This is a genomic window from Streptomyces sp. ADI96-02 (assembly GCF_003846185.1).
GTDB lineage: Bacteria > Actinomycetota > Actinomycetes > Streptomycetales > Streptomycetaceae > Streptomyces.
In genome coordinates this window covers 2,141,092-2,198,762 of sequence record NZ_ML123034.1, presented here as the reverse complement: position 1 = coordinate 2,198,762, position 57,671 = coordinate 2,141,092, and the positions used below count along the sequence as shown (strand labels likewise).

Sequence of the window (57,671 nt, the reverse complement as noted above, 5' to 3'; positions counted from 1 at the left end):
CCGCTGCCCGCGCCCCGGCGTCGGGTCCAGATACACCCGCCGGATCGAGGGGAAGCGCTCCCGCAGCCGGGCCTCCGCCGCCTCGCAGGCCCACTCGACCTCCTCGGCCGTGGAGATGTCCCGGAAGTCGACCTTCGCGGCCACCAGCACCTCGGTCGGCCCCTGGATCAGCGTGGTCAGCTCCAGCACCTCCACGATGTGCGGCACGGCCTCCAGCTCCTCGCGGACGCCCGCCCGCGCCCCCGGCGGCAGCGGCCGGCCGATGAGCAGCTGCGCGTTGGAGCGGCCGAGCACCCAGGCCACGTACACGAGCAGCAGGCCGATCAGGATCGAGGCGATCCCGTCCCAGACGCCGGAGCCGGAGAGCTGCCCGCCCAGCAGTCCGCCCGCGGCCAGCAGCAGGCCGATCAGGGCCGCCGAGTCCTCCATGACGACGGCCTTCACGGCGGTGTCGGGCGTGTGGCGCAGGTAGTACGCGTCCGGCACCGCCATCCGGGACGCCTCCCTGCGCACCTGCTTCAGACCGGTGCGCAACGAGAAGCCCTCCAGCAGGAACGCGAGGGCCAGGACGACGTAGGAGACGAGCGGATCGCCCAGCTCCTCGCCCGCCGCCAGCGTGTGCACCCCGTCGTAGACCGAGAAGACCGCGCCGCCGACGAACGTGGCGATGGAGGCGAGCATCGCCCAGATGTAGCGCTCGGGGCCGTAGCCGAGCGGATGGTCCTCGTCGGCCGGCTTCCCGCTCCGTTTCAGGGCGGTGAGGAGCATGACCTCGGTGACGGTGTCCGCGACCGAGTGCGCGGCCTCGGAGAGCATCGCGCTCGATCCGCTGATCAGCCCGGCGACGGCCTTGGCCACGGCGATGCCGAGGTTGGCGGCGGCGGCCACGATCACGGTGAACGTGGACTCCCCGCCACCGGACTCCGGTTCGGCCTTCGCGTCGCTCATGGTGGGGAGTATGTCCGACTCCGGGCCGCGCGGCCCGGCCTGACCGCGCGGCCCGCGCGGTCAGACCCTGGGGCTCGGACTCGTGCCGTGCTTTACAGGCCCATGGACTTGGCGATGATCGACTTCATGACCTCGCTGGTGCCGCCGTAGATGCGGTTGACCCGGTTGTCCGCGTACAGGCGGGCGATCGGGTACTCGTTCATGAAGCCGTAGCCGCCGTGCAGCTGGAGGCAGCGGTCGATCACGCGGTGGGCGACCTCGGTGCAGAACAGCTTCGCGGAGGCGGCCTCGGCGGCGGTCAGCTCGCCCGCGTCCAGGGCCTCCAGGGCGCGGTCGGCGACGGCCTGGGCCGCGTCGACCTCGGCCTGGCAGGCGGCCAGCTCGAACTTGGTGTTCTGGAACGAGGCGACGGTCTTGCCGAAGACGGTGCGCTCCTGCACGTACTGCTTGGCGAAGCGGACGGCGGCGGCGGCCTGCGCGTACGCGCCGAAGGCGATGCCCCAGCGCTCGGAGGCCAGGTTGGTGCCGAGGTAGCCGAAGCCCTTGTTCTCCTCGCCGAGCAGGTCCTCGGCCGGGACCTTCACGTCGGTGAACGCCAGCTCGGCGGTGTCGGACGTCTTCAGGCCGAGCTTGTCGAGCTTGCGGCCGACGGAGTAGCCCGCGGACGTGGTGTCGACGGCGAAGAGGGAGATGCCGAAGCGGCGGTCGTCCTCGCGCGGGGCGGAGGTGCGGGCGCAGACGATCACGCGGTCCGCGTGCACACCGCCGGTGATGAAGGTCTTGGAGCCGTTGAGGACGTAGTGCGTGCCGTCCTCGGAGAGCTTGGCGGTGGTCTTCATGCCCGCGACGTCGGAGCCGGTGCCCGGCTCGGTCATCGCCAGGGCCCACATCTCCTCGCCGGTGGCGAACTTCGGCAGCCAGCGCTTCTTCTGGTCGTCGGTGGCGAGCATCTTGATGTACGGCAGGCCGAGCAGCGTGTGCACGCCGGAGCCGCCGAAGTTGACGCCCGCGCGGGCGGTCTCCTCGTAGATGACGGCCTCGTACTTGTGCGACTCGATGCCGGCGCCGCCGTACTCCTCGTCCACCTCGATGCCGAAGACGCCCAGCTCGCCGAGTTTCAGGTAGAAGTCGCGCGGCACCTGGCCGGCGGCGAACCACTCGTCGTACACCGGCACGACCTCGGCCGCGATGAAGGCGCGGATGGTCTCCCGGAACGCCTCGTGATCCTCGTTGAATACCGTACGGCGCACGGGGTGCCTCCCTGGTCGGCTGTGGTGTTCGCCGGCTTCGCCGGGCGAGCGAGCATGGCTAAGCGCTTGCTCAGACTGCTACCGAAGTTACCCGGCAGTCACGGAGCTGTCCAGGGTGATGCTCGGCACGCGGGAGACTCCGCGGGAGCGCGCTCCCGCGCCCGCGCGCTCGTGCGTCACATCGGATGCCGCGCGTGCACCGCGTCAGGCGCAGAGGCGGCACGCGCCGCCGCCGCCCGGGGTCGTCGCCGGTCCGTGGCGGCGGCAGGACGGCAGCCCGGCGGTCACCGCCTCACGCCGGGGGCGGGGCCCGCCGTCCGGTGAGCGTTCGTCCCACAGGACCCAGGAGGACCAGAGCAGCACCGCCGACGAGGCCGCCATCAGCAGCATCAGCATCACGATCGCGTCGTACGGGCTGCCCGGGGTGGAGACCGAGAGGAGCAGCAGGAAGGCGAGGACGCTCGTGACGACGGCGAAGGCCGATCGGACGAGCCGGACGCCGGCTCGGGTGAGCCGCGCGCTCTTGCGGGAGGGGCCGGGACTCCGCGTGTCACCCAGGATCATGCCCTGCGTGTGCCCCTTGGCCGGGACGGCAATCCCGCGCGTGCGCGGGGCGGTCGCCGCCCGCCCGCCGCCTGCGCGGGCGTCACGAGGTCACGCGGAGTGCGCGGTGCCGGACGGCCCGGGCGGCGAGGACGCGTCCGGCCGGCCGGCCAGAACGGCGGCGCAGAGCACCTCCAGCCCCTCCGCCAGCCCCCTGCGGGCGTCCGGCGTCATCGTCTCCAGGACCGACGCCAGCTTCTCCTCGCGTCCCGCGCGCATCCGTTCGAGGTGCGACCTGCCCTGACTGGTCAGCCACAGCTCCACCTCCCGCCGGCTCGACCGGCTCGACGAACGCTGGACGAACCCGAGCGCCTCCAGCCGGTCGCACAGCCGGCTCACGGAGGAGGGGGCCGCGCCGGTCTTCGCGCCGAGCCGGCTCAGGTTGATGCCCTCGTGACGGTCCAGGACGGTCAGCGCGCGCAGTTGCGACGCCGACATGGAGGCGGCGGACGGCCCGTCATGCGTGTTCGTCCACAGCCCGTCCAGTACGTCGACCGCCACCCGCACGATCCTGGCCACCTCGTGCAGCCCGTCGTCGGAGCCGAACCGCTCTACGCCCATTCGCTGACACCCTCGGTCGAACTGTGTCCCCCATGCTGTGCGCCACGGCCCGTCGCTGCCGCTCCGGCACCAGCGCGAAGCGTGTCCTCATAGCGTTGACGCCTCAGCCCTTTCGAAACGCGGGAGGGGCACGAAAGATCTTGGCCGCAGGGCGCGTGGCCGGTCCGGACCGCGCCGGACTGGCCCGGTCCGGCCCGGACTGGTCCGGCCTGGGCTGGCCCGGACCGGTCCGGACCGTACCGATTTCCCGTGAAATCCATGGAGAAACCTACGAATTCGAACACATGGCCCCCGGCGTCCCGGGCATCAGGCTCCTCGGAGGTTGATAATCATGGTTCCCCTGCTTCTCGTTCTACTTCTCGCCCTCGTCCTTTTCGGTGCGGGATTCGCACTGAAGGCGCTGTGGGTCATCGCGGCCATCGTGCTCGTCCTGTGGCTGGTGGGCTTCGTGGCCCGGCCTAAGGGCGGCAATTCCCGCTGGTACCGCTGGTAGTCGGCGCCGCCGGCAATCGCCACGCGGTCCGCTTCTCCGCACCCAGGGGAATCCACGTGATTCCCGGCCGTGGCCGCCTGGGCCGCACACCGAACTCCGCTTCTCCCATTCCGTACCGAAGGAGTCATTCATGAGCGACAACCTGTGGGGCTACCGTCCGGACGCCGGTCACTCCGTCGGCACCGACCTGATCGGTTACAAGGTCGAGGCCACCGACGGCAGTATCGGAAAGGTCGACAAGCACTCCGACGACGTGACCTCCGCCTATCTGGTGGTGGACACCGGCGTATGGATCTTCGGCAAGCACGTCCTGCTCCCGGCCGGCACGGTCGGCCGTATCGACACGGGCGAGAAGAAGGTCTACATCGACCTGACGAAGGAACAGATCAAGGACGCCCCGGAGTTCGACAAGGACAAGCACCTGGGCGACTCCGACTTCCACCGGACCACCGGTGAGCACTACGGTCGCCACCGCCGCGTCTGAGCGGACGGGGCCGGCACGACTGCGGGCGGGGCGGAACGGAATCTCTCGTTCCGACCCGCCCGCAGTCGCCTTCCGTTCGATTCTCGTTCGGCCGGGATACAACCATTCGTCGTACCAGCGGTCTTGGCAGGTGCGGGTACCGCCCGCCACCCACTTACCGACCGTTCGTGCACGTTCGCGTGCAGCAGGGGGATGGACCTTGTCGTCTTATCGATTCCGCACCGCTTCGGCGGTCCTGGTGGCCCTCGGGGTCACCGTCGCCGGCGTACCGCTCGCCCTTTCCGCCACGGCCGCGCCCGCCGCGCCCGCCGCGCCCGCGGGGCCGCTCCAGCAGCGCGTCGACTTCAACGGGGACGGCTACGAGGACATGGTCGCCTCGGTGCCCGAAGGAACGGTCTCCGGAGTGAAGAAGGCCGGCTACCTCGCGGTCTACCTGGGTGACGCGAAGGGCATCAGCCCCTCCCGGCACCAGATCATCAGCCGGAAGACGCCGGACGTCCCGGGGGAGCCGCAGGCCGGCGGCCTCTTCGGGGGCGGCACGACCGCCGACGTCGACGGGGACGGATTCACCGACATGCTGGTGCGCGCGGGCGTCGGCGCTCCGGTCCTCCTGTTCGGCGGCTCGGCCGGGCTGGGCACGCGGGCGGCGGAGTTCGCGGGCCGCGGGAGCGCGGTGGGTGACTACGACGGCGACGGGCGCGCCGAGGTGGCGGGCGTCGGGGCCGGCGGGACCACGGTCGTCCTGTCCGGCGACATCGGCGCGGACGGTTCGGTGGGGAGCACCCGCACGGCCCTGACCGAGGACAGCGGCTACGGCTACTACCGGGGCGTCCAGGCCGTCGACATGAACAGCGACGGCAAGGACGACCTGCTCGTCAGCTCGGGCTGCGACGACGAGCCGGACTGCGGCGGGATGTCGCTGTACCTGTCGGACGGCGCCACGTTCACCTACGTCCCGTTCAAGACCGCGGCCGGGACCCTCCTGGAGCACTCCACGGTGACGGTCGGCTCGGTCAACGGGGACGCCTACCCGGACCTCGTCCACACCCGCAGGCCCACCGGCATGGACAGCGACGTGGACTTCCCGTCGAAGGGCGGCGCGCTGGCGGTCGTCTACGGCGGACCCCAGGGCCAGAACACCGCCCTGACGACGAAGTGGATCACCCAGGACGCCGCCGGGGTGCCCGGCGCGGACGAGGTGGGCGACCGGCTCGGCGAGAGCACCGCCGTCCGGGACCTCGACGGCGACGGCTACGGCGAGGTCGTCGTAGGGCTGCCCGGCGAGGACGTCGGCGAAGCGCCGGACGCGGGCGGGGTGCTGGTGTTCAAGGGCCGCTCCGGCGGGATCACCGGAGCGGACACGAAGGTCATCGGCCAGTCCACGGCGGACATCCCGGGCGTCGACGAGAAGGGCGACGGCTTCGGCGGCGAGGTCCACGTCGTGGCGGGTGCCAAGGGCGTCCCGGCCACCCTCGCGATCGGCGCGCCGGGGGAGAACGCGGGCCACGGCGGGGTCTGGCTGCTCAAGGGCGGCCCGTCGGGCCCGCTGGCCCCGGGCAGCGTCTCGTTCGGCGAGCAGACCCTCGGCCTGACTCCGTCCCCGGTCCGCTTCGGCGGCATCCTGGACTGACCGGCGCACCGGCCGGCCGACCCGAGCGGCCGGCCGGCCGCACCGTATCGCCCGCTCCCGCCTCCGCACTTCCGCCCGCGGGGACCCATCGCGTTCCGGGAGCGGGCCGCGTCTCACCCCCGCCGCAGCGCGAACCACAGCTCCGCCCGCACGTCCATGTCGTCCAGGTCCACGTCCAGCAACGCCGCGCACCGCCCGATGCGTTGGCGGACCGTGTTGCGGTGGACGGCCAGGGCCACGGCCGTACGGTCCCAGCTCCCGTGCAGGGAGAGCCAGCAGCGCAGGGTGTCGGCCAGCGGCGCGGTGAGCGGGGCGAGCAGTGCGCGGGCGTGGGCCGCCGCCAGGCCGGGCGGGACCAGGGCGGCGAGGCCGGTGACGGGGGAGTCCACCGCCAGGGCGCTGCGGGTCGCCTCCGCGTGGCCCAGGGCACGGGCGGCCTGCCGGTCGGCCTCGGCGAGCGCCGGGACCGGGGCCGGGGCGGAGACGCCCAGCGTCCATCCCGGCTGCTCGGCCACCTGCCGGCCCGCTCCCGCCCGCCCCGCCGCTCGCCGCCCGGCCGCTTCCCGCCGCGCGTCCGCCTGGTACGCCGCCTGCCGCCCCGATCCCTGCCGCCCGGCCCCGTCCCCGTCTCCGCCGTCACCCGGCCCTTCGTCCCCGGTCGGCAGCAGGACGCGCACCGCGTCGCCGCCCCGCCCGGCGTCCACCAGCGCCGAGCCGAGCGCCGCCCCGAGCGCCCCCGCGGTCAACGGGTCCGCGGGCGTGCCGTCCGCGCGGCGGGCGTGCACCACCGTCCACCGGTCGCCCCCGCCGCCCAGCAGCGGCGCCACCTCGGCCGGGGCCGCGCCCAGCAGCAGCCGGACGAGCGCGGCCGAGCGGTCCGCCGCGCCGGCCCCCTGGTGCCGTGCGGCGAGGAGGGAGAGCAGGACGACCGCGATCCCGGCCACCGTGTGGTCGCCGGACTCCCGCCGCCGGGTCGCCAGGGCCAGCACCAGCCCCTCGCCGCCGCCCAGCGCGTACGCGGACAGGTGCGCGCCGCCGAGGGCGTCGGTCGCCGAGGCCGGTGCGCCCGGCCGTTCGCCCGCGACCAGCCGGGCCAGCCGGGCCAGCGCCTCGCCCGCCTCCGGCGACGGGAGGGCCCCCGCCGCGTGCAGCACCTCGCCCCGCCCCGTCAGCAGCGCCGCCCGCCCCGCGAGCCGGTTCGCCAACTGGTGCAGGACGGCGGGCACCGGGTCCGGGCGGGCCGCCGCCGTCGCCAGGGCCTGCTGCGTGCTGGTCACCCGGCGCAGCTCGCGGTGGCGCGCCTCGGCCATCAGCCGCCACACCGCCCGCGCGATCGCGGTGAACGGGGTCCGGGGCGGCACCTCGACCAGCGGCAGCCCGTGGCGTTCGCACGCCTCGACCAGCGCCCCGGGCACGCTCTCGTGCACCGGGCGCACCCCGAACCCCAGCGCCGCCGCACCCGCCTCCACCAGCCGCGCGACGTACCGCTCGGCGTCCGTGAGCAGGACGCCCGCGCTCAGCAGCAGCTCACCGCCGAGGAGGTACGGATACGGGTCCGCCATCTCCGAGGTGTGGACCCACAGCAACTCGGCCTCCCGGGGCCCGGCGATCAGCCGCAGCCCCAGCTCCTCCCGGGCCAGCAGGCCGGAGAGCGGGACGGGCGGGGTCGGGGGCCCGGCGGGCGATTCCGGCACGTCGGTGATCCGATCGGTGAGGGCCGAGAGGGCGAGAGGGGGGCGAGAGGGGGCCGGCCGGCCGCCGTGAGGCGGACCGGTGTGGACGATTCATCCGGCAGGTGTGACGAGAATGGAGGAAACGTACACTTCAGCGATGTCTTTCGGCCACCTACCGTCTTCATCACACGCGAACCTGACGCGAACCTGTTGAGCGAGACGGAGGGAAAGCCCATGGCTGTCGACTACGCCGTGATCGTCGTCTACCTGGTCGGCATGCTGGCCATGGGCTGGTGGGGCATGCGCCGCGCCAAGTCCAAGAGCGAGTTCCTGGTCGCGGGCCGCCGCCTCGGCCCCTGGATGTACTCCGGCACCATGGCCGCCATCGTCCTCGGCGGCGCGTCCACCATCGGCGGTGTCGGCCTGGGCTACCAGTACGGCCTCTCCGGAGCCTGGATGGTCCTCACCATCGGCCTCGGCCTGCTGGCGCTGTCGGTCTTCTTCTCCGCGCGGATCGCCCGGCTGAAGGTCTACACCGTCTCCGAGATGCTCGACCTGCGCTACGGCGGCCGGGCCGGGATCATCTCCGGCGTCGTCATGTGGGCCTACACCCTGATGCTCGCCGTCACCTCGACCATCGCCTACGCCACCATCTTCGACGTCCTCTTCGACGTGAACCGGACCGTGTCGATCATCCTCGGCGGCGCGATCGTCGTCGCGTACTCCACGCTCGGCGGCATGTGGTCGATCACGCTCACGGACATGGTCCAGTTCGTCGTCAAGACGATCGGCGTGCTGCTGCTCCTGCTGCCCATCGCGGTCGTCAAGGCGGGCGGCTTCAGCGAGATGAAGGCCCAGCTGCCGACCGAGTACTTCGACGTGCTGGGCATCGGCGGCGAGACGATCTTCACGTACGTCCTGATCTACACCTTCGGCATGCTGATCGGCCAGGACATCTGGCAGCGGGTGTTCACCGCCCGCAGCGACAGGACGGCCCGCTGGGGCGGCACGGTCGCCGGCACGTACTGCCTGGTGTACGCGATCGCCGGAGCGGTCATCGGCACGGCCGCCAAGGTGATGTACCCGAACCTGGCCAGCGCCGACGCCGCCTTCGCGACGATCGTCAAGGACGAACTGCCCGTCGGGGTGCGCGGGCTGGTCCTGGCCGCCGCGCTCGCCGCCGTGATGTCGACCTCCTCGGGCGCGCTGATCGCCTGCGCCACCGTCGCCAACAACGACATCTGGTCGAGGCTGCGCGGCGCGGCGACGCGCGGCGGCGACCCGCACGACGAGGTGAAGGGCAACCGCGCCTTCATCCTCATCATGGGCATCGCCGTCATCCTCATCGCCATCGCGCTCAACGACGTGGTCGAGGCGCTGACCGTGGCCTACAACCTGCTCGTCGGCGGACTGCTCGTGCCGATCCTCGGCGGTCTGCTGTGGCGGCGCGGCACGGCGGCCGGCGCCCTGGCCGCCGTGTGTGTCGGCGGATCCGCGGTCATCGCACTGATGGCGGTGTACGGCATCCTCGCCAACCAGCCCATCTACTACGGCCTGCTGGCCTCCCTCGCCGTCTACGTCATCGTCTCGCTGGCCACCCCGCCGACCGACGCGGCCGTGCTGGCGACCTGGCGCGAGCGGTTGGCCGGGCGCGGCGGCCCGGAGGAGACGGCGGAGGCCGAGGCCCCCGCGCCCGCCTCCGCTCCCGCCCCCGCCGCTCCCTGAGCCGAGCGGACCGGCGGCGCGCCCGGCCCCCGACGGCCGGGCGCGCCCCGTTCCCCCGGGGCGCGCCCCGTTCCCCGGCCGCGTCCCGCGGCCGGGCGCGTCCGTTCCGCCCGGTCCGCACCCGCACACTTGATCCCGTACGACATCCGAAGGAAAGGCACTCCGCCCCATGAGCAGCACCCCATCGCCGCGCGGCCCCATCGACTCCTCGCGCGTGCCGCGCTACGCCGGGCCCGCGACGTTCGCGCGGCTGCCCCGGCTCGACGAGGTCGGCCGGACCGACGTCGCCGTGGTCGGTGTGCCGTTCGACTCCGGAGTCTCCTACCGCCCCGGCGCCCGCTTCGGCGGCAACGCCATCCGCGAGGCGTCCCGCCTGCTGCGCCCCTACAACCCGGCCCAGGACGCCTCGCCGTTCGCCCTCGCCCAGGTCGCCGACGCCGGGGACATCGCGGCGAACCCGTTCAACATCAACGAGGCCGTCGAGACGGTCGAGGCCGCCGCCGACGACCTGCTCGCCACCGGAGCCCGCCTCATGACGCTCGGCGGCGACCACACCATCGCCCTGCCGCTGCTGCGCTCCGTCGCCAAGAAGCACGGCCCCGTCGCCCTGCTCCACTTCGACGCCCACCTGGACACCTGGGACACGTACTTCGGCGCGGAGTACACCCACGGCACCCCGTTCCGCCGGGCCGTCGAGGAGGGCATCCTCGACACCTCCGCCCTCTCCCACGTCGGCACCCGCGGCCCGCTGTACGGCAAGCAGGACCTGACCGACGACGAGAAGATGGGCTTCGGCATCGTCACCTCCGCCGACGTCATGCGGCGCGGCGTCGACGAGATCGCCGACCAGCTCCGGCAGCGCATCGGCGACCGGCCGCTGTACATCTCCATCGACATCGACGTCCTGGACCCGGCGCACGCCCCGGGCACCGGCACCCCCGAGGCCGGCGGCCTCACCTCCCGCGAGCTGCTGGAGATCCTGCGCGGGCTCGCCTCCTGCCACCTGGTCTCCGCCGACCTGGTCGAGGTCGCCCCGGCGTACGACCACGCCGAGATCACCTCCGTGGCCGCCTCCCACACCGCGTACGAGCTGACCACGATCATGTCCCGGCAGATCGCGGCGCGGAAGGCGTCCACCACCGCGAAGGAGGCGCAGGCCAAGTGAGCCACGACCACGACGACCGCCCGCAGCTCACCCCCGCCCAGGCGGAGGCCGCGCTGAACCCGCCGCCCGGCCGCAACGGCGGCGACCTCGTCGTCGAATCCCTCCAGGGCCTCGGCGCGACCACCGTGTTCGGGCTGCCCGGCCAGCACGCGCTCGGCATGTTCGACGCGTTGCGCCGCTCCTCCCTCTCGTACGTCGGGCTCCGCGTCGAGAACAACGCGGGCTTCGCCGCCGACGCGTACGGCCGGATCACCGGCGAGGTCGCCCCGCTGCTCCTGTCGACCGGGCCCGGCGCGCTGACCTCGCTCGCCGCGCTCCAGGAGGCCGCCGCCGCCTCCGCTCCGGTCCTCGCGATCTCCAGCCAGATCCCGACCGCCGGGCTCGGCGGCGGCCGGCACGGCTACCTCCACGAGCTGCGCGACCAGCAGGCGTCCGTCCGCGACATCGTGAAGTCCGTCCACACCGTGCGCACCGCGTCCCAGATCCCGTCCGCGATCGCCGCCGCCTGGGAGTCCGCGCTGACCGCGCCGCACGGCCCGGTCTGGGTGGAGATCCCGCAGGACGTGCTGCTGGCCGAGACGGTCCTGCCGGTCGTCAGCCCCATGGACGCCACCCCGCGCGAGCTCTACCCGCGCCCCGAGCTGACGGTCGCCGCCGCGCACCTGCTGTCGAACGCCGAGCGGCCCGCGATCATCGCGGGCGGCGGCGTCGTGCGCTCCGACGCCTCCGGCAAGCTGCTGGCCCTCGCGGAGCGGATCAACGCCCCGGTCGTCACCACCTTCGGCGGCAAGGGCGCGTTCCCCTGGGAGCACCCGCTCTCGCTGCGCTCCTGGCTGGAGGACCGGCACACCACCGACTTCCTGGAATCCGCCGACGTGCTGCTCGTCGTCGGCTCCGGCCTCGGCGAACTCTCCTCGAACTACCACACGTTCCGGCCGCGCGGCCGGGTGGTCCAGATCGAGGCGGACGCCGGGAAGCTGGAGTCCAACCACCCCGGGCTCGGCATCCACTCCGACGCCCGCGAGGCCCTGGCCGACCTGCTCGAAGCCGTCGAGGAGCGTCCCGACCAGGACGCGCCCGAGCGGGTGCGCACGGTGCTGGAGAAGGTACGGGCGCGGATCGACGCCCAGGACCTCACCCTGGAGCAGCAGGTCCTCGCCTCCGTCCGCGAGGCGCTGCCCGACGCCTCGCCCAGCTTCTGGGACATGACGATCCTGGCGTACTGGGCCTGGTCCGCCTTCGACGCCCGCCGCCCCAACACCATGCACTCGGCGCAGGGCGCGGGCGGCCTCGGCTACGGCTTCCCGGCCGCCGTCGGCGCCGCCGCGGCCGACCCGACGACGCCCGTGCTCGCGGTCTCCGGGGACGGCGGCGCGATGTACTCCATCGCCGAGCTCGCCACCGCCCGCCAGTACGGCCTGCCCGTCACCTGGCTGATCGTCGACGACGGCGGCTACGGCATCCTGCGCGAGTACATGACGGGCGCGTTCGGCGAGGCCACGGCCACCGAGCTGGCCCGCCCGGACTTCGTCGCGCTCGCCGAGTCCTTCGGCGTCCCCGGCGTCCGTACGACGCCCGAATCGCTCGCCGCCGACCTGGCGAAGGCGCTGGCGGAGCCGGGCCCCTCCGTAGTCGTGCTCCCGGCCCTGCTGCGGATGTTCGAGCCGACGCACCTGTGACGGGCCGCCGCCCGCGGTGAGGGGCGGGCGGCGGGCGGGCCCCGGGAGAGAGCACGACCGCTCCCGGGGCCCCGCCTGTCAGGGGCTCCCCTCCCGCGGTCGCCCGCCGCGCCGGGCTCCGGACCGAGGACCTTCGGCCGAACCGGCCTGCGACCATCGACCGCGTTTGCGCCAGCGAGTGTTGCGGCGGGATGAAATCCGCGATCCGCGGCGTTGGTGCCTCCGGTAGACCAGGGGTACAGGTGGACAGGCCGCATCGGGCCGGACGGGAGGCACGCGTGACGGGCGCAGAGCAACAGGGGTGGGGCCGGCGGCTGACCGGGTACGCCTGGCGGTACCGGCGCAACGTCCTGCTCGCGCTCGGCTCCTCGCTCGCCGGCATGGGCGTCATGGCGCTGGTCCCGCTCATCACCAAGGTGATCATCGACGACGTGGTCACCGACCACACCCGCTCCCTCACCGTCTGGACGGGGCTGCTCGTCGCCTCGGCCGTCCTCGTCTACATCGCCACGTACATCCGCCGGTACTACGGCGGCCGGCTCGCGCTCGACGTCCAGCACGATCTGCGTACCGACATGTACGCCACGATCGTGCGGCTCGACGGCAGGCGGCAGGACGAGCTGTCCACCGGGCAGGTCGTCGGACGCGCCACCAGCGACCTCCAGCTGATCCAGGGACTCCTGTTCATGCTCCCGATGACCATCGGGAACGTCCTGCTCTTCCTCATCTCCCTGGTGATCATGGCGTGGCTGTCCCTGCCGCTGACGCTGGTCGCCCTCGCCGTCGCCCCCGCGCTCTGGTTCATCGCCCGCCGCTCCCGCACCCGCCTCTTCCCCGCCACCTGGTACGCCCAGAGCCAGGCCGCCGCCGTCGCCGGAGTCGTCGACGGGGCCGTCTCCGGCGTCCGGGTCGTCAAGGGCTTCGGCCAGGAGGACCAGGAGACCGGCAAGCTCCGCGAGGTCGGACGCCGGCTGTTCGCCGGGCGGCTGCGCACCATCCGGCTGAACTCCCGCTACACCCCGGCCCTCCAGGTGGTGCCCGCGCTCGGCCAGGTCGCCATGCTCGCCCTCGGCGGCTGGCTGGCCACCCGGGGAGAGATCACCCTCGGCACGTTCGTCGCCTTCTCCGCCTACCTCGCCCAGCTCGTCGGCCCGGTCCGGATGCTCGCCATGGTCCTCACCGTCGGCCAGCAGGCCCGCGCCGGCGTGGAGCGGGTCCTGGAGCTGATCGACACCGAGCCGTCCCTCCAGGACGGGACGCGGGAACTGCCCGCCGACGCCCCGGCCGGCATCGAGTTCGACGACGTCCGCTTCGGCTACGACGAGGACCGCCCGGTCCTGGACGGCTTCTCGCTCACCGTCGAACCCGGCGAGACCGTCGCCGTCGTCGGCGCGTCCGGCAGCGGCAAGTCCACCGTCTCCCTCCTGCTGCCCCGCTTCTACGACGTGTCGCACGGCGCCGTGCTGATCGGCGGCCACGACGTCCGCGAGCTGACCCAGGCGTCGCTGCGCTCGGCCATCGGGCTGGTGCCCGAAGAAAGCTTCCTGTTCTCCGACACCGTCCGCGCCAACATCGCCTACGGCGTCCCCGACGCCACCCAGGAGCAGATCGAGCAGGCCGCCCGCGCCGCCCGGGCCGACCGGTTCATCGCCGAACTGCCGCAGGGCTACGACACCACCGTCGGCGAACACGGGCTCACCCTCTCCGGCGGCCAGCGTCAGCGCGTCGCGCTCGCCCGCGCCATCCTCACCGACCCGCGGCTGCTCCTCCTCGACGACGCGACCTCCGCCGTCGACGCCCGCGTCGAGCACGAGATCCACGAAGCGCTGAAACAGGTGATGGCGGGCCGCACCACCCTGCTGATCGCCCACCGCCGCTCCACCCTCCAGCTCGCCGACCGCATAGCCGTCCTGGACGGCGGCCGGCTCGCCGCCCTCGGCACCCACGAGGAGCTGGAGCGCACCTCGCCGCTCTACCGCCGCCTGCTCACCGACCCCGACGAGCTGGGCGGCACGTCCCCCGGACACCGTCCGCTCGCCGCCGAACCGGACCCCGAGAGCGAACTCGCGCTCCAGCAGGAGCTGGACGCCGAGTTCGACGCCGAACGCGGCATCACCCCCGAGCTGTGGATCCGCGAGGAGGAGGAGCGCGACGCCGCGCTCGCCGGGATGCCGGCCACGCCCGAACTGCTCGCCCAGGTCGAGGCCCTGCCGCCCGCCACCGACGTGCCGGACGTCGACGAGGCGAGCGCCGTGCGGGCGGAGGACTCCTACGGGCTGCGCCGCCTGCTGCGCGGCTTCGGCGCGGCCCTGCTGGTCAGCCTCGGGCTCGTCGCGGTCGACGCGGGCATGGGCCTGCTGCTGCCGGTGCTGATCCGGCACGGCATCGACCAGGGCGTCACGCAGGTGTCGATCGGGGCGGTGTGGGCGGCCTCCGCCGTCGGCCTGGTCGTGGTGCTCGTCCAGTGGGCCGCCCAGATCGGCGAGACCCGGATGACCGGCCGGACCGGCGAACGGGTGCTCTACGCGCTCCGCCTGAAGATCTTCGCCCAGCTCCAGCGGCTCGGCCTCGACTACTACGAGCGCGAGCTGACCGGCCGGATCATGACCCGGATGACGACGGACGTGGACGCGCTGTCCACCTTCCTCCAGACCGGCCTGGTCACCGCCTTCGTCTCCGTGGTCACCTTCTTCGGCATCATGGTCGCCCTGCTCGTCATCGACGTGCAGCTCGCCCTGGTCGTCTTCGCCACGCTGCCCGCGCTGGTCATCGCCACCGTCTACTTCCGCCGCGGCAGCGTCAAGGCGTACGAACTGGCCCGCGAGCGCATCAGCGGCGTCAACGCCGACCTCCAGGAGTCCGTCTCCGGCCTCCGGATCGTCCAGGCGTTCGGCCGGGAGCGGGCCGGGTCCGAGCGCTTCGCCGCGCGCAGCGACCACTACCGCCAGGCCCGGGTACGCGGCCAGTGGCTGATCTCGATCTACTTCCCGTTCGTGCAGCTGCTGTCGTCCGTGGCCGCCGCCGCGGTCATCATCGTCGGCGCGGGCCGGGTCGACAGCGGCACGCTGACCACCGGCGCGCTGGTCGCCTACCTCCTCTACATCGACCTGTTCTTCGCCCCGGTGCAGCAGCTCTCCCAGGTCTTCGACGGCTACCAGCAGGCCACCGTCTCGCTCGGCCGCATCCAGGAGCTGCTGCGCGAGCCGACGTCGACGGCCGACCCGGACGAACCGCTGGACGTGCTGTCGCTGCGCGGCGAGATCGCGTTCGAGGGCGTCTCGTTCGCGTACGGTTCCGAGGACTCCGGCGAGGAGGCCCTGACCGGCGTCGACCTCGTCGTCCCGGCCGGCCAGACGGTCGCGTTCGTCGGTGAGACGGGGGCGGGCAAGTCGACCCTGGTCAAACTCGTCGCCCGGTTCTACGACCCCACCGAGGGCCGGGTCACCGCCGACGGCACCGACCTGCGCAGGCTCGACATGACCGCCTACCGCCGCCGCCTCGGGGTCGTCCCGCAGGAGGCGTACCTCTTCGCCGGCACGGTCCGCGACGCCATCGCCTACGGGCTGCCCGAGGCCACCGACGCCCGGGTGGAGGCCGCGGCGAGGGCGGTCGGCGCGCACGACATGATCGCCACGCTGGACGGCGGCTACCTGCACGAGGTCGCCGAACGCGGACGCAACCTCTCCGCCGGGCAGCGCCAGCTGATCGCGCTCGCCCGCGCCGAACTCGTCGATCCGGACATCCTGCTCCTGGACGAGGCCACCGCCTCCCTGGACCTCGCCAGCGAGGCCCAGGTCAACCAGGCCACCGACCGGCTCACCGGCCGCCGCACCACGCTGGTCGTCGCGCACCGGCTGACCACCGCGGCGCGCGCCGACCGGGTCGTGGTGATGGACCACGGGCGCGTCGTCGAGGACGGCACCCACGACGAACTGCTGGCCCTGGAGGGGCAGTACGCCCGGCTGTGGCGCACGTTCATCGGCGAGGGCATAGGCGAGGGCATAGGCGAGGACGAGCCGGCGGGCGTCTGAGCCCCCGGAGGAGCGTCGCCCGCCCGCCGCCCCCGGCACCGGTCCCGCGCAACCTCGCGGGCCTCCGCCGCGTCGTTACCGGCAACGCACGGTGCGGACGGGTGTCAGGTGGGGGCGACGGTGTTCGAGAGGTCGAGGGAACCGCGGCGGCGCGCACGGCCGGCCGCCGCGGCGGCGGACGGCCGCCCCGTACCGGTGCGCACGCTCCTCCTGGTGCGCCCCCTCGTGCTGTTGCTGCTCGCCGGGGTGCTGCCGCTGCTCGGCGCCCCGGCCGCGTCCGGGGTCGCCTCCGCCTGCACGGGCCGTCCGGCCAGGACCGTGGGGTTCGCCACCGGGGAGCTGCGCGTCTACAAGAGCCGCGCCCTCGTCTGCGCGGTCACCGTCGCCAAGAAGCCCGGCAAACGGCGCGCGATGAGCGTCACCCTCCAGCCGCGCGGCGGTCGCGCGGTCGGCGACAGCGGCCGGTACAAGACCATGGCGGGGCCCGTGACGGTCAACGCGGTCAACCGCTGCGTCCGGGCCACCGGGGCCGTCGCGGGAAAATCGGCGTCCACCGGCTGGATTCTGTGCTGATTCCTCCCGTGGCACGGACGGCTCCGGGAACAGGACACGGACAACCGGGTCTGGCGTGGCGTGTGTTGCCCCCGCTAAGTTCACCGCGACTGTTGTGATCGAATGGGGAGGGTGCATGCGCAAGTCGCTCACAGGGGTTCTGTCGCTGGCGATGCTCATAGGCACGGTGGCCGCGACGGGCGCCTCGGCCGGTGCGGCCACCGCCGCGGAACCGACCGCCCAGCGGGGCGGCGCCGCCGCCTCGGGAGGCGAGGCGAACACCGAGGACATCAAGGACCGGATCCTGGCGATCCCGGGAATGAGCCTGATCGAGGAGAAGCCGTACCCCGGGTACCGCTACTTCGTCCTCGACTACACGCAGCCGGTCGACCACCGGCGCCCGTCCAAGGGAACGTTCAAGCAGCGCGTCACCCTGCTGCACAAGGACACCTCCCGGCCGACGGTGTTCTTCACCAGCGGCTACAACGTCTCCACCAACCCCAGCCGCAGCGAGCCCACGCAGATCGTCGACGGCAACCAGGTCTCCCTGGAGTACCGGTTCTTCACGCCGTCCCGCCCGGCCCCGGCCGACTGGTCCAAGCTGGACATCTGGCAGGCCGCCAGCGACCAGCACCGGGTCTTCACGGCGCTCAAGAGGATCTACGCGAAGAAGTGGCTCGCCACCGGCGGCTCCAAGGGCGGCATGACCGCCACGTACTTCGAGCGGTTCTACCCGAAGGACATGGACGGCGTCGTCGCCTACGTGGCCCCCAACGACGTGGTGAACAACGAGGATTCGGCGTACGACCGGTTCTTCGCGTCGGTCGGCACCAAGGACTGCCGCGACCGGCTGTCCGGGGTGCAGCGCGAGGCGCTGATCCGCCGGGCCCCGCTGGAGGAGAAGTACCAGGAGTACGCCGCCGCCAACGGCTACACCTTCAACACGGTCGGGTCCCTCGACCGCGCCTACGAGGCGACCGTCATGGACTACGTCTGGGCGTTCTGGCAGTACAGCCTCGTCGCCGACTGCGCCGCGCTGCCGGCCGACGCCAAGAACGCCTCCGACCAGGAGATCTGGGACTCCGTCGACGGCATCTCCGGCTTCTCCGCCTACGCCGACCAGGGCCTGGAGACGTACACGCCGTACTACTACCAGGCGGGCACCCAGCTCGGATCGCCCGACATCAAGCAGCCCTGGCTCGGCAAGCTGAGCCGCTACGGCTACCAGCCGCCGCGCAACTTCGTGCCCCGCTCCATCCCCATGACCTTCCAGCCGTGGGCCATGCGCGACGTGGACAACTGGGTCAAGCGCAACGCACGGCAGATGATGTACGTGTACGGGGAGAACGACCCGTGGGGCGCGGAGCCCTTCCGCCTCGGACGCGGCGCCCGGGACAGCCACACCTACACCGTGCCCGGCGGCAACCACGGGGCCCGGGTCTCCGGTCTCGTCGCCGACGAGAAGGCGAAGGCCACCGCCGCGATCCTGCGCTGGGCGGGCGTCACCCCGGCGGCCGTCGAGGCGGACCCGGCGAAGGCGAAGCCGCTCGCGAAGTTCGACACGAAGCTCGACCTGCGCAACGGCGAGATCGAGCGCGGCGAGGGCATGCTGCGCCCGTGACCGCCCCCGCCGTCCCGCGACCCCGACCGGGCCGCGGGACGGCGGACATCGGCTAGTACGACAGCCCGTGCCCCACCGGGTACAGGACCCGCGTCGGGTCGTCCGCCCGCTGGACGGGGACCGGGAGCGTGCCGGCCGGTTCCGCGCGGCCCGCGATCACCCGTGCCGCCGCCCGCAGTTCGACGTCGGTCCAGGAGTAGGCGGCCAGGCTCGCCGCCACGCCGCGCCCGGTGAGGTGGGCGACGTCGTACGGGTTGCGGACGGCGAGGGTGATGACCGGGACGCCGGTCGCCACGAGGGCGTCGACGAGGGTCCGCTGCGCACTGCCCGCCGTCACGTTGTACGTCGCCACGACCACCGCGTCCTTGCCCCGGGCGGCGGCGACCGCCTCGGCTCTCTTCGCCTGGTTCGGGGCCGTGCCGGTGGACAACGAACTTGCCGAGAAGCCCAGTTCGCCGAAGGCGTCGGCCAGCGTGGTGGTCGGCGGGCCCGTCGTGCCGGACGGGGAGACCGGATCGGCGCCCACCACCAGCAGCTCGCGGTGCAGCCGGCGCGAGAGCGGCAGCAGCGCTCCCGGGTCGGCGAGCAGCGTCGTCGTCCGCTCGGCGATCGCGTCGGCGGCGGCGCGGTGGGCCCGGGAGCCGACCGTGCGGTCCACCTCGCGCAGGCTGACGTAGGGCTGCCGGAACAGCCCCAGTCTCGCCTTGAGCCGCAGGATGCGCAGGACCGATTCCTCGATCCGGGCCTCGCTGACCTCGCCGCCGCGCACCGCCGTGAGCACGGCGTTCCACGCGACGGAGAGGTTCGGCGGGTTCAGCAGCTGGTCCACGCCGGCCAGCAGCGCCAGTACCGGGACGCGGGCGTCGCCGTACTTGGTGCGGACGCCCTGCATGCCGAGCGAGTCCGTGACCACCACTCCGTCGTAGCCCAGCTCCTCGCGGAGGATGCCGGTGAGGATCGGGCGGGAGAGGGTGGCCGGGTCCTCGGCCGGGTCGAGCGCCGGGACCACGATGTGCGCGGTCATGATCGAGTCGACGCCCGCGCCGATCACCGCCCGGAACGGCGGCGCGTCCAGCTCCTCCCACTGCTCCCGGGTGTGGCCGATGACCGGCAGGCCGGTGTGGCTGTCGGTGTTCGTGTCGCCGTGCCCGGGGAAGTGCTTGGCGGTGGCGGCGACTCCCGCGCCCTGGTAGCCGCGCACCTGCGCGACGGTCATCGCGGCGACCGCGTCGGGGTCGGAGCCGAAGGAGCGCACCCCGATGACCGGGTTGGCCGGATTGACGTTCACGTCGGCGTCGGGCGCGTAGTTCTGGTTGATGCCGAGCGCGGCCAGTTCGAGGCCCGCGATCCGGGCCGCCCGGCGGGCGTCCGAGCGCGAGCCGCCCGCGCCGAGGGCCATCGCGCCCGGCAGCAGCGTGGCCGGTTCGCCGACCCGGCACACGATGCCGTGCTCCTGGTCGGTGGAGACGAGCAGCGGCACACCCGGCCGCCCGGCGAGCGAGGCGCGCTGGAGGCCGTTGGAGAGGGTCGCGATCTGGCGCGGATCACGGGTGTTGTGGGCCCAGGTGAAGTAGATGATGCCGCCGACGTGGTACGTGGAGATCAGCTCGGCGGCCGTGCGGACCCCGATCTCGGCGAGGTTGGCGTCGATGTCGGCCTGGTCGGGTTCGGTGGCGGAGTGCCCGTACACCCGCATCACGAAGAGCTGGCCGACCTTCTCCTCCAGACTCATCCCGGAGATGATCCGCTTCAGCCGGCGGTCCGAGGAGGCGTCCGCGGGCCGGTGCGCCGCGGCGCCGGGGACGGCGGCGGCGGTGGCCGCCGCGGTGGCGGCGACGGCGGTCGTGGCGAGAAAGGTGCGTCTTGAGGTGCGGTGGTGCACGTGAGCTCCTTCCGGGGGGTGAAAGAAACTTCCAAGAAGGTACGGATATAGGGAAAGTAACTTCCGGTCAAGGGTGCCTCCCGCGACGGGAGCGACACGCGCGCGAAGGAGTGGACCCGCCGCCCGACCCGCTGCCCGAGCCGGCGGCAGCCCACCCCGCCCCGTCCGTCGCCCCGTTCACCCTGCTCGTCCCGGCGCGCACCGGCGGCGGCCACGACCGCCGCCCGGCGCGGTCCTACCGCCCGGCGCGGCCCCGCCGCCGCCCGCTCACTGCTTGGGCGCTCCGAGTCGCAGCAGGTGCTCGCGGCCCGCGCCCAGCAGCTCCGGCAGCCCGGCCGCCCCGGGGTGCCAGCGCTTCTCGTACTCCCAGCACACCCACGCGTCCTGGTCCAGCCCGTCCAGGCACTCCGCCAGCGGCAGCACCCCGGCCCCGAGCGCCAGCGGCGTCAGGTCGTCCGCCGACGCGACGTCCTTGACCTGGACGTATCCCAGGTGCGGGGCGAGCACGGCGTGGCTGGCGGCCGGTTCCTCACCGGCGAGCCAGGTGTGCAGCACATCCCAGATGGCCCCGATCCGCGGATGCCCGACCGTGCCGACGATCCGGGCCACGTCCGCGCCCGCGCGGTGCGAGTCGTGCGTCTCCAGCAGAATCCGCACCCCCAGGTCGGCGGCGGCCGGAGCCGCCGCGCCCAGCCGCCGGGCGGCCGTCGCGTCGGCCGCCGCCGGATCCTGGCCGTCACCGCCGGGGAAGACGCGGACATACGGCGCGCCCAGGTCCCGGGCGAGCGCCACCAGCTCCGCCAGCTCGGCCAGCACCGGTTCGTCGTCACCCTCCGCGGCCACCCGCACATAGCCCGCCAGCGCCAGGATCCGCACCCCGCCCGCCGCGAACAGCCCGGCCACCTCGGCCCGTTCGGCCGGAGACAGGCCCAGGTGCACCGGCTCCTCGGGGTGGACGCGCAGCTCCACACCCTGGTAGCCGTTCCCGGCGGCGAGCCGGACGACCTCGGAGACCGGCGTCCCCGGCACTCCGAGGGTCGAGAAAGCGAGCTTCATCGTGCATGTCCTTCCCTTGGGGCCGACGCCTCGGGGCCGACGCGCCGTGCCCCGAGCGCTCGTGCCCAGGCGTTCCCGTGCGGGAGCCCGGCCCGGCGCTCACCCCTCGCTCCGGCCCGGCGTTCCCACCCGCTCCTGCCCGGCGGAACCGCCGCTACTCCCACCCCCACCCGGCCGCCGCGCCCGCCCCGACCAGCGGCGGTGCGCTCCTCAGCCGACGCCCCGCAGCAGCCGCTCCAGGCTGCCGAGCAGCCGCAGCGCGTCCTCGCGCCGCGCCCCCTCCAGCACACCGCCGGCGAACACCGCGTCCGGCGCGGGTTCCGGCGACCGCTCGGGGGTGATCACCCGCAGGGCGGCGGCGGCCTGCCGGGCGAACATCGCGAGCAGGTCCAGCTCGCGCAGGTCCGACCGCGCCTGCGGAGAGGGGTCCAGCACCTCCAGGACGCCGAGGACCCGCCCGTCGCTGATCAGCGGGGCCGCCATCAGGGCGTTCGGCACGTACGCGGTCGACTCCGCCAGCGAGCGGTCGAAGGAGGGGTCGGCGGTCAGGTCGTCCACCACCATCGGCTCGCCCGAGGTCGCCACCCACCCGGCGATGCCCCGCCCGGCCGGGAACCGGCGGCCCACCAGGAACTCCTCGCCCTGCCCGGAGACCGCCTGGAAGACCAGCTCGTCCGCCTCCTCGTCGAGCAGGAAGACCGAACTGGCCGCCGCCCCGAAGATGGCGCGCGCCACGTCCACGACCGACTGGAGCAGTTCGCTGCGCGGGGCGTCGGCGGCGTCGGAGGCGACGGAACCGGCGGGGGAGAGGGCGGGCGCGGAGGCGGAATCAGTTCTCTGGGTCATCACGGAAATCTCCTGCCGCTGTGGAAGGGCGCGGCGCGTGGCGCACGTTGGCCGCGGACAGATAGAGGGCGTTCTTGAGCTGGAAGGCCGTCATCCGCGGATGGGCGGACAGGACGCGGGCGCACAGCCCGGCGACGTACGGCGTGGCGAAGCTGTTCCCGGTCGTGCGGATCGTCCGGCCGCCCAGCCACGGCACGCTCACGTTCTGGCCCGGCCCGAAGAACTCCACCGGGGGCCGCGGGTTGTACAGGTGCAGCTCCGGGTCGTCCTCCTGGTGGCTGCCGACGGAGATCACCGAGGCGAACCGCCACGGGAAGCTCTCCACCGGGGTGTTGTGGGCCGAGGCGACGATCACCGTACGGGCGAAGTAGGCGCTGTCGGCCAGGTTGTGCAGCTCCTGCGCGAACCGGGTGCGGGTCGTCGACAGGCTCAGGTTCACCACGTCGAAACGCTGCTCCACCGCCCAGCGCAGCCCGGCCATCAGGATGTCGCCGGTGCCGGAGAACCGCTCGCCGAGCACCCGGACGCTGTGGATCTCGCAGTCCGGGGCGGTCCGGCGGACGATGCCCGCGCACGCGGTGCCGTGGCCGCAGCTGTCCCCGGTGGTCGTCGGCTCGACCGTGATCCGCCCGCTCTCCGCGTCCTTGACCACCACCCACGAACCGGCGAGCGGGCCGATCAGCGGATGGTCCCGCTCCACGCCCGAATCCACCACGCAGACGCGGACGCCCCGCCCCGTGGCCGGCTCGGCGGGCCGCCCGCCGGGCGGCCCGGCGTCCGCCAGCACGGGTACGTCCTGCGGGCCGCGCCCGCGCAGGCTCCAGGTCAGGCCCTGCCCCGGCGCGGTACGCGTTCCCGATTCCGTGGCGCTCATCGGTCAGCTCCTCTCCCTCGTCGTCGTGGTCATCGCCCCGGGCGTACGCGCGAGGAGACCGGCGGCCCCGCGGCTCCCGGGCAGATGCCCCTTGCCCGCGAAATGCGCCTTGGCCGCCCGCGCGCACGCGGCGGCCTCCGCCGGGCGGCCCAGGGCGGCGAGCGTGTGCGCCCGGTCCAGCTCGGCCGTGGCCTGCACCAGCGGCGAATCGGTGAGCAGGGAGGCCCGCACGGCCCGTTCCGCGTGGTCCGCCGCCTCGTCAGGACGCTCCGGCGCCGCCAGCCGGGCCCGCAGCCCCGCCAGGTCGACCGCGTCCGCCCGGCTCAGTCCCGGCGCGTCGCCGACGGCCGCCAAGCGCGCGCCCGCCCGGTCCGCCCGGCCCTCGTCCAGCTCCAGCCGGGCCGCGTCCAGCGCCACCGCCGTCCGCATCCCGGTCGCCCCCGTGCGCCGGGCCGCCGCGTCCGCCCGGTCCAGCAGCGCCAGGGCGGCGGTGCTCCGGCCGAGCAGCGCCTCCACCGCCGCCCGGAACACCGGAAGGAAGACCTCCGCCTCGGCGAACCCCAGCTTCCCGGCCAGCCGATCCGCCTCGGCCAGGCAGTCGTACGCCTCGTCCGGCCGGTCCTGAAGCGCGTGCAGCACCGCCAGCGGGCAGTTGAGGGTCACCCGGACGGTGGGCCGCCCCGGGCCGTGCGCCGCCAGCAGCGTCCGGCAGCGGACCACCGCTCCGGCCGCCGGAACGGGCCCGCGCCACAGCGAGATGCCGATCGCGCCCAGCGCCGCGGCCCGTTCGGGCTCCGCGCCGGCCAGGACCGCCTGCTCCAGGGCCCGCGCCTGGTCCCGCTCCGCCTCCTCGTGCCGCCCGGACCGCTGGAGCTGCTGGGCCAGCCGCAGATGGGCACGGGCCCGGCCCGTCGAATCCCCGGCCGCCTCGAACACCGGCAGCACGGCACGGGCGGTGGCGGCGGGACCCGGCCCCGGGCCGCCCGGACCCAGCACCGCGAGCGCCAGCCGTGCGTGCGCCGCCTCCACCGGCGCGGCCTCCGCGTCCCGCACCCGGCGCAGCAGCGCGGCTCCCTCCTCCGTGCGGCCCAGGGCCACCCGCACCTCGCCGAGCCGCCGGGTCGCCGCCGCGTCGTCGGCGCACAGGTCCACCGCCCGCTCCAACAGGCCGTGGGCCCAGTGCAGGTCGGACCGGGCGGCGGCCTGCGCCCCGGCCCGGCCCAGCGCGGCGGCGGCCCGGTCGCGCAGCCGCCCGGCCCGGTCGTCCAGCAGCCCCAGCTCGGCCCGGTAGCGGTAGGCCCGCTCCAGATGGCCGCCCACCGCGCCGTCCCCGCTCCGCAGCACGCTGGGCAGTTCCGCCGCCCAGGCGTGCGCCTCCGCCTTGGCGCGCTTGGACAGCGAGGCGTACGCGACCTCGTGCACGAGCCCGCTGCTGAACCGGTACGCATCCTCCTCCCGGCCCCCCGGCGGCCCCGCCTCCACCAGCCGCCGGCGGCCCAGCGCCGCCAGCGTCTCGTCCACGCGCCGCCGCCGCTCACCGTCGCCGCCGCCCGCGAGCGGCCCGGCGCCGGAGCCCTCCGAGGTCTGTACGGACTGCTCCAGGCGGACCAGTTCCGGCGCGGTGAACTCCCGGCCGATCACGGCGGCCAGGTCCACCACCGCGCGCTCCCCCCGCGCCAGGCCCCCGATCCGGGCGCCCAGCAGGGCCTGGAGCGTGGGCGGCAGATCCTCCTGCGCGCCCGGAGCGGCGGAGGCCGCCGCGTCCTCCCGGTCGCCGACCAGCAGTTGCTCCAGGTAGAGCGGGTTGCCCCCGGCCCGCGCCAGCAGCCGCTCGACGACCCGCGCGGGCCCGCCGTCCGGGCCGGTCAGCCCGGCGGCGAGCCGCACCGCCTCCTCCTGCGGCAGCCCGGTGAGCTGGAGGCGGGCCGCACCGCCGCGGTGCTCGTCGCCCGCGCCCGGTCCGTCGGGCCGCCCGGCGCAGACCACCAGCAGCCCGGCGCAGCCCGTGCCGTCCGTCAGCCGGTTCACCGTGCGGACCAGCAGCGGGGCCGCCGCGTGCCAGTCGTCCAGGACCAGGACCACCGGGCGGAGACGGGCCGCCCGCTCCAGGACCACCGCCAGCGCGGCGCACATGTCCTCGAAGGGCGCGTTCGGCGTACCGTCGCGCAGCAGGCCCCCGGAGAGCAGGGCCATCGCGTCGTCCACCGCCAGCCCGCCCGCCTCCTCCCCGTGCGAGGGGCCGTGCGAGGGGCCGTGCGACGGGCCCTCCTGCGACGGGGCCTCCGGGGGCGCGAGCGCGGGAAGGGCCCGTACGGCGTCGGCCAGCGGCGCGAGGGTGCCCTGGTCCCCGTAACTGCGGCAGCGCCCGGCCCCGTAGGAGAGCCCGCCGGTCGCGGACCGCCGCGCCAGCCACTCCCGTACCAGCCGGGTCTTGCCGATGCCCGCCTCCCCGGTGACCCGCAGCAGCCCCGCGCCCGTGCCGCGCACCGCGCTCTCCAGGGCCGCGTCCAGGGCGAGCCCTTCCTCCCGGCGGCCGACGAACGGCACGTCGAAGCGGCGCAGCAGCTCGGGGTCGTCCGCGCCGAGCGCGAGCAGCCGGTGGGCCACCACGCTGTCGCGCTTGCCCTTCAGCCGCAGCGGTCCGGCGGACTCGGCGCTGACCGTCGGACCGGCGGCGAGCAGCGTCTGCGGGCCGATCAGGATCTCGCCGGGGCCCGCGTTCTGCTCCAGCCGGGCGGCGATGTTCACGGTCTCCCCGGACACCAGGGCCTGCCGGGCGGTCGTCTGCGAACCCGCCACCACCTGACCGGTGTTGACGCCCATCCGGGCGGCCAGCTCGATCCCGAGCGTCGCGCGCAGCTCCTCGTTCAGCCGGGCCAGCGCGCGGCGCATCCCGAGCGCCGCCGCCAGCGCCCGGCGGGCGTCGTCCTCGCGGACCACCGGCACGCCGAACACCGCCATCACCGCGTCCCCGATGAACTTCTCCGGGGTGCCGCCCCGCGCCACGATCTCCGCGCTCATGGCGTCGAAGTACCGCAGGGTGACCGTGCGCAGCGTCTCCGGGTCCAGTACGCCGGACAGCGCCGTGGAGCCGACGAGATCGCAGAACAGCACGGTCACCGGCTTGCGTTGGTCCCCGGCGGCCGTGGCCGGAGCCGGGGCGGCGGGGGCGCACGGCGTCCCGCAGGACGGACAGAACCGGGCCGTCGGCGGCAGGTCCTGCTGGCACGAGGGGCAGTTCATGGCGGGTCCTTCTCTCCCGGGAGCCGTGCGGTCGGGTGGTCGGGCGGGCCCGGCGCACGGCCGGGCAGGCCGCGGCCGGGGGCCCCGGGCGCGAGGGCGGCGGCCGGTCCGCCGTCCCGGGCAGGGGGCCGGTCCCGGCCCGCATCCGCCGGGACCGGCCCCCTACCGGTCAGAACAGCGCGCCGCCGGCGATCTCGCCGTGGGCCTGGACCTCCGGCCCCACGGCGTCCAGCCGGTTCTTGACGTCCAGCAGCAGGGCCAGTTCCTCCGGGGTCAGAGCGCTCAGCACCTCGCGCTGCTCGTCGGTGAGCAGGTCCACGGGAAAACCCGCCTCGCGCAACTCATCGGTCAGCGGCGGATGTTGACTGTTCTTCTCTGGCGGTCCGGTCATGGTGCGACTCCCATCGGTGGGACGAGTCCGGCCCCCCGCGGCGGCGGCGCCGGTGCGGAGCGCCCGAGCCGGACGAACAGCCGGGTGAGCGCGTCGAGGGAGTGCAGTGCGCTGACGGCCACGGCCGCTTCCCGGTCCCGGGCCGGCGCGAGCTCGTCGAGCAGCGCGTACAGCGCGTCCAGATGCCCGGTATCGAGCACCGCGTGCTCCCGTACGGTCCGCAGCGCGGCGGCGGTCAGCCCGGTCAGCCGGGCGATGCGGTCGGTCAGGCCGGGGGCGGGCGCGTAGCCCTCCAGCACGGCGATGTACCCGAGGAGGGCCACCGGGTGGTGGTGCTCGATCCAGTAGTACTGGGACCCCACGAGCGAGGCGATCAGGGGCGACGGCATCGCGTCCAGGGCGTCGCGCGGATCGCCGCCCGCGGCCCGCAGGTCCTCCAGCAGCCAGGCGTCGTGCCCCTCCTCCTCCCGGATGTGCTCCTCCAGGTAGGCGGCGAGCGGGGCGGCCAGCGGGTCGCCCGAGGACGCCGAGAGCCGGGCGCGTTCGAGGGCCAGCTCCATCAGCGGAACGGAGGCCCGCACGATGGTGTGCATGACGCACAGATACGTCCGGTAGCGCGGCAACAACCCTTCGGAGCGCCACATATGGCTGGTCGCCTCCCGGAACTCCGGCTCCAGCAGCCGCAGTTTGACCCGCAACCGGGCGGACGCCCCCGTACCGCCGCCCTCCCGGCCGAGTCCCGCGGAGTTCATCGGACATCCCGGGGTGCGGTCCGGCCGCCGGTGCCCGGCCGCGCCGCGCCCGCGCCGACGAGCGGCGCGTACGCCGCGCACCCGTGGCGGCGGACGATGCCCTGCGCGCCGTCCCGCGCCTCGCGCACGGCGGCCGTCAGGTCCAGCAGCGCCCCGGCCGCCCCCGCCGCCACCGCGCGCGCCCCGGCCGCCACCGCCGCGTCGCCGCCCAGCGCCCGGCAGCCGTCGCAGTAGGAGCCCGCCGGGGGCGCGGAGCCGTACCGGGCCGCCAGATGCGCCGGGCCGACCGTACGGATCATGCGCAGCACCGGCGACTCCGTCGTGCGGCGGCGCACGGTCGCCCAGTCGTCCACGCCGATGTGGCCGAGGTCCAGATGGGCCGGGACGGGCCGCCGGTCGACGGTGTCCTGGTTGCAGCACGCGAGGACCGCCCCGTCGAAGGCGACCACCGGCCAGGCGGCCATCGAGCAGGGCGAGACGGCCCCGGCGTCGGGGGCGGTACGGGCCGGCCGGGCCCAGGCGGCGGCCCGGCCGAACGGCCGCACCTCGTTGACCAGGCACGGCACCCGGCCGCCGAACTCCCGCTCCACGGCCCGGGTGACATCGGCGAGATAGGGGTCCGACGCGCCGGTCCCGGTCAGGTGCAGGCTCACCGGCACGCCCTCCTCCTGGATGCGGTGCAGGGCGCGGAACACGTCGGCGCGCGGGACCTCGCGCTCGTGGTGCGCGTCCAGGCTCGCCGAGAAGTGGTCGACGCCCCGGATCGCGCGCAGGACGGCGGGCGGAATCGGAGGCGGGATCGAGGGCGGGACGACCGCGGCCCGGCCGCCCCGACGGTTCCCGGACCGGGCGAAGAACATGCCGCTGAGCAGCGCGGTGCGGGAACCGGCGCGGCGCGCCAGCGCGCTCAGCCGTTCGGCGAGCGCGGGCAGCAGCAGCGGTTCCCCGCCGGTCAGCAGCACGACGTCGGGCCGGTCCTCCTCGGTGAACGTGCCCACGAAGCGCACCAGGCGGTCCGCGTCCGGCTCCTCCCGCGTGGACGGGTCCGACCCGGTCGAGCAGTGCGCGCAGCGCAGCGGGCAGCGGCGGGTGAGGCCGATGAGCAGGCCGGCGGCCGGGTAGGGCCGCCGCGCGACGAGTTCGGCGAGTTCCATGCGGGCCGCCTCCTTCGGGGCCGGGGCGCGTCGGGCGCGTACCCAGGCTGCCGCGCGCCGGTTCGCGGACGGTCCACCGCCGCTTCGGCCCCGGTATGGGCCCAGGTCAGGGCGGCGGCACGGGGCTCTGCGGGGCCCGCCGGCCGTCGGCCCCGCAGCCTCGAACCGGCCTCAACTGGCGCGATACCGACGCCATACCGGGGCCGAAGCGATCGCCAGGCCGGGCTTCCTAACTTTCTCGGCAACGGCAGGCACGACCGGCCGGCCGCTCCGGCGGAACGCGGTGACACTCCGCGGACTCCGGGACCCGCAGTGACGAGTGGATGGAGACCACCATGTCCGAGAACACCAAGCCCGCCGCCGGCGACAACGACGAGACCCCCGAGGTCGAGGCGCACTCCGTGCTGGACCTCCAGGAGACGACCGCCGTCCGCGACCGCGACATCGACGGCAGCTGCGTCAGCACGATCAGCCTCGTCCTGGAGGGCTGACCGGGTTCCACCGGCCAGGGCGCCGCGGCGGGAGGAGACACGTCTCCCTCCCCCCGCTGCGCCGGCCGGGCGGACCGGCGGACCGGGCGGCCCCGTGGCACAGGGGCCGTCCCCCGTCGTGGTTCCGAGGCACGACGCCGCTGCCCGCAGCGGCACATGACCCTGACTCTCGCCCGACGACCTCCGGGAGCTGTCGATGGCCGCGCCGCTGCGCACCAACCGGGATTTCCGGCTGCTCTGGATGAGCGGCCTCTTCGCGGTCCTGGGCACCCAGATGTCCGCCCTGGCCCTGCCGCTGCTCGTGCTCCGGACGACCGGCTCGGCGATGCAGGCCGGAGCCGTCGGAACGGTGTCCGTCGCCGCCGTGCTGATCACCATGCTGCCGGGGGGCGTCATGGCGGACCGGGTCGAGCGCCGCCGGCTGATGCGGCTGTGCGACGTCGGCAGCCTGATCGCGGTGAGCGCCCTGGCCCTCGCCGTCTGGAACGGGCACGCGCCGATCGCGCTCGTCCTGCTCACCGCGACGGCCGCCGCGGTGATCAACAGCGTGTACGGTCCGGCCTCCTTCGGCCTGATGCGCGCGGTGGTGCCGCCGGACCGGATGGGCACGGCCACCGCCCGGCTCCAGGCGCGGACGGCCACCGCCCGGCTGGTCGGGCCGCTCATCGGCGGCGCGCTGTTCACGGTGCACCCCGTCCTGCCGTTCCTGGCCGAGGTCGTGGGGCTGCTCCTGTCGACCCTCTGCGTCGCCCTCGTCCGCACCCGGTCCCGGTCCCTCAAGGCGGCCGGTCCGGTGCTGAGCAAGCGGGAGCTGACCGCCGGGCTCTCCTTCCTCTGGGGACTGCCCTATCTGCGCACCGTGCTGCTCGTCTTCGGCCTCGGCATGAACTTCGCGTTCGGCGCGCTTACCTTCACCGCGCTGACCGTCTTCTCCGACAGCGGGCGGACGGGCCTCGGCGGCGGCTTCGTCATCACCTGTACGTCCGCCGGGTCGCTCGCCGGGGCGCTGCTGGCCCCGAGGCTGAACCCCGAGCGCCACACCTGGGGCCTGATCCTCGCCACCTGCTGGACCTGCGTGCTGACCGCCGGCGTGCTGTCCTGGTTCAGCAGTCCGCTGGTGGCCGGGCTGCTCTGCGCGCTGTGCACCTGCCTGGCCACCATCGCCAGCATCGGCTTCCTGTCCACCCTGCTCGTCGTGACGCCCGACGACCGGGTCGGCCGGGTCCAGAGCGCGGCGGGCTTCCTCTCCTCGCTCGTCCAGCCCTTCGGCCCCTTGGCGGGCGGGGCCCTGCTGACCGCCCTCGGCAGCGGTCCCGCCTTCGGCGTCCTGGCCGGTGTGCTGGGCGTCTCCGCCCTCGTGGTCACCCTCGCCCCTTCGGCCCGGGGCGGGGCACGACCGGACGCCGACGCGGAGCCGCCGGACGCCTCGGAGGACGACCGGCCCCGAAGCGACCGGCCCGAGAGCGCCGGGACGCCCGGCCGCGCGAACGCCACCTGAGCCGCCCTCACCGGCCACCCCGCCCGAACGAGCCGAACGAGCCGAACGAGCCGAACGAGCCGGACCGGCGCGAACCGACCCGAGCCGACCCGACCCGACCCGAGCCGAACCGGCCAGAACCGAACCCACCGGAGCCGAACCGCACCCGGCCCGAACCGACCCGCCCACCACGCCCGCCGGTTCCGGCGCGCTCCGAGGAGGCCAGCCATGCCCGGCATTCAGGAGACCCAGCTCTACTGCCTCGCCGACCGCACGTACTACGACACCCCGGCGCGGCTGCCGGACGAGGACTCCCGCTACCCGCTCGACGCGGCCCCGCCACCCCCCGGATGGCGGCGCGTCGCGGGCGGCCTGTGGACCTCCCACCTGCCCGAGGACGGCGAACTGGCCGAACAGGGCTGGAAGATCCACGTCTCCGCGGTCCCGGAGGAGGCGGCGGAGACCCTGCGGGACACCGCCTGGATCTGCCGGGAGCACCGGGTGCCGTTCAAGTTCCTGCGCAGCGAGCGGGCGCTGCTGCTGATGTCCGACAAGTACATGGCGCGCGGCGGCGCGGGCAAGTTCCTCACGCTCTACCCGCGCGACGAGACGGCGTTCACCCGGGTCCTGGAGGACCTGACCCGCGCGCTGACCGGCCGTCGCGGCCCGTACATCCTCAGCGACCTGCGGATCGGCGACGCCCCCGTCTACGTACGCTACGGGGCGTTCGTCGAACGCTGGTGCCTCGACGCCGAGGGCGAGCGCGTCCACGCCCTGCGCCACCCCTCCGGCGAACTCGTGCCCGACGAGCGCGGCGTGGTCTTCCGGGTGCCCGGCTGGGTCCCGGTGCCCGAGCAGTTGCGCCCGCACCTGGCCGCCCGTGCCGCCGCCCGCGACGACGACTTCCCGTACGTCGTCGACGAAGCGCTCCAGTTCTCCAACGCCGGCGGCATCTACCTCGCCCGGCACCGGGGGAACGGCCGGCGGGTGGTGCTGCGCGAGGCCCGACCGCACTGCGGGCTCGACGCCGTCGGCGACGACGCGGTGACCCGGCTGCACCGCGAACACCGGGCCCTGACCGCGCTCGCCGGGCTCGACTGCGTACCCGAGGTGTACGGCCTGCGGAACGTGTGGGAGCACCGGTTCCTGATGACGGAGTACATCGAGGGCCCCACCCTGTTCGACGAGATCATCGCCCGCTTCGCCCTCCTGCGCGGAGCCGGCACCCCGGCCGAACTCGCCCCGTACACCGCCTGGGTGGAGAGCGTGACCGGGCAGCTCGCCCGCGCGCTGGACGCCGTGCACGCCCGGGGGCTGCGCTTCGGAGACCTGCACCCCTCCAACGTCATCCTGCGCCCCGACGGGCGCGTCGCGCTGGTCGACTTCGAGTACGCCACCGCGCTCGACGACACCCGCACTCCCGTCGCGGGCGCGCCCGGACTCCAGGCCCCGCCCGGCACTCCGGGCGCCGAGGCCGACGCCTACGCCCTGTGGGCGACCTGGCTGAACATGCTGATGCCGCTGACCGAGATGGGCGGCCACGACCGGGCCAAGGCCCTCACCCTGGAAGCCTGGGCCCGCGAACGGTACGGCCTCGCGCCCGGCGCGGGCCCGCGCCGCCCGGCCGCCCTGGAGCGCGGCCCCGGCCGCACCGACCGGGAGGCGGAGATCGCCGCCCTCCTCGACGGCCCCGCCCCCGACTGGGCGGAACTCCGCACCCGCCTGCTGGCCGGCATCCACGCGGGCGCGACGCCCGACCGCCGCGACCGGCTCTTCCCCGGCGACCCGAAGTCCTTCGCCACCGGCGGCACCGACCTGGCCCACGGCGCGGCGGGCGTTCTCCACGCCCTGCACAGCGTCCACGCCCCGGTCCCGGACGCCTGGACCGACTGGCTCGTCGACGCGGCCCGCCGCCGGGACCCGGCCGCGCCGGGCGGCCTCTTCGACGGACTGCCGGGCACGGCGGTCGTGCTGGACCGGCTCGGCCGCCCGGACGACGCCCGCGAACTCTTCGCGCGGGCCGCCGCCGCGCCCCCGTCCGCCTCCGCCGACCTGATGTCCGGCCGCGCGGGCACGGCGCTCGCCGCCCTGCGGCTGGCCACGTCCGGGCGGACCGCGCCGGACCCGGAACTCCTCGACACGGCCCTGCGCACCGCCTGGGACCTGGACTGCCTGGTCCGGGGCGAGCCGGTGGCCGGCGGACCGGCCGCGCCGCCCTCGGCGGGACTGCTGCGCGGGCTCAGCGGTGCGGCCCTGCTCCACCTCGAACTGCACGCGCTCACCGGCGAGGAGTGGCTGCTGCGCGCGGCGGGAGCGGCCCTGCGCCGGGAGGCCGCGCACTGCGTCGCCATGCCGGACGGCACCGTCCAGGTCAGGAACGGCAAACGCCACCTCATCTACGTCTACCACGGCAGCAGCGGCTTCGCCCTCGTCGCCCAGGAGTACCTGACCCGGCGCGAAGCGCCCGAACTGGCCGCCCTGCTGCCCGGCGTCCGCAAGGGCTGCACCAGCGAATTCGTCCGGGAACCCGGGTTGTTCACCGGACGCGCCGGACTCGTCGCCGCCGCACGGGAGCTGGGCCCGGGACCGGTGGGAGCGGACGTCCTCGCCTCCGTGCGCAACCTCTCCTGGCATCTGATCGCCCGGGAGGACCGGCTGCTGGTGCCCGGCGCGCGGCTGCGGCGCTGCTCCGCCGACCTGGCCACCGGGGCGGCCGGGCTGCTGCTGGCCGTGCACGTCTTGGCCGCCGACGGCCCGGCCCCCGGGGGCGGCCGGCCGCACGGCCTGCTGCCGCTGCTCACCCTGGGCTGAGCGCCCCGGCCGGCTCGGACAGCAGGGACGCCCGAGCCTCCGCCCGGTCCCGCTCACCGGCGTACAGGCAGAGCAGGCGCGGCACTTCGTACAGGGCGGCGTGCGCGGTGACCTCCCCGGCGGGCGAGGTCACCGCGCCCGCGTCGATCAGCGACTCCACGGCACGGATCGCGGCCCGCTCCTCGCAGCCCAGCGCCGCCGCCGCCCGGTCCAGGGTGAAGCCGCCGTCCTGCGCGAGAGGGGCCAGCCGCGCCAGCGCCCACCGGTCGCCGGCCGCCAGGTCCCGCCAGCCGGACGCGATCCGGTCCCGTACGGAGACGTCTCCGGCGACCAACTCGTCCAGGGCTGCCGACGGATCGCCGAGCCGGGCGGCGTACTCGGCCAGCGGCAGATGCCGCAGCACCGCCAGCCGCATCCCGCTCACCCCCACCGCGAGCGGCAGCGCCCCGCAGGCCCGCACGATCCGCAGCGCCGCCCCCGGGTCCGTCCGCAGCCGGCCCGCCCCGATGAGCTTCCCCAGCAGCTCCAGGGCCTCCCCGTCCGCCAGCGCGGACAGCGCGATCCGGTGCACCGGAGCCAGCCCGGCGAGCTGCCCCCGGGCCGTGACCACCACCGAGCAGTTCCCCGACCGGGGCAGCAGCCCCCGCACGGAACCCTCGTCCGGCACGTCGTCCAGCACGACCAACGCCCGGTGGAGCGCCAGCCACCGCTGCCAGGCGTCCGCGAGGACCGCCGCGCCCTCCGCCGGGGCCCCGGCCGGACCCGGGCCCGCAGGCCCCTCCACCCCGCCGCCCGCCTGCTCGAAGCCCCGCACCCCGCACAGCCGCCCCAGCTCGGCCAGCACCTCCGCCGGGCCGCGCGCCGTCCCGTCCTCCCGCCGCACCCGTACGTGGACGCGGCCGTCCGGGAAGCCGTCCGCGAGCAGGTGCGCCGCCCGCACGGCCAGCGCGGACTTCCCGGCCCCGGCCGGACCGGAGAGGACCACCACCCGTTCGCCCCGGCCGTCCAACACGTCCAGCAGGTCGCGCAGTTCGTCGCGGCGGCCGGTGAAAGGACCGGCGTCGGCGGGCAGCGCCACCGGGCTCCCGGCCTCCCGGACGGCGGCGGGCCGCCGGGCCTCCCGCCCGCGGCCGAGCATCGAGCGGTAGAGCGCCGCCATCGCCGGGCTCGGCTCAAGGCCCAACTCCCGTGCCATCAGCTGCCGGTAGTCGTCGAACACGGCCAGTGCCTCGGCCTGCCGGCCCGTCTGGTGCAGGGAGTTCATCCACGCGACCCGCAGCCGCTCGCGCAGCGGATGCCGCTCCACCAACTCCCCGAGCCCGTCCACCGCGACGGCCGCCCGGCCCAACTCGATCTCGGTCTCCGCCCAGTCCTCGTAGACGGTCAGACAGCGCGCCTCCAGCCGGTCGGCCTCGCCGGCCACCCCGGCGGAGTCCCGCAGATCGTTCATCGGCGGCCCCTCCCACAGGTCCAGCGCCTCCCGCAACTGCCGCGCGGCCCCGGGCAGGTCGCCCCGCTCGGCCGCCGCCCGCCCCGCGCGGGCCAGCGAGCCGAAGCGCAGCGTGTCCAACTCGCCCTCGCCGACGCGCAGCAGATAGCCCCCGCAGCCGTGCACCACCCGGTCGCGACCGCCGTCCCCGGCCGGGCCGAGAAGCGTGCGGGCCGCGCTGACGTACACCTGGAGGTTCTTGCGCGCCGTGCGGGGCGGATCGTCCGGCCACACCGCGTCGGTCAACACGTCCACCGGGACAGGGGTGTTGGGGCGGCAGAGCAGCGTGGCGAGGACGAGGCGCTGTTTGCGCGGGCCCAACGGCAGCTCGCGGCCGTCCAGCCGGGCCCTGAACGGGCCGAGCAGGGAGAAGTGCACCGCACCGGCGGCACCGGTACGGGCGGGAGGTCGGGTCATCGGCGGGCCTCCGGGAGGGGGACGGGCGGCGGACTGCCGTACGCACGTCCTGATCCTGCGACCGCCGCGCCCCCGCCGCATCGGGGCCCCACCCGCATTTTCCGTGCCCGCACCCGACCGAAACGGCCCCGCGCCCCCATGTTGACCGGCCCGCCGACGGGACCGGTCCCGACCGTGCGCCGCAGACCGGCCTCCCACCGGCCGCGGACCGGCCTCCCACCGGCCTCAGACCGGCTCGACAGCGCACTCGGCGGCGAACTCGCACAGCGCGGCCCGGTCCGCACGCCCCGTCTTGCTGAGCAGACTCGCCATGTGCTTCTCCACCGTGCGGGGCGAGATGGACAGCCGCCGGGCGATCTGCTGGTTCCCCGGCCGCTCCGGGAGCAGGACGAACACCTCGTACTCGCGCGGGGTCACCCCGCTGGTCCGCAGCGGCGACGGGATCAGGTCCCAGCCGCCCCGGTGCTGCGTCACGCTCGCCCCGGCCTGCCGCAGCGCCGCCCGGCACGCGAACGCGACCGGCTTCACCCCGGCCCCGTAGAAGAACTCCTCGGCCGTCCGCAGCCACGCCACCGGCTCGCCCCACCCGTCCGTTCCCGCCGCCTCCGCGACCAGCCGCAGCCCGAGATGGCGGGCCACCGGGAACGGGGCGGACGACACGTCGAAGGACGCCATCGCCCCGGCGGCCCCGGCCGCGTCCCCCTCCCGGCCCAGCAGCACCGCCTCGGCCAGCTCCAGGAACTGCCGGTTCCAGGCCAGCGAGGCCCCCGACGAGGCCCGCACCTGAGCCAGCTCGGCCCGGTCCGCCTCGCCCGCCAGGACGCGCAGCAGCGGGCGCAGCCCGTACCGCCCGCTCAGGTAGAAGTAGCTCGGATGGTCCGACTCCCAGGCCAGCGCGGCGTCCAGGCCCGACAGGGCCCGCTCCCGGTCCTCGTCGAGGAGGGCGCCGAACGCCCGGCACAGCCCCGACTGGAGCGGCACCAGCAGGGACTGCTCGCCGCCCGCCCGCCGGAACGCGGCCAGCGCCCGGTCCATCTCCTGCCGCCGGCCCCGGTGCGCCGCCATCGTCGCCCCGGCCAGCAGCAGATAGCGGTGGGCGGACAGGTTGCCGACGCGGGCGCTCGCCTCCGCCGAACCGTCGATGATCTCCCGCGCCTCCTGCCACCGCGCGCCCAGCACGGCGTTCATCGCGAGCAGCCCGTCGACCGTACGGGTCAGCAGCAGCGCGCCCAGCTCGGTGGCCGCCGCCCGCGCGGAGACCAGCCGGGAGGCGTCACCGGTCCGCATGAAGGCGTTCGCACCCAGCCTCACCAGTGCCTCCACCCGCCACACCGGCAGGGCGTGCTCGGTGGACAGCGCCAGCATCCGCTCCAGGGCGGCGTCCGCCGCGTCGAACCCCTCCTCCCGCAGCAGCAGCGCCAGCAACTGCCAGCCCTGGCAGGCGACGACGGGCAGCCCCTGGGCCTCCGCGGTCTCCGCCGCCTCCCGCACGGTCCGCCGGGCATCGGCCGGACCCGGGAGCCGCTGCCCGTGCCCGGGAAGCAGCGCCAGATGGCCCTCGACCACGACGAGCGCGGCCCGGCGGCCCGGCGGCGGCGACGGCCCCAGCAGGGCGCGGGCGGCGTCGACCTGCCGTGCCGCGTCGGCGGAACGTTCCGCCATGACGGCCGCCCAGGCCAGTTCGATATGGACCTCGCCGCGCCGGGCGGCGGGCTCGGAACGCGCCGGAATGGGCGGCAGCGCGTCCGCGAGCGCCAACGCGCCGTCCAGATCGCCGCCCTGGGCGCGGGCCACCGCCAGGGACTCGGCGACGGCGGCCCGGTCGGCCTCGGCGGCCAGCGGGTGCGCTCGCTCCAGGAGCACCACGGCAGAGCCGTACGCTCCCGAAGCGAGCAGGCGTCTTCCGGCCTCCGCGAACTGGAGGGCGGCGTCCGCCCGGTTGCCCGCGGCCAGTTGCAGCGAGGCGACGAGCTGCCGCCCGTTCTCGTCGAGCGGCCGGCCGGAGTGCTCGATGGCCGCGGCGGCCCGGCGGGCCAGGGACGCGCGCTCGGCCGGAGCGAGCGAGGAGATCAGCGCCTCGGCGGTCAGCGAGTGCCGGAAGGCGTAGCGGTCGGGGGCCGCGCCGTCCGGCGCGATGACGCCCGCCTCCACCGCCGACCGCAGGTGGGTGAAGAGGGCCCGGTCCTCGAAGCCGGTGACGGTCTGGAGCACGGTCACCGAGAACTGGCTGCCCAGCGTGGCCGACGCCAGTAAGAGGTCCCGCACCGGCTCGTCCAGCCGCTTCAGCCGCCGGGCCCAGCTGCGGACGATGTCGGAGGGCACGGAGTCCTCCGCCTGGTCCGCCGCCACCCACTCGCCGTCGGTCCGCCGGAGCCTGCCGGTGTCCAGGAGATCGGCCAGCAGCACTTCGAGCAGGTACGGGTTGCCCGCGGCGCGTTCGGTGAGCCGGCGGTGCACCGCCTCGGGTATCTCCTCGGGCGGCGACTCCAGGCACGCACCGGTCAGCGCGCGCACCTGCGCGTCGTCGAGCGGACCCATCTCCCGCACCGCCGCGCAGTGGCGCCGCTCGGCGGAGCGTACGAGGTCCAGGGCCGCCCCCGGCTCCGGGCGCAGGGTGCCCAGCAGCAGGATCGGCAGATCGGCCAGGTTGTCGATGACGTACTCGACGACCGCGACCGTCTCCGTGTCGCAGTCGTGCAGATCCTCCAGCAGGATCGCGCAGCCCGCCTCGCGCCCCAGCACGGACAGCAGCCGCAGCAGCGCCTCCGCCAGCTCCACCACCGTCTCCGGGTAGCCGGGGGAGGCGTCCTTGCGCCATTCCGGCACCAGTCGCGCCAACGCCGGGTGGTAGGGCGTCAGTTCCGGGTCGGTCGGGGTGCCCGCCGCCCGGAAGCGGGACGACAGCGCCTCCACGAGCGGCCGGAACGGGACGACGAGCCCGGTCGACGTGGCCCGGCCGCGCAGCACGGGCATGCCGAGGCCGTAGGCCCGGTAGGCGCACTCGCCCACCAGCCGTGACTTGCCGACGCCTGCTTCCCCGAGGAGGAACAGCGCGCGCCCCGAACGCCGTCGTACGGCGTCCAGGGCGCTGCTCAGCAGGCCGATCTCCTCGTCCCGTCCGACGATGACCGGCGAAGTCGCTCGCATGGCCGCAGGCTACTGGAGCTGCACGTCACGCGGCAGCGGTCCATTCCGCCGCATTGCCGACGACGTGGCTGGATCCGGTCAGAAGGGGGACGTCATGGTGGTCCACGGCTGGTCGATGGTGTAACCGCCCTCCCCCTCCGAGGCGCTGAGGAGTCTGCTCCGCGCCGCGAGTCCTCCGGTGGACCCCAACGTGATCTGCCCGGCCGGGTGTTCGGGCGCACCCTGGTGTGCCGTCTCGCCCGACGTCCGCATGGCCGATTCGTTGAACTGCTTCATCTCTGCCTCATCCTCTGGTGGGGTCGGTCCTCGACGACAGCGGGTCGGAGCGGGAGCGCCCGCCCGCGTGGAACGGGTGGAACGGGTGGAACGGGTGGAACGAGCGGCACGCGTGGAGCGGCCGGCGCGGGTGGAACAGGTGGAGCGGACGGGTCTCAGCGGCCGGCCGGGGACGGCCGTAGGAGGAGCGCGGAGCCGATCCGGTCGGGGAACCCGGCCCGCAGCAGCCCGTGCCCGATGCCCGACAGCCCGGTCAGCAGCCCCGGATGCGGTACGCGGCCGGGCGTCCCGCACTGCGGCCCCGCCCGGTCCGCCGCGGCCAGCAGCGCCCCGGCCCGGCGCACCCACGCGGCGCGCGCGGCGGGCAGGGACTCGTGGCCGAGCAGTTCCAGCAGGCCCAACTCGCCGTGGCAGAGGCTGTCGTCGGCGAGCGGCGCGCAGTCGGCCAGCTCGCCCGAGCGTGCCGCCAGCCAACCGGACAGCTCCGGGTCGGCGAGTGCGTCGGGGCTGTCCGCCACGGCCAGCGCGACACCGGCCGCGCCGTCGCACCAGGCCGGCCCGCTCGCCGCGCCGACGGCGCGGCGCAGAGCCCGCATCCCGGCCTCCCGGTAGGAAGCGCCGCCGCCCGCCCCGGCGAAGCGCAGCAGAGCCCAGCCGATCCCCGCCGCCCCCTCGGCGAAGCCCCCCGCCGCGGGGAGGGAGGCGGCGGCGATCCGCTCGGCGCAGTGCTCGGCGCCCCGCCACGCCTCCGCCCGGCCCGTCGCGCGGTGCACCGCGAGCAGCGCCACCAGACCGCCGGCGGCCCCGCCGCGCACCCCGCGGCCGTCCTCCGCCGTACTCGCCGCGCGGCTCAGCCGGGTGGCCGGACCGGCCCAGTCCAGCACCTCCCCGTCGCCCAGCAGCGAGCCCACCTCCGTCAGCGCGTACGCGATGCCCCCGAGACCCGCGAAGGCCCCCGAACCCAGCGCCCCCAGCTCGTCCGCCCGCCCGTGCAGCGCGTCCAGCAGATCCGGTACGGGCGTCAGGGCCTCCCGGGCCGCCTCGGCGTACCGGGGCGCGCCGGTGAGGGCGGCGAGCTGCGCCAGGAAGAGCGCGGGCCCGGTGTAGCCGCCCGCCAGGTCCGCCGCCATCGGGGTGAGCCGCCAGTAGCGCTCGCCCAGCAGGTCCAGCCCGATCCAGTTGGTGCGGCCGTCGTCGCGGTAGGCGAGGGAGACCAGTTGGTCGCCCACCGACCGCGCGGCCGACAGGAGCCGTTCGGGCTCGGGAGCCGTCGCCGCCGCCCGCGCCCGGCCGCTGGGCCCCGCCCGGTGCGGCGGTTCGGGCGACGTGCTCACCATGGCGGCCCGGATGATCCGCTCCTGGTCCTGCCGGTCCACGGTGTCCAGGGCGCGCACCTTCGCCTCGACCCGGGCCAGACCGCTGACGCCCGCGGCCTGCCCGGCGGGCGCCACCCGGCCCGTACCGCTCCACAGCTCCGCGCCGCCCGGCCGGGTGGCGAACACCGGCACATCGCCGTTCCACAGCTCCGCGATCTCCTCGTCCTCCAGGCCGGGCAGCGCGGACACGCCCAACACGGAGGTGCGCAGCAGCGAGAACACCCGGTGCCGCTCGGCGGCGTCCCGCATCAGGTCGGGGTGGGTCGACTCGTCCAACAGCGTCGTGTACGTCCAGGTCGGCCGGGCCACGACCCGCACCTCGACCCGGGCGAAGAGCCTCAGCAGCCCCTTCTCGCCGAGCAGTTCGTCACGGTGCTCGCCGATCGCGGTGTATCCGGCGGCGAAGCCCCCGCACAGGGCGTCCGTGTACGCCGAGGGATCGGCCGCCACTCCGCCCACCCGGGGCCGGTTGGCGGACTCCGTGAACCGCCCCGCCCGGCGCACCAGCCGCATCGTGTCCGTCCCGGCCTCCGCCCAGTCGGCGGACTCGATCGGGGAGGAGCCGGCCCGGCCCCCGCCGATGGCGGACATGTCGAGCGCGGTGGTGTCCCCGACCAGCAACTGGGGCAGCAGCCCGACCCGGTGCACCGAGTCGTGCAGGGCGCGGGCGGCCGGATCGGCGGAGCGGGCCGGGCCGAGCGGCGGGTGGAAGAGCGTCTCCACGTCGACCAGGACCGGGTGCGGCCCGCAGGCGATCAGGTTCTCGTGGTGCAGATCCGTACCGTCCAGCGTGTGCAGCAGGGCGAGCAGCGCGCCCTGGCGGCGGTAGAACTGCCGTGTCTCGGCCGTCGAGGCACAGGGCCGCTCCTCGATGTACTCGGCCCAGCCGTAGTCACCCCGGTCCAGGACGCGCGGAACCCGCAGACTCGGCGCGCCGGGCAGTGAACCGAACCACGCGGCAAGGGCGTTGAAGTGGCGGTGGGCCGCGAGCGGGCGCGGCTTGTAGACCAGGCGGGACCCGTCGGCGAACCGCAGCAGCATCACCGACCGCCCGCCCCGATGGCTGTCGCCCGCGCCGACCTCGACCCCGGTCAGTGCCCCGGGCCCGCCGCCCGCGCCGAGGACGCCGCCCTGCGGACCCGTACCGCTTTCGCCGAGGACCCCGGACGGGGCCAGCAGGGCGCGGTCGGCGTCGAGCCGTGCGGCCATCTCCGCGAAGGCGTCGGCGGCGTTCAGGGCGGCCCGTGCCAGGACGCGGGCCAGGACGGGGTAGGCGGTGACGAGTGCGGCGAGGCCGTCGCGGGCGGCGGTCAGCCGCACGAAGTCGCGGAAGCGCTCCTGCGGGCCCGCCCCGCGCAACCGGCCGAGCCGCCGGGCCTCGTGCAGTTCCGTGACCAGGGTGCGGGCCGCGAGCCGGGCGAGCCGGCGGGTCAGGTGACGCCGGAAGTCCTCCCGTACGGGCGAGGAGCCGGCGGTCGGCGGCCGGGACGGCGGGCCGTCCTGCGGCGGCGCGTCCCGCAGCCGCCGTGCCGCCGTCTCCACGAACGGCGCGACGACCGGCCCGAACCCGCTGAGCCCGGGGTACGCCCGCTCGGCGACCAGCACGTCACGCGGTGCCCCGGCGACGACCTCGCGGACGAAGGCCGCCCAGTCGGGCTCGTCCAGGGGCCGGCCGTCGACCACGCCGGGCAGCCACCACCGGTCACCCGCCGGCCCGGGGAACACGGGAGCGGCTACGGGCGGGGCGGCGGGAGCGGCGGCGGCCGGGGAAGCGACGGTCGCGGAGGCGGAAGCGGACGTGGCGGCCGGGGAAGCGACGGTCGCGGCGGCCGGAGAGCCGGAGAGCGGGACGGGGGTGGAGGGGGAGGGGGAGGGCGAGGAGGAGGCAGGGCCGCCGCCCGTCTCCAGGCACCCGCTCATGTCCCAGTCGATCAGATCCTTCTCCGCCACCGCCACCGCACCTCCCCGGTCAGGAGCGGCCCGGTCGTTCCGCCCGGGTTCATCCTGGTCGCGGAGCGGCGGCGGGCGCATGGGGGCACCGCCCCCATCTTTGCGTCCCCCGGCGCGCAGTCTCCTGCCCGACCCCCGGCCGGCACGACCGGCCCCGGTCGGTCCTCCGGTCACCCGCTCCGAGGACGACCGGCCCCGGGAGCCCTCCGGTCACCCCCGGGGCGGCGCGGTCGACCCCCGGATCATCAGCTCGGCCGCGATGGTCGCGATACCGCCCGGCGGCGGGTTCTCCTTGCCCATCGCCAGCCGCCCCGCGCGGGCGCCCGCCTCGAAGAGCGGCAGCCGTACCGTCGTCAGGGCCGGAACCGCGTCCACCGAGAACGGCAGATCGTCGAAGCCCGCCACGGAGACGTCCTGCGGAATGCGCAGCCCCCGGTCGCGCACCGCCGCGCACGCCCCGAGGGCGACGGTGTCGTTGGCGGCCACCACGGCGGTCAACCCCGGCTCTCTGCGGAGGAGTTCGAGGGTGGCCTCATAACCGGAGCGGCGGTCGTAGGGGCCGTGCACGGTGAGCCGGTCGGCGTCCCCGGCGTCGGGCGCGGCGGCCCGCATCGCGTCCAGATGCCCTTCCAGCCGGTGCCGGGTGGTGGTCCGCTCCGGCGGTCCCGCGACATAGCCGACGCGCCGGTGGCCCAGCGACACCAGGTGCTCGGTCAGCCGCCGTCCGCCGCCCCGGTTGTCGAACGCGAGCGCGGCGACCAGCGTTTCGCCCTCGGGCAGCGGGGGACGTCCGCAGAAGACGATCCGGGTGCCCGCGTCCGCGAGCTTCGCCAGTTTCGCGGATATCGCGGCCTGGTGCAGCGGGTCCTCGACCGCGCCGCCGGTGATCACGACGGCGGCGGCGCGCTGGCGCTGGAGGAGCGTCAGATACGTCAGCTCGCGCTCCGGGGAGCCGCCGGTGTTGCAGATGACGGCCAGTTTCTCGCCGCCCGCGCGCCCGGAGCCGTCGCCCGGCCCGCCGATCTGGGTCTGCGCCGCGCCCGCCATGATCCCGAAGAACGGGTCGGCGATGTCGTTGACCAGGATGCCGACCAGGTCGGAGGTGGCCGCCGCGAGGGAGCTGGCGGGCCCGTTGAGCACGTAGTCCAGGTCGTCGACCGCGCGCAGCACCCGTTCCCGGGTCGACGCGGCCACCGGGTAGTTGCCGTTCAGTACACGGGAGACCGTCGCGGGAGACACCCGTGCGCGGGCCGCCACATCCGCCAGGGTGACTGTCATCGCTGTCCTCCGAGGTCACGGGAGGCGAACGCCGGATGCGATCGCCGGTGCCCGCCGAGCGATCGGCGAACGGTCGCGGGGCGGTCGCGGGCCGGTCGGGAGCCGCCGGTCCGCCCCCTGTACCGCTCTTGTCCGGGCCGCTGCCCGCAGGCTAGCGCCCTCTCCTGTAGAACGTGCTCTCCGCTTTGGCGGGAAAGGCATTGAGGAGTTCGCCGGCGTCTGCCGGGGCGACTTCCTCACCGGTCCGGCCCCGGCGGAACGCGGGGCGGACATGGCCGCTGAAGTGACGGAAGTGACGGAAGTGGCTCAAGTGACCGAAGTGGCCGAACGCTGCCTACCGCATGCCTGCTCAGAGAGCTGATCCACACCCCGTGTAAAGAGATCGCAAAGAGATGCAACCTTTGCGTACCCTCCCGGGTCACACAGGGCGTCGGGACTTCCGGGGAGGGGTCCGGGGGGAACGGGAAGGCCCGACGGGGGGAAAGCAGAGGGGGTCCGGCCGCGAGGCCGGGCCCCATTCCGCTTTTCCGAACAGACGCCTTTTCGGAGCGGACGCCTTTTCCGGAACGGACGCCGGGGTCGCGTAAGCCCCGAAGCGCGGGGCGAAGAAATCCCGGGTGCGGGCAATCCGAACCAGGTCCGGACTCCGAACACCTGAATGAGGGCCACGGAACCAGCCCTCACCTCCACTGTTCGGGGGACGCGGGCCCCCGCGTCCCCCGAACAGCCGCCCGCCCCGACGCCCGCGACCGCCGCCGCTCCCGTCCGCGTACACCCGGACCGGGGAACGGGGGCGCTCCTGACGACTGAGCGGCCGTTCCCCGGGGTATTCGGCGCACATGGCCTTCATGAAGCGTGTTGCTCTCGCCCCGCGCGCGGTTCGACAGTTGCGGCGGGTCCGCTCGGTGTACGCCGTCGGCATGGTGCTCTCCCTGCTGGGCCTGATCCTTCAGGCGGACCGAACACCCGGCGGCCGGCAGGTGGAGATCGCGGCGGCGCTGGTCGCGGCGTTCGCCGCCCTGTTCGTCCTGACGGTGATTCAGCTGTGGCGGCACCGCAGGACGAGCCACTGCGCCACGGCGAAGAAGCTGTCTCCGTCGACCTGACGTGAGGGCCCGGAGGGGCGGCGTTTCCCCGGCGGTCCGGCCGGTGTCTCGTAGACTCGACCGCCTGAACGATCGGGACGGCGTCGCCGGCGGGGTGAACGGCAGGGGAGGAGCGCCCTCCGCGCCCGGCTGAGGCGCTGGGCGGCGGTATCCCGGCCGACGCGGCACCGGAACAGCCTGCCCGCCCCTCCCCTACCGGACGGAACCGCCACCCATGTACGTCTCCCGCGTGCGCGTCGAGAACATCAAGTCGTTCCACGGCCCGCGCGTCGTCGATCTGACACTGACCCGCCCGGACGGTACGCACGCCGGCTGGACGGTCCTCGCGGGACGCAACGGATCGGGAAAGACCACACTGCTCCGGGCGCTTGCCTTGGCCCTGAGCGGGCCGGTCGCGGCGCGCGGTCTGGTCCAGGGGTTCGAGAACTGGCTGTCGCGGGGGCGGACCACCGGCTCGGTCGAGGCGAAGCTCGTCAGGGACGCGGGGTTCGACGGGTTCAGCGCCCGAGGGCGCACCCAGAACAACTTCTGGGCGGGCCTGCGCTGGACGGCTCCGGCCGAGTCCATGAGCAGCCGCAAGAGCGCCCAGCCGTCGCTGGAAGGCATCAGGCGGGACCCCGACGCCACGAGCGCCACTCCTGCTCAGCGCGGCCCCTGGGCGGACAACCCGATGGGCTGGTTCTGCGCCGCCTACGGGCCGTTCCGGCGCATGGCCGGAGGATCGGGCGAGGTGCAGCGGCTGATGTTGGCCTCGGGTCCGGTGGCCCGGCAGGCGAGCCTCTTCCACGAGGACGCCTCACTGGCGGAAGGCGTGGCCTGGCTGATCGAGCAGCATCTGCGAGCACTCGAAGGCCGGGAGGGGGCCGCAGCGCTCAAGCGGGCCGCGCTGTCGGTCCTGGGCCACGGACTGCTCCCCGACGGCTACCGGGTGGAGGACGTCGACTCCGAGGGGTTGTGGGTCACCCGCGACGGGCACCGGTTCCCGCTGCGGGAGATGAGCGACGGGTTCCGCACGGTGGCCGCGCTCGTCGTCGACCTGCTCAAGCAGATCCACGACGCCTTCGGCGACGACGCGTTCACCGGAGAGAGCGGCGAGGACGGCCCCAGCCCCCTACAGGTGCCCGGTGTCGTGATCATCGACGAGATCGACGCCCACCTCCACGTGTCCTGGCAGCGCCGCATCGGTCCCTGGCTGACCGAGCACTTTCCCCACATCCAGTTCATCGTGACGACCCACAGCCCGTACATCTGCCAGGCGGCGGACCCCGGCGGCCTGATCCGCCTGCCGGGCGTGGAGGAGGACGCGGCACCCGAGGTCGTGTCGGAGGACCTGTACGAGAGGGTGGTCTACGGCAGCGGCGACGACGCGGTCCTCTCCGACCTCTTCGGCCTCGACACCCCGTACTCCGAGCAGGCCGAACGCCGCCGTGCCGAGTTCGTGGCGCTGGAGTCCCGGGTGTACGAGGGAGACACCTCGGCAAGGACGGTCGAGCGCTACAAGGAGCTGAAGAAGCTGCTCACCAGCTCACCGGCCGCACGGGTCCACGAGATGTCGGCCCAACTCCACCGCATCGCCGAGAAGATCGAGGAGAGCGGGGAGAGCGGGGAGAGCGGGCACGGAGAGGGCGGCGAGACGGAGTGATCCGCCTGCGACGGGCTTCGCTGCCCCCGGACACGTCGGCTCGACTCGCGACGTACACCGAGGAGATCGAGCAGACCGCCGAGACCGACCGCAAGGCCACGGCAGCCGCTCTGTGGGCCCACACCACGGTCCGCCGTCGTGTCCGCGACGGTCTCCTGTCCACCCTCGCGGACATGGCGCCGGGCCACCAGCGCTGCATGTACTGCGGAGACAGCCAGGGCACGGACATCGACCACTTCGAGCCGAAGAGCCTTGCCCCGGTGCGCACCTTCGAATGGCTCAACCACTTACTGGCCTGCGCGTACTGCAACAGCAACCAGAAGCGGAACGCCTTCCCCCGATCCGAGGAGGACGGCGGCCCGCTCCTTCTCGACCCCACGCTCCAGGAGCCCCTGGACCACCTGAGGTTGATCCTGCCGGTGGGTACGTACCGAGGGCTGACGCCTCAGGGCGACGCCTGCATAGCCGTGTTCGGGCTCAACGCGCGTGGCGTGCTCGTCGACGGACGCAGAACGGCTTACGAGACCGCCAAGGAGTCGGTGGAGCTGTGGCGCATCGCCACGGACCGGGGCCGGGACGACAAGGCGGCCAAGATCGTCAGAGTGGCCTGGAACCGCCCTCTCGCGGACGTCCTGGCGGCGATGTTCCACCAGGCCGACCATCGGGCGGCGGACCTGCTGTTCGCCGGCGAGGAGGAGACCCTGGGCCTGCTCCGCGACAGGGCCCTGCGCGCGGCGTTCCTGTCCCGTGCGTGACATGGGCCTGGCGGCGGCCCCGGTCGCGTGGTGAGCGCGGGGCCGCCTACAGCACGGCGCGCGATCAGGCGGAGAGGTGAGTGGAGAGGTCACCGGCCTTGACGGCGGCGACGAAGGACGACCAGCCTGCTGCGGAGAAGAGGACGGCCGGGCCGGTGGGGGCCTTGCTGTCGCGGACGGGGACGGTGGTGTGGCCGTCGGCGACTTCCAGGCACTCGCCCTGGTCTCCGCCGCTGTAGCTGGACTTGAACCACCCGGTGAGCGTGGTCGAATCCGCGACACTCCGCCTACTGCTGACCATGTTCGTGTTCCTCTGCTGCCGACCGCACAAGCGCGAGTGATTCCTGGTGCGACAACGCGTCGCTCAGGGCGAGATCGTAGGCCGTGCGGCTGGACGCCACCGAGCGCGGATCGTCCATCAGGTTTCCTGTCTGGAAGCCCTCAACGTAAGCCACCGGAGCCGAGTCCGCGAAGCTCAGCAGCGTCAGCAGACTCTGCTGAAGGGAATGCGCTCCCACTCCGAACGGCAGCACGTGCAGCCGGAGCCGTCCGGCCTCGGCCAGGTCCGCGATCTTGTTCAACTGCTGCGCCATGACCTGTGGTCCACCCACGCGCCGCCGGAGAACCGCCTCGTCCACCATGGTCCAGAGAACCGGGCACAACGGACCGTCGAGGATGCGGGCACGCTCTGTTCGAATGACAACGTCCTTGTCAACCTCGTCCCTGCGGTGGTTGGGCCGGTACGCCTGGAACAGCGCACGCGCGTAGCCGTCCGTCTGGAGCAGGCCCGGCACGAGCGAGAGCGCGAACTGCTGGATGAGCGTCGCCTGCGTCTCCAACTCGGCCACCGCCGCGAAATGATCGGCGTACTTCGAGTCCAGATCCTCCAGCCACCGCGCGAAGAACCCGTCCGTGCCCAGTGACCGGTCGATCCGCTGCGCGTCCTCGGGGCTCGGCAGCCGCCGCCCCGCCTCGTAGTGGCTGATGAGAGTCGACGAGCAGACGACCATCTCGCCCAGCGCCTCCTGCGTCAGCTCCGCCGCGATACGCCGCAGCCGTAGCTCCTCGCCGTACTTCTCCCGAGGCGTACGCGGCCTTCGTTTCGTTCCCATGGCAGTCCAACTCCCCGTCTTGACGGACGCGCTGTCATCCCCCACCCCCTGGCAGCGTAGCGACGGATGACCCCACTCTGTGATGGGTTCGCTACAGAAAGAAGTGGCTGACCTCGAACGAAGAGGACCCCCGCGACCGACGCAACCGGTCCGGGGGCCTGGCCATCCCCAGAGAAACAGGCTGACGATGAAGCACGCTATCGCCCGGCTGCTGAAGCCCGTACTGCGATTGCTGATCCCGGTGCGCCGTCAACGGCACCCGCTGGACACGTACGCGTACGTGTCCGCCTACTCCTGCTCCTACGTCGGCGGGCCGACCGTCTACCGGACCGGTGAGCGCCCTCCGCGCGGCGAGGACAGCCCGCTCGTACGCCCGTACTTCGTGGCGCACGAACGGCAGGTGGCCGAGGCGCGCGCGGCCGAAGCGAGGCGGCGGCGCATCCGGCGCGGGGGACTGCTGGTCGCCGTACGCGGGGTGGACCTCCGCCGCGTGAAGGAGGCCGTGGCGTGAGGCGGCACAGTGATCACACCGGACACACCGAACACGCCGAACACACCGGACACGCCGGACACGCCGACGCTTCCGCCGTGCGGCTGCTTCCGTGGACGGGCACGGGCGGGCAGCCCTGTTACGTCCTGGGGGACGGCACCGGCCAGGTGTCGCGGATGGCCGACGACGTCGAGTGCGTCCAGCTCGGCATGGCGGACGAACTGCTCGGCCACGCCGCTGACCTCCTGTCCGACGGCGGCGAGGCCACCGGGCCGCAGATCCGCTTCCTTGCCGGCCGGCTGACCGAATCGCTGCAACAGGTCGTGCGCGTCGCGGTGAGCCGAGGATCGCGCCTCGACGCGCTCCTGCCGGACCGGCCGGAGCCCCGTGCGGGAGAAGGCGAACGGGGCGAAGACGTGCCATGAGCCCGAGAGGCGGCGGGCCAGGCGCGCGGGCAGCACCCGCCGCCTCGGCCCCCCGGCGGAATGCCCGCTCCCCTGCGGGAATCCCCGCCGGGGGGACCGCCTGTCAGCGGCACCCGGTAGCGTCGGGCCCATGTCCAACATGGCCGTCCTCGAAGGGGTCCTGGAGCGGATCACGTACGCCAACGAGGAGAACGGGTACACGGTCGCGCGCGTCGACACCGGACGCGGAGCCGGCGACCTCCTCACGGTGGTCGGCGCGCTGCTCGGGGCGCAGGTCGGCGAGTCGCTGCGGATGGAGGGCCGTTGGGGCTCGCACTCCCAGTACGGCAAGCAGTTCACCGTGGAGAACTACACCACCGTGCTGCCCGCCACCATCCAGGGCATCCGCCGCTACCTGGGCTCCGGTCTGATCAAGGGCATCGGGCCGGTGATGGCCGACCGGATCACCACCCACTTCGGCGTCGACACCCTCGACATCATCGAGAACGCGCCGAAACGGCTCGTCGAGGTCCCCGGCCTCGGCCCCAAGCGCACCAGGATGATCGCGGCGGCGTGGGAGGAGCAGAAGGCGATCAAGGAGGTCATGGTCTTCCTCCAGGGCGTGGGCGTCTCCACCTCCATCGCCGTGCGGATCTACAAGAAGTACGAGGACGCCTCGATCTCCGTCGTGAAGAACCAGCCATACCGGCTGGCCGCCGACGTCTGGGGCATCGGGTTCCTGACCGCCGACCGGATCGCCCAGGCGGTCGGCATCCCGCACGACAGCCCCGAACGGGTCAAGGCGGGGCTTCAGTACGCCCTGTCCCAGTCGTCCGACCAGGGGCACTGCTTCCTGCCCGAGGAACGGCTCATCGCGGACGGCGTCAAGCTCCTCCAGGTCGACACGGGCCTCGTCATCGAGTGCCTGGCCGAGCTGGCGGCCGATCCCGAGGGCGTCGTACGGGAGAAGGTGCCCTCGCCGGAGGGCGGGGAGCCGGTCACCGCCGTGTACCTGGTGCCGTTCCACCGGGCCGAGCTGTCCCTCGCCGGGCAGGTCCGCCGCCTGCTGAACACCGGCGAGGACCGGATGCCGGCCTTCCAGGACGTGGACTGGGACAAGGCGCTGGCCTGGCTGGCGACGCGTACGGGGGCGAGTCTGGCCCCCGAGCAGCAGGAGGCGGTCCGGCTGGCGCTCAGCCGGAAGGTCGCGGTGCTGACCGGCGGGCCCGGCTGCGGGAAGTCGTTCACCGTCCGGTCGATCGTCGAGCTGGCGCGGGCGAAGCGGGCGAAGGTGGTGCTGGCCGCGCCCACCGGCCGGGCCGCCAAACGCCTCTCCGAGCTGACCGGGGCCGAGGCGTCCACCGTGCACCGGCTGCTGGAGCTGAAGCCGGGCGGCGACGCGGCCTACGACCGGGACCGGCCGCTGGACGCCGACCTGGTCGTGGTGGACGAGGCGTCGATGCTCGATCTGCTGCTCGCCAACAAGCTCGTCAAGGCGGTGGCACCCGGTGCCCACCTGCTGCTCGTGGGCGATGTCGACCAGCTGCCCTCGGTGGGGGCGGGAGAGGTGCTGCGCGACCTGCTGACGGACGGCGGCCCGGTCCCCTCGGTCAGGCTCACCCGCATCTTCCGCCAGGCCCAGCAGTCCGGCGTCGTCACCAACGCCCACCGCATCAACGCAGGGCAGCCGCCGCTCACCGAGGGAATGAACGACTTCTTCCTCTTCGTCGAGGACGAGACGGAGGACGCGGGCGTCCTGGCGGTGGACGTGGCGGCCCGCCGGATCCCCGCCAGGTTCGGCCTGGACGCGCGCCGGGACGTGCAGGTCCTCGCCCCCATGCACCGCGGACCGGCGGGCGCCGGCCACCTCAACGGGCTGCTCCAGCAGGCCATCACGCCGGGCCGCCCGGACCTCCCGGAGAAGCGGTTCGGCGGCCGGGTCTTCCGGGTCGGCGACAAGGTGACCCAGATCCGCAACAACTACGACAAGGGCGAGAACGGCGTCTTCAACGGCACGGTCGGCGTCGTCACCGCCCTCGACGCGGACGAGCAGAGGCTGACCGTCCGCACCGACGAGGACGAGGAGATCGGCTACGACTTCGACGAGCTGGACGAGCTGGCCCACGCCTACGCGATGACCATCCACCGCTCCCAGGGCAGCGAGTATCCGGCCGTCGTCGTCCCGGTCACCACCAGCGCCTGGATGATGCTCCAGCGCAACCTCCTCTACACGGCCGTGACCCGGGCCAAGAAGCTCGTCGTGCTGGTCGGCTCCCGCAAGGCGATCGCCCAGGCGGTCCGCACGGTTTCCGCAGGCAGACGCTGTACGGCACTGGATTTCCGGCTCCGGGGCGGTGGCGGCGGAGACTTCGCGTGACCCTCGCCCGGAAATGATCGATCAAACCGGTGGGAAACATCACGGAGGTCTTCCGGAACCGCGGTCAAGGGGGCAGGATGAGTAAGTTGGCGGCACTCAGTGCCGCCAGTAGGTCCAATGGACGACCCCGAGTGCACTCTCCTGAGCCGAATGGGGGAGGGTGGAGACAGTCAGGGCACCTCGAAGAAGAGGCACTACGTCGGTGAGGGATGACGTGAGCGAGCACACCAACAACGCTGTAGTACTGCGGTACGGCGATGACGAGTACACCTACCCGGTGATCGACAGCACCGTCGGCGACAAGGGCTTCGACATCGGGAAGCTTCGGGCCAATACCGGCCTGGTGACGCTGGACAGCGGATACGGCAATACCGCCGCCTATAAATCCGCCATCACCTACCTCGACGGCGAACAGGGCATCCTGCGCTACCGCGGATACCCGATCGAGCAGCTCGCCGAGCGCTCGTCGTTCCTGGAGGTCGCGTACACGCTCATCAACGGTGAGCTTCCGAAGGTCGACGAGCTGTCGGCCTTCAAGAACGAGATCACCCAGCACACGCTGCTGCACGAGGACGTCAAGCGGTTCTTCGACGGCTTCCCGCGCGACGCCCACCCGATGGCCATGCTCTCCTCGGTCGTCAGCGCGCTGTCCACGTTCTACCAGGACAGCCACAACCCGTTCGACGAGGAGCAGCGCCACCTCTCGACGATCCGCCTGCTGGCCAAGCTGCCGACCATCGCGGCGTACGCCTACAAGAAGTCGATCGGTCACCCGTTCGTCTACCCGCGCAACGACCTCGGCTACGTCGAGAACTTCCTGCGCATGACCTTCTCGGTCCCCGCCCAGGAGTACGAGCTGGACCCGGTCGTCGTCTCGGCGCTCGACAAGCTGCTCATCCTGCACGCGGACCACGAGCAGAACTGTTCGACCTCCACCGTGCGCCTGGTCGGCTCCTCGCAGGCGAACATGTTCGCCTCCATCTCGGCCGGCATCTCCGCGCTGTGGGGCCCCCTGCACGGCGGCGCCAACCAGTCGGTGCTGGAGATGCTGGAAGGCATCCAGGCCAACGACGGCGACGTCGACTCCTTCATCCGCAAGGTGAAGAACAAGGAGGACGGCGTCCGCCTGATGGGCTTCGGCCACCGGGTGTACAAGTCCTTCGACCCGCGTGCCAAGATCATCAAGGCCGCCGCGCACGACGTGCTGTCCGCGCTCGGCAAGTCCGACGAGCTGCTCGACATCGCGCTCAAGCTGGAGGAGCACGCGCTCTCCGACGACTACTTCGTCTCGCGCAACCTCTACCCGAACGTGGACTTCTACACCGGCCTGATCTACCGGGCCATGGGCTTCCCGACCGAGATGTTCACCGTGCTCTTCGCGCTCGGCCGCCTCCCCGGCTGGATCGCCCAGTGGCACGAGATGATCAAGGAGCCCGGTTCGCGCATCGGCCGCCCGCGCCAGATCTACACCGGCGAGGTCCTGCGCGACTTCGTCCCGGTCGAAGGCCGCTGAGCCCCACCCCGTAACACCCCGTAACACCCGGCCGCTCCGGCCGACTGCCTTCGCCCCGCGTACCGCGCTTCGCACAGAGCGCGGTGTCCGGGGCGATTCGGCGTTTCGGGGGAGGGTCCGCGTCCGGGGCAGGGCTCCGCAGGCCGGGCACGGCGGGCCGGGCAGGCGTGAGGCGTCGGCTACCTGGAGCGGTGCTGTCGGCGCAGTGCCTCGGCGAGGGACAGGAAGACCCGGAGATTGCGGACCGAGGACGCGGGGATGGACAACCAGGGCTTCCTGACGCCGAGTCGGTGGATGTCCAGGATGCCCTTCTTCACCTCGACCCGCGCCACCTCACGCCATGCCAGGTGCTCGCCGAGGTGTCCGATCCCGGTGGGGTCGAGTTGGACGAGGAAGAAGTCGACTTGTTCGCCCGCCTCCAGGCGGGCCGCGTCCTGGAGCAGCCGCACTCGGCTGAACGCGGTGTCGAGGGCGTCGGCGAACGCGGCGAGCCCGCTGTACGAGTCGCTCACCACGATCGGATCGCCCTCCTCCGGGATCACGGTGAGCGTGCGCCAGGTGGCACTGCTGAGACCGTCGGTCACCCGGGTCTCCTCCCGCGCGATGCCCGCGATCTCGTCCCACTCGTAGACCTCGGGCACCCTCCCGGTGATCCACCTCACCAGCCCGCGCTCGTAATGGGCGACCCAGATCTGAGGCTGCGTCCAGGCTCGCGCGAAGATCCATGCGGCCAGGGCGAGCGGTCCGAGTCCCAGGACGAGCAGCGGCGACGAGTAGTACCAGGCCCCGCTGGTTCGCTGGTCCTCGACGGCCGACGAGGCGCCGAACCACAGCATGGCCGCGCCGAAGACGACCAGCGGTATCAGGACCGGCCAGACGAGACGCCTCGGCTCGGTGTGCACGAGCCCGCGACGCCTGCCCAGTTCGAAGTCGCGCGCGGCTTCCCGTATCGCGGGCGGCACTGAGACAGTGCGCTGATCCGGCATGTGTCCCCCCGAGGTCTTCACTTGGAGGGTCATTCTCCGGCGAGGGGTCGTGCGTGGGAAGAGGGCGACGGTCGGCGCGGTGGCGACGGGCCGCTCCATCCGATCGCGGAGCGAGAAACGCCCCGCCGTCGATCCCCCCACGGGTCGACGGTCGGGGCGCTTCCCATATCCCGGAGCGGATTCCCCCCACGGGATCCGGCCGGGCGTCTGTCGGGAGCCTGAACTCCCGTTGTCCTGACGCGGTCTGCCGGGGAACGTACGCACGGGAGGGCCGCTCAAAGCTCCCCGGTGCACGTGCCCCGGCCAACGCTTGCCATGGAGCGTCCCCCAAGACACTCCATCGGACGTCCCCCAAGACATCCTTGGCAATCGCACTCTAAGACTCGCGAACCCACCGAATGGTTACCCTGAAACCGATGTGATCTAAATCTCTTTGTGGGCGTTACGTGAAGGCTCGCGGTCGGTGGCTGTCCGTGACGGTGAGCAGGGGTGAAGAACGCCGTGAAGGCTTCCGCGAACACTGGGTTGAGCAGGCCACTTGCCGTCAGGGGCCAGGCCGCGCCGCACCCGAAGGTCCGGAGGAGGCCGCCCCTGATGGTGGCCAGCGTACGCCTGGAAGGGCGGATTGCGTCAGCCGTCACCTTGAGATCTCCACGAACCCCGGTGAGGTCGTCAGGCGGTGCGGCCGACGAGTTCGTAACCGGCCTCGTCGACGGCGGCGCGGACGGCCTCCTCGGTCAGCGGGGCCTCGGAGGTGACGGTGACCTGGCCGGTGGCCGCGACGGCCTCGACCGAGGTCACGCCCGCGATCTCCGCGATCTCCGACGACACCGCGCCCTCGCAGTGCCCGCAGGTCATGCCCTTGACCTCGTACACCGCGGTGGTCTGCGCGGTCGGCTCGATCCGCACGTCGGCCGCGCCGCCGTGGCACGAGCCGGCGGGCGAGCAGCAGGAGTCGGTGGTCTGGGGCGTGTCGGTCTCGGCGGTCATGGCGTTCTCCTTCGGCAGGCACGGTTCGGCGGCATGCGGGCGGGCATCCGGCCCGGAGCCCCTGCGGTGGCCACCTCGCGGGCCACTATACCCCTAGGGGGTATCAAGGCGGCTCGGCCGCGGCCACGCCACGGCTTTCACGGGATACGGATACGAGATAGGAGATACGGGATACGGGCCGCGGGGTGCGGTCTCGCCTGCCGTCAGCGCGCCCCACCGCCACAGGGGCGGCGATGGGATTTCCTGGTCCGCACAGTCTCGTCGTCGTCGATGGCGCGGCGCGCGGCACCGCCGGCGGGACAGGACCTGCCGACACCACAGGGAGGACCCCGTGACCCAACTGCTGAGAGTCCAGAACTTCACCATCTCCAGCGACGGCATCGGCGCAGGCGAGGATCAGAGCCTGGAGCGGCCGTTCGGGCACGTCGACCCCGGGCGGCTGTTCGCCTGGGCCGGTGCCACGGCGAGCTGGCCCATGCGCGGCGACGCGGGTGGGAGCAGAGGGCTCGACGACTACCTGACGCGGGACTACGGGCGCAACATCGGGGCCGAGATCATGGGCCGCAACAAGTTCGGGCCGCAGCGCGGCCCCTGGAGCGACCACGAGTGGCGCGGCTGGTGGGGCGACGAGCCGCCGTTCCATACGCCGGTGTTCGTCCTGACCCACCACGAGCGTCCCTCGTTCACGCTCGCCGACACCACGTTCCACTTCGTCGACGCCGATCCCGCCACGGCCCTTGAGCGGGCGCGGGAGGCCGCGCGGGGCAAGGACGTCCGGCTCGGCGGCGGGGTGAGCACCATCCGCGAGTTCCTGGCCGCCGACCTGGTCGACACGCTGCACGTCGCCGTCGCGCCGGTCGAGGCCGGGTCCGGACTGCGGCTGTGGGAGTCCTCGGACGAACTGCTCGACCGGTTCCACCGGGACGTCGTGCCCAGCCCGAGCGGCAGCGGTGTGACGCACCATCTCTTCTGGCGGAGGTGACGGGGGCCGTGGAGGCGGGCGGGACCCAGGTGCCGGGGGCGGGCGGCGACCCGGGAACCCGCCGCAGGTCTCAGGGCCGGGACCGAGGCGCGCCGCAGGAGCGCAGGTACGCGCGCGTCCGCCGGGCGATCGGCAGGGGCTTGTCCGGCGGGCACGGATACATGTCCTGCTCGACGATGGCGAACAGGTCGACGTCCAGGGCGCGGGCCGCGTCCAGCACCGGTTCCAGCGCCGGCACGCCGCCCGGCGGCTCGCACATCACGCCCCGGGCCACGGCGGGGCCGAAGGGCACCTCTTCCGCGATCACCGTCGCCAGCACCTCCGGATCGACCTGCTTGAGGTGGAGGTAGCCGATGCGTTCCCCGTAGGTCTCGATCAGCTTGACGCTGTCGCCCCCGCAGTAGGCGTAGTGGCCGGTGTCCAGGCAGAGCGAGACCAGGTCGGGGTCGGTCGCGTCGAGGAAGCGGTTGACGTTCTCCTCGCTGTCGACGTGCGTGTCGGCGTGCGGATGGACGACGATCCGCAGGCCGTAGTGCTCGCGGACCTCGCGCCCGAGGCGCTCCGTCTGCGTGGTCAGGTCGTGCCACTGGGCGGGCGTGAGCGTGCGGTCCTCCAGCACCTCGCCCGTCTTGTCGTCCCGCCAGAAGGAAGGGATGACGACCAGGTGCTCCGCGCCCATGGCCCGGGTCAGTTCGGCGATGTCCGCGACGTGCGCCCAGGTCCGGTCCCAGACGTCCGGGCCGCGGTGCAGTCCGGTGAAGACCGTGCCCGCCGAGACGGTGAGCCCGCGGCGGCGCGTCTCGTCCGCCAGCCGAGCCGGATCGGTCGGCAGATAGCCGTACGGGCCGAGCTCGATCCACGCGTAACCGGCCTCCGCCACCTCGTCGAGGAAGCGCTGCCAGGGCACCTGCCGCGGATCGTCGGGGAACCACACTCCCCAGGAGTCGGGTGCCGAGCCGATGCGGATGCGGGCCGGAGGGGGCGCGGAGGCGGTCATATCGCCCAGCCTCGCGGCCTCTCCGGAGGAGTGTCAAGGGTTCGTCCGAATGTCCGGACAAAATGTTGACAGGGCTCCGGGAAGCGGGCTAGACCTGAGGTCAACCGGCCGCCGGCGGGTCGAAGGGATGCGTATGCCTGAGCCGTACGACGTGATCACCATGGGGCGGATCGGGGTGGACATCTACCCGCGGGACATCGGGGTGCCGCTGGCCCGGGTCGACACGTTCGGCAAGTTCCTGGGCGGCTCCCCGACGAACGTCGCCGTCGCGGCGGCCCGGCTCGGGCGGCGCGCGGCCGTGATCACCCGCACCGGGCAGGACGCCTTCGGGGACTACCTCCACCAGGAGCTGCGCGGGTTCGGCGTGGACGACCGGTGGGTGACGGCGGTCGAGGAGTACCCGACGCCGGTCACGTTCTGCGAGATCTTCCCGCCGGACGACTTCCCGCTCTACTTCTACCGGCAGCCCAAGGCGCCCGATCTGGAGATCCGGACGGCGGACCTGGACCTGGAGGCGGTGCGCGCGGCGCGGATCTTCTGGATGACGGGCACCGGCCTGTGCGCCGAACCGAGCCTGGCCGCGACGCTGGCCGCGCTCCGCGCCCGCAGCGAGAGCCGAGCCGACTCCGGGGCCCGGACCGCCACCGTGTTCGACCTCGACTGGCGGCCCGTGTTCTGGGACGGCGGCGACCGCGGCACCGCCGCCCCGGCCCGCTACCGCGAAGCGCTCGCCCATGCGACGGTCGCCGTGGGCAACGTCGACGAGTGCGAGATCGCCACGGGTGAGCGCGAACCGCACGCGGCGGCCCGCGCGCTGCTCGCCGCCGGAGTCGAACTCGCCGTCGTCAAACAGGGGCCGAAGGGCGTCCTCGCCGTCCACCGGGACGGCTCCACCGCCGACGTGCCGCCGCTCCCGGTCGAGGTCGTCAACGGCCTCGGGGCCGGGGACGCCTTCGGCGGCGCGCTCTGCCACGGGCTGCTCGCCGGCTGGG

44 protein-coding genes and 1 pseudogene (1 of these 45 running past the window's edge) are annotated in these 57,671 nt (G+C 73.9%); 21 read left to right on the top strand and 24 right to left on the bottom strand.

All coding sequences use genetic code 11. The features are described 5' to 3' along the window. From EES43_RS09575 to EES43_RS09560, 4 genes are all read right to left on the bottom strand, one after another. Positions 1-948: the 5' portion of a cation diffusion facilitator family transporter gene (locus EES43_RS09575; RefSeq protein WP_124268344.1), read on the bottom strand. 30 nt of this gene lie to the left of the window's left edge; the window shows 948 of its 978 coding nt (coding positions 1-948); the start codon lies at positions 946-948; the stop codon falls past the left edge of the window. Between the two features lie 92 nt (positions 949-1,040). Further along, the gene (locus EES43_RS09570; protein ID WP_124268343.1) at positions 1,041-2,198 is read right to left on the bottom strand and encodes an acyl-CoA dehydrogenase family protein; all 1,158 of its coding nucleotides are present in this window, start codon (positions 2,196-2,198) and stop codon (positions 1,041-1,043) included. A 204-nt stretch (positions 2,199-2,402) separates the two neighbouring features. Beyond that, on the bottom strand, positions 2,403-2,762 hold the full coding sequence (locus EES43_RS09565) for a hypothetical protein (protein ID WP_124268342.1): 360 nt from the start codon (positions 2,760-2,762) through the stop codon (positions 2,403-2,405). Between the two features lie 90 nt (positions 2,763-2,852). Then, positions 2,853-3,362 carry a MarR family winged helix-turn-helix transcriptional regulator gene (locus EES43_RS09560; protein ID WP_124268341.1) on the bottom strand — a complete coding sequence of 170 codons (510 nt, stop codon included), beginning with the start codon at positions 3,360-3,362 and terminating at the stop codon, positions 2,853-2,855. A gap of 331 nt (positions 3,363-3,693) precedes the next feature. On the opposite strand from EES43_RS09560, the gene EES43_RS09555 reads away from it, so the two are divergent. The 3 genes from EES43_RS09555 to EES43_RS09545 all read left to right on the top strand — a co-directional run bounded on the left by EES43_RS09555 (position 3,694) and on the right by EES43_RS09545 (position 5,969). Continuing rightward, positions 3,694-3,855, top strand: a complete 162-nt coding sequence (locus EES43_RS09555) for a hydrophobic protein (RefSeq protein WP_124268340.1) — start codon at positions 3,694-3,696, stop codon at positions 3,853-3,855. A gap of 130 nt (positions 3,856-3,985) precedes the next feature. After that, positions 3,986-4,339 carry a PRC-barrel domain-containing protein gene (locus EES43_RS09550; RefSeq protein ID WP_124268339.1) on the top strand — a complete coding sequence of 118 codons (354 nt, stop codon included), beginning with the start codon at positions 3,986-3,988 and terminating at the stop codon, positions 4,337-4,339. 199 nt (positions 4,340-4,538) lie between these two features. Then, complete coding sequence (locus tag EES43_RS09545; RefSeq protein ID WP_241192359.1) at positions 4,539-5,969, top strand: FG-GAP repeat domain-containing protein; 1,431 nt, start codon at positions 4,539-4,541, stop codon at positions 5,967-5,969. A 113-nt stretch (positions 5,970-6,082) separates the two neighbouring features. On the opposite strand, the gene EES43_RS09540 is transcribed toward EES43_RS09545, so the two are convergent. Further along, positions 6,083-7,663 (bottom strand): PucR family transcriptional regulator, encoded by a 1,581-nt coding sequence (locus EES43_RS09540; protein WP_124268338.1) that lies wholly within the window; start codon positions 7,661-7,663, stop codon positions 6,083-6,085. A 213-nt stretch (positions 7,664-7,876) separates the two neighbouring features. On the opposite strand from EES43_RS09540, the gene EES43_RS09535 reads away from it, so the two are divergent. The 6 genes from EES43_RS09535 (at position 7,877) to EES43_RS09510 (ending at position 18,415) form a co-directional block, all read left to right on the top strand. Then, on the top strand, positions 7,877-9,367 hold the full coding sequence (locus tag EES43_RS09535; RefSeq protein ID WP_124268337.1) for a sodium:solute symporter family protein: 1,491 nt from the start codon (positions 7,877-7,879) through the stop codon (positions 9,365-9,367). A gap of 169 nt (positions 9,368-9,536) precedes the next feature. After that, on the top strand, positions 9,537-10,532 hold the full coding sequence (speB, locus tag EES43_RS09530; protein WP_124268336.1) for an agmatinase: 996 nt from the start codon (positions 9,537-9,539) through the stop codon (positions 10,530-10,532). After that, entirely contained in the window at positions 10,529-12,211 is a 1,683-nt protein-coding gene (locus tag EES43_RS09525) for a thiamine pyrophosphate-binding protein (RefSeq protein ID WP_124268335.1), read from the top strand. The genes speB and EES43_RS09525 overlap by 4 nt, the downstream gene beginning before the upstream one ends. 278 nt (positions 12,212-12,489) lie before the next feature. Continuing rightward, positions 12,490-16,242, top strand: coding sequence for an ABC transporter ATP-binding protein (locus EES43_RS09520; protein ID WP_124268334.1), 3,753 nt, complete (start codon positions 12,490-12,492; stop codon positions 16,240-16,242). Between the two features lie 213 nt (positions 16,243-16,455). Then, a complete protein-coding gene (locus tag EES43_RS09515; protein WP_241192358.1) occupies positions 16,456-16,815 on the top strand; it encodes a hypothetical protein in 360 nt (119 codons plus the stop codon). Between the two features lie 115 nt (positions 16,816-16,930). Continuing rightward, complete coding sequence (locus tag EES43_RS09510; RefSeq protein WP_124268333.1) at positions 16,931-18,415, top strand: S28 family serine protease; 1,485 nt, start codon at positions 16,931-16,933, stop codon at positions 18,413-18,415. 52 nt (positions 18,416-18,467) lie between these two features. Here EES43_RS09510 and EES43_RS09505 read toward each other — a convergent pair whose 3' ends face one another. The 8 genes from EES43_RS09505 to EES43_RS09470 form a co-directional block, all read right to left on the bottom strand. Then, entirely contained in the window at positions 18,468-20,297 is a 1,830-nt protein-coding gene (locus tag EES43_RS09505; protein ID WP_124268332.1) for a glycoside hydrolase family 3 protein, read from the bottom strand. 267 nt (positions 20,298-20,564) lie between these two features. Next, positions 20,565-21,353, bottom strand: a complete 789-nt coding sequence (locus EES43_RS09500) for a sugar phosphate isomerase/epimerase family protein (protein ID WP_124268331.1) — start codon at positions 21,351-21,353, stop codon at positions 20,565-20,567. Positions 21,354-21,563: 210 nt separating this feature from the next. Then, entirely contained in the window at positions 21,564-22,199 is a 636-nt protein-coding gene (locus EES43_RS09495) for a GAF domain-containing protein (protein ID WP_124268330.1), read from the bottom strand. Next, entirely contained in the window at positions 22,183-23,073 is an 891-nt protein-coding gene (locus EES43_RS09490; protein WP_124268329.1) for a S8 family peptidase, read from the bottom strand. The genes EES43_RS09495 and EES43_RS09490 overlap by 17 nt, the downstream gene beginning before the upstream one ends. A gap of 3 nt (positions 23,074-23,076) precedes the next feature. After that, positions 23,077-26,316 (bottom strand): adenylate/guanylate cyclase domain-containing protein, encoded by a 3,240-nt coding sequence (locus EES43_RS09485; RefSeq protein ID WP_124268328.1) that lies wholly within the window; start codon positions 26,314-26,316, stop codon positions 23,077-23,079. Between the two features lie 169 nt (positions 26,317-26,485). Then, on the bottom strand, positions 26,486-26,707 hold the full coding sequence (locus EES43_RS09480) for an aroma-sacti cluster domain-containing protein (RefSeq protein WP_124268327.1): 222 nt from the start codon (positions 26,705-26,707) through the stop codon (positions 26,486-26,488). Further along, complete coding sequence (locus EES43_RS09475; RefSeq protein WP_124268326.1) at positions 26,704-27,459, bottom strand: iron-containing redox enzyme family protein; 756 nt, start codon at positions 27,457-27,459, stop codon at positions 26,704-26,706. The genes EES43_RS09480 and EES43_RS09475 overlap by 4 nt, the downstream gene beginning before the upstream one ends. Further along, on the bottom strand, positions 27,456-28,613 hold the full coding sequence (locus EES43_RS09470) for a radical SAM protein (RefSeq protein WP_124268325.1): 1,158 nt from the start codon (positions 28,611-28,613) through the stop codon (positions 27,456-27,458). Before EES43_RS09470 ends, EES43_RS09475 begins: the two co-directional genes overlap by 4 nt. A 335-nt stretch (positions 28,614-28,948) precedes the next feature. On the opposite strand from EES43_RS09470, the gene EES43_RS30570 reads away from it, so the two are divergent. The 3 genes from EES43_RS30570 (at position 28,949) to lanKC (ending at position 33,392) form a co-directional block, all read left to right on the top strand. Next, on the top strand, positions 28,949-29,104 hold the full coding sequence (locus EES43_RS30570; protein ID WP_164493145.1) for a hypothetical protein: 156 nt from the start codon (positions 28,949-28,951) through the stop codon (positions 29,102-29,104). A 196-nt stretch (positions 29,105-29,300) separates the two neighbouring features. Next, a complete protein-coding gene (locus tag EES43_RS09465) occupies positions 29,301-30,602 on the top strand; it encodes an MFS transporter (RefSeq protein ID WP_124268324.1) in 1,302 nt (433 codons plus the stop codon). A 207-nt stretch (positions 30,603-30,809) separates the two neighbouring features. Beyond that, positions 30,810-33,392: a class III lanthionine synthetase LanKC gene (gene lanKC, locus EES43_RS09460; protein ID WP_124268323.1), complete on the top strand. Its 2,583-nt coding sequence runs from the start codon at positions 30,810-30,812 to the stop codon at positions 33,390-33,392. On the opposite strand, the gene EES43_RS09455 is transcribed toward lanKC, so the two are convergent. The 5 genes from EES43_RS09455 to EES43_RS09435 form a co-directional block, all read right to left on the bottom strand. Then, on the bottom strand, positions 33,379-35,298 hold the full coding sequence (locus tag EES43_RS09455) for an AfsR/SARP family transcriptional regulator (protein WP_124268322.1): 1,920 nt from the start codon (positions 35,296-35,298) through the stop codon (positions 33,379-33,381). The two genes, lanKC and EES43_RS09455, sit on opposite strands and share 14 nt — an antisense overlap. 225 nt (positions 35,299-35,523) lie before the next feature. Continuing rightward, positions 35,524-38,445, bottom strand: coding sequence for a helix-turn-helix transcriptional regulator (locus tag EES43_RS09450; RefSeq protein ID WP_124268321.1), 2,922 nt, complete (start codon positions 38,443-38,445; stop codon positions 35,524-35,526). A 78-nt stretch (positions 38,446-38,523) separates the two neighbouring features. Next, the gene (locus EES43_RS09445) at positions 38,524-38,721 is read right to left on the bottom strand and encodes a hypothetical protein (protein ID WP_124268320.1); all 198 of its coding nucleotides are present in this window, start codon (positions 38,719-38,721) and stop codon (positions 38,524-38,526) included. A 155-nt stretch (positions 38,722-38,876) separates the two neighbouring features. Further along, positions 38,877-42,017, bottom strand: coding sequence for a type 2 lanthipeptide synthetase LanM family protein (locus EES43_RS09440; protein ID WP_124271865.1), 3,141 nt, complete (start codon positions 42,015-42,017; stop codon positions 38,877-38,879). Positions 42,018-42,257: 240 nt separating this feature from the next. Then, positions 42,258-43,325, bottom strand: coding sequence for a LacI family DNA-binding transcriptional regulator (locus EES43_RS09435; protein ID WP_124268319.1), 1,068 nt, complete (start codon positions 43,323-43,325; stop codon positions 42,258-42,260). Between the two features lie 839 nt (positions 43,326-44,164). Between EES43_RS09435 and EES43_RS09430 the strand changes: the two genes are divergently transcribed. The 3 genes from EES43_RS09430 (at position 44,165) to EES43_RS09420 (ending at position 46,828) form a co-directional block, all read left to right on the top strand. Beyond that, complete coding sequence (locus EES43_RS09430; protein WP_124268318.1) at positions 44,165-44,431, top strand: hypothetical protein; 267 nt, start codon at positions 44,165-44,167, stop codon at positions 44,429-44,431. A 214-nt stretch (positions 44,432-44,645) separates the two neighbouring features. Then, positions 44,646-46,073, top strand: coding sequence for an AAA family ATPase (locus EES43_RS09425; protein WP_124268317.1), 1,428 nt, complete (start codon positions 44,646-44,648; stop codon positions 46,071-46,073). After that, the gene (locus EES43_RS09420; protein ID WP_241192357.1) at positions 46,070-46,828 is read left to right on the top strand and encodes an HNH endonuclease family protein; all 759 of its coding nucleotides are present in this window, start codon (positions 46,070-46,072) and stop codon (positions 46,826-46,828) included. The genes EES43_RS09425 and EES43_RS09420 overlap by 4 nt, the downstream gene beginning before the upstream one ends. Before the next feature lie 64 nt (positions 46,829-46,892). Here EES43_RS09420 and EES43_RS09415 read toward each other — a convergent pair whose 3' ends face one another. Together EES43_RS09415 and EES43_RS09410 are read right to left on the bottom strand one after the other, a co-directional pair. Continuing rightward, positions 46,893-47,129 (bottom strand): DUF397 domain-containing protein, encoded by a 237-nt coding sequence (locus EES43_RS09415; protein ID WP_124268316.1) that lies wholly within the window; start codon positions 47,127-47,129, stop codon positions 46,893-46,895. After that, positions 47,116-47,940, bottom strand: a complete 825-nt coding sequence (locus tag EES43_RS09410) for a helix-turn-helix domain-containing protein (RefSeq protein WP_124268315.1) — start codon at positions 47,938-47,940, stop codon at positions 47,116-47,118. Before EES43_RS09410 ends, EES43_RS09415 begins: the two co-directional genes overlap by 14 nt. A gap of 187 nt (positions 47,941-48,127) precedes the next feature. On the opposite strand from EES43_RS09410, the gene EES43_RS09405 reads away from it, so the two are divergent. The 4 genes from EES43_RS09405 to EES43_RS09390 all read left to right on the top strand — a co-directional run bounded on the left by EES43_RS09405 (position 48,128) and on the right by EES43_RS09390 (position 52,724). Continuing rightward, positions 48,128-48,451, top strand: coding sequence for a hypothetical protein (locus EES43_RS09405; protein WP_124268314.1), 324 nt, complete (start codon positions 48,128-48,130; stop codon positions 48,449-48,451). Between the two features lie 77 nt (positions 48,452-48,528). Next, entirely contained in the window at positions 48,529-48,855 is a 327-nt protein-coding gene (locus EES43_RS09400) for a hypothetical protein (RefSeq protein ID WP_124271863.1), read from the top strand. A gap of 130 nt (positions 48,856-48,985) precedes the next feature. Beyond that, the gene (locus EES43_RS09395) at positions 48,986-51,211 is read left to right on the top strand and encodes an SF1B family DNA helicase RecD2 (RefSeq protein WP_124268313.1); all 2,226 of its coding nucleotides are present in this window, start codon (positions 48,986-48,988) and stop codon (positions 51,209-51,211) included. A gap of 214 nt (positions 51,212-51,425) precedes the next feature. Further along, positions 51,426-52,724 carry a citrate synthase gene (locus EES43_RS09390; RefSeq protein ID WP_124268312.1) on the top strand — a complete coding sequence of 433 codons (1,299 nt, stop codon included), beginning with the start codon at positions 51,426-51,428 and terminating at the stop codon, positions 52,722-52,724. 179 nt (positions 52,725-52,903) lie between these two features. On the opposite strand, the gene EES43_RS09385 is transcribed toward EES43_RS09390, so the two are convergent. The 3 genes and pseudogenes from EES43_RS09385 to EES43_RS09375 all read right to left on the bottom strand — a co-directional run bounded on the left by EES43_RS09385 (position 52,904) and on the right by EES43_RS09375 (position 54,700). Further along, a complete protein-coding gene (locus EES43_RS09385; RefSeq protein WP_124268311.1) occupies positions 52,904-53,686 on the bottom strand; it encodes a DUF6585 family protein in 783 nt (260 codons plus the stop codon). Positions 53,687-54,152: 466 nt separating this feature from the next. Beyond that, positions 54,153-54,381, bottom strand: a pseudogene (locus EES43_RS31230) (haloacid dehalogenase); the annotation flags it as partial. A 1-nt stretch (position 54,382) separates the two neighbouring features. Next, positions 54,383-54,700, bottom strand: coding sequence for a heavy-metal-associated domain-containing protein (locus EES43_RS09375; protein WP_124268310.1), 318 nt, complete (start codon positions 54,698-54,700; stop codon positions 54,383-54,385). A gap of 331 nt (positions 54,701-55,031) precedes the next feature. Here EES43_RS09375 and EES43_RS09370 point away from each other — a divergent pair, with 331 nt between their 5' ends. Further along, positions 55,032-55,682 (top strand): dihydrofolate reductase family protein, encoded by a 651-nt coding sequence (locus tag EES43_RS09370; protein WP_124268309.1) that lies wholly within the window; start codon positions 55,032-55,034, stop codon positions 55,680-55,682. Positions 55,683-55,752: 70 nt separating this feature from the next. Here EES43_RS09370 and EES43_RS09365 read toward each other — a convergent pair whose 3' ends face one another. Next, on the bottom strand, positions 55,753-56,679 hold the full coding sequence (locus tag EES43_RS09365; protein WP_124268308.1) for a sugar phosphate isomerase/epimerase family protein: 927 nt from the start codon (positions 56,677-56,679) through the stop codon (positions 55,753-55,755). Between the two features lie 133 nt (positions 56,680-56,812). Here EES43_RS09365 and iolC point away from each other — a divergent pair. Further along, positions 56,813-57,671 (top strand): 5-dehydro-2-deoxygluconokinase (gene iolC / locus EES43_RS09360; protein WP_241192356.1); only part of this gene is annotated, 859 nt, incomplete at its 3' end.

What these genes read in the sequence shown, in the direction of transcription:
- EES43_RS09450 (WP_124268321.1), bottom strand. Translation starts at nt 38,445, where the DNA reads ATGCGAGCGACTTCGCCGGTCATCGTCGGACGGGACGAGGAGATCGGC.
- EES43_RS09535 (WP_124268337.1), top strand. Translation starts at nt 7,877, where the DNA reads ATGGCTGTCGACTACGCCGTGATCGTCGTCTACCTGGTCGGCATGCTG.
- EES43_RS09565 (WP_124268342.1), bottom strand. Translation starts at nt 2,762, where the DNA reads ATGATCCTGGGTGACACGCGGAGTCCCGGCCCCTCCCGCAAGAGCGCG.
- EES43_RS09470 (WP_124268325.1), bottom strand. Translation starts at nt 28,613, where the DNA reads ATGGAACTCGCCGAACTCGTCGCGCGGCGGCCCTACCCGGCCGCCGGC.
- EES43_RS09445 (WP_124268320.1), bottom strand. Translation starts at nt 38,721, where the DNA reads ATGAAGCAGTTCAACGAATCGGCCATGCGGACGTCGGGCGAGACGGCA.
- EES43_RS09475 (WP_124268326.1), bottom strand. Translation starts at nt 27,459, where the DNA reads ATGAACTCCGCGGGACTCGGCCGGGAGGGCGGCGGTACGGGGGCGTCC.
- EES43_RS09495 (WP_124268330.1), bottom strand. Translation starts at nt 22,199, where the DNA reads ATGACCCAGAGAACTGATTCCGCCTCCGCGCCCGCCCTCTCCCCCGCC.
- EES43_RS09480 (WP_124268327.1), bottom strand. Translation starts at nt 26,707, where the DNA reads ATGACCGGACCGCCAGAGAAGAACAGTCAACATCCGCCGCTGACCGAT.
- EES43_RS09550 (WP_124268339.1), top strand. Translation starts at nt 3,986, where the DNA reads ATGAGCGACAACCTGTGGGGCTACCGTCCGGACGCCGGTCACTCCGTC.
- EES43_RS09465 (WP_124268324.1), top strand. Translation starts at nt 29,301, where the DNA reads ATGGCCGCGCCGCTGCGCACCAACCGGGATTTCCGGCTGCTCTGGATG.
- EES43_RS09375 (WP_124268310.1), bottom strand. Translation starts at nt 54,700, where the DNA reads ATGACCGCCGAGACCGACACGCCCCAGACCACCGACTCCTGCTGCTCG.
- EES43_RS09455 (WP_124268322.1), bottom strand. Translation starts at nt 35,298, where the DNA reads ATGACCCGACCTCCCGCCCGTACCGGTGCCGCCGGTGCGGTGCACTTC.
- EES43_RS09435 (WP_124268319.1), bottom strand. Translation starts at nt 43,325, where the DNA reads ATGACAGTCACCCTGGCGGATGTGGCGGCCCGCGCACGGGTGTCTCCC.
- EES43_RS09365 (WP_124268308.1), bottom strand. Translation starts at nt 56,679, where the DNA reads ATGACCGCCTCCGCGCCCCCTCCGGCCCGCATCCGCATCGGCTCGGCA.
- EES43_RS09490 (WP_124268329.1), bottom strand. Translation starts at nt 23,073, where the DNA reads ATGAGCGCCACGGAATCGGGAACGCGTACCGCGCCGGGGCAGGGCCTG.
- EES43_RS09395 (WP_124268313.1), top strand. Translation starts at nt 48,986, where the DNA reads ATGTCCAACATGGCCGTCCTCGAAGGGGTCCTGGAGCGGATCACGTAC.
- EES43_RS09500 (WP_124268331.1), bottom strand. Translation starts at nt 21,353, where the DNA reads ATGAAGCTCGCTTTCTCGACCCTCGGAGTGCCGGGGACGCCGGTCTCC.
- EES43_RS09410 (WP_124268315.1), bottom strand. Translation starts at nt 47,940, where the DNA reads ATGGGAACGAAACGAAGGCCGCGTACGCCTCGGGAGAAGTACGGCGAG.
- EES43_RS09555 (WP_124268340.1), top strand. Translation starts at nt 3,694, where the DNA reads ATGGTTCCCCTGCTTCTCGTTCTACTTCTCGCCCTCGTCCTTTTCGGT.
- EES43_RS09425 (WP_124268317.1), top strand. Translation starts at nt 44,646, where the DNA reads ATGTACGTCTCCCGCGTGCGCGTCGAGAACATCAAGTCGTTCCACGGC.
- lanKC (WP_124268323.1), top strand. Translation starts at nt 30,810, where the DNA reads ATGCCCGGCATTCAGGAGACCCAGCTCTACTGCCTCGCCGACCGCACG.
- EES43_RS09415 (WP_124268316.1), bottom strand. Translation starts at nt 47,129, where the DNA reads ATGGTCAGCAGTAGGCGGAGTGTCGCGGATTCGACCACGCTCACCGGG.
- EES43_RS09510 (WP_124268333.1), top strand. Translation starts at nt 16,931, where the DNA reads ATGCGCAAGTCGCTCACAGGGGTTCTGTCGCTGGCGATGCTCATAGGC.
- EES43_RS09485 (WP_124268328.1), bottom strand. Translation starts at nt 26,316, where the DNA reads ATGAACTGCCCCTCGTGCCAGCAGGACCTGCCGCCGACGGCCCGGTTC.
- EES43_RS30570 (WP_164493145.1), top strand. Translation starts at nt 28,949, where the DNA reads ATGTCCGAGAACACCAAGCCCGCCGCCGGCGACAACGACGAGACCCCC.
- EES43_RS09560 (WP_124268341.1), bottom strand. Translation starts at nt 3,362, where the DNA reads ATGGGCGTAGAGCGGTTCGGCTCCGACGACGGGCTGCACGAGGTGGCC.
- EES43_RS09405 (WP_124268314.1), top strand. Translation starts at nt 48,128, where the DNA reads ATGAAGCACGCTATCGCCCGGCTGCTGAAGCCCGTACTGCGATTGCTG.
- EES43_RS09440 (WP_124271865.1), bottom strand. Translation starts at nt 42,017, where the DNA reads ATGAGCGGGTGCCTGGAGACGGGCGGCGGCCCTGCCTCCTCCTCGCCC.
- EES43_RS09430 (WP_124268318.1), top strand. Translation starts at nt 44,165, where the DNA reads ATGGCCTTCATGAAGCGTGTTGCTCTCGCCCCGCGCGCGGTTCGACAG.
- speB (WP_124268336.1), top strand. Translation starts at nt 9,537, where the DNA reads ATGAGCAGCACCCCATCGCCGCGCGGCCCCATCGACTCCTCGCGCGTG.